This is a genomic window from Streptomyces sp. NPDC048255 (assembly GCF_040652415.1).
In the GTDB taxonomy this organism is placed as follows: domain Bacteria; phylum Actinomycetota; class Actinomycetes; order Streptomycetales; family Streptomycetaceae; genus Streptomyces.
On sequence record NZ_JBEZMA010000025.1, the window covers coordinates 57,672 to 103,560 of the forward strand.

The 45,889-nt window shown below is 72.7% G+C and carries 44 protein-coding genes, 1 tRNA gene and 2 pseudogenes (1 of these 47 running past the window's edge); 24 read left to right on the top strand and 23 right to left on the bottom strand.

Going from position 1 to position 45,889, the window contains the following annotated elements; genetic code table 11:
- Together fabG and AB0D94_RS20725 are read right to left on the bottom strand one after the other, a co-directional pair.
- Positions 1-178: the 5' end (the start) of a 3-oxoacyl-ACP reductase FabG gene (gene fabG / locus AB0D94_RS20720; protein ID WP_362053781.1), read on the bottom strand. 614 nt of this gene lie to the left of the window's left edge; only the first 178 of its 792 coding nucleotides appear in the window; it begins with the start codon at positions 176-178; its stop codon lies off the left edge, out of view.
- Positions 159-452 (bottom strand): hypothetical protein, encoded by a 294-nt coding sequence (locus AB0D94_RS20725; protein WP_362053784.1) that lies wholly within the window; start codon positions 450-452, stop codon positions 159-161. Before AB0D94_RS20725 ends, fabG begins: the two co-directional genes overlap by 20 nt.
- Before the next feature lie 199 nt (positions 453-651).
- On the opposite strand from AB0D94_RS20725, the gene AB0D94_RS20730 reads away from it, so the two are divergent.
- From AB0D94_RS20730 to AB0D94_RS20750, 5 genes are all read left to right on the top strand, one after another.
- Positions 652-1,173, top strand: coding sequence for a DUF6879 family protein (locus AB0D94_RS20730; RefSeq protein WP_362053787.1), 522 nt, complete (start codon positions 652-654; stop codon positions 1,171-1,173).
- Positions 1,174-1,180: 7 nt separating this feature from the next.
- Positions 1,181-2,137, top strand: a complete 957-nt coding sequence (locus tag AB0D94_RS20735) for a helix-turn-helix transcriptional regulator (protein ID WP_362053790.1) — start codon at positions 1,181-1,183, stop codon at positions 2,135-2,137.
- Positions 2,031-2,264, top strand: a complete 234-nt coding sequence (locus AB0D94_RS20740; protein ID WP_362053793.1) for a DUF397 domain-containing protein — start codon at positions 2,031-2,033, stop codon at positions 2,262-2,264. Before AB0D94_RS20735 ends, AB0D94_RS20740 begins: the two co-directional genes overlap by 107 nt.
- A gap of 211 nt (positions 2,265-2,475) precedes the next feature.
- Positions 2,476-3,204: a pentapeptide repeat-containing protein gene (locus AB0D94_RS20745; RefSeq protein WP_362053796.1), complete on the top strand. Its 729-nt coding sequence runs from the start codon at positions 2,476-2,478 to the stop codon at positions 3,202-3,204.
- A 197-nt stretch (positions 3,205-3,401) separates the two neighbouring features.
- Positions 3,402-3,475 (top strand) — tRNA-Met (locus tag AB0D94_RS20750).
- A gap of 133 nt (positions 3,476-3,608) precedes the next feature.
- Here AB0D94_RS20750 and AB0D94_RS20755 read toward each other — a convergent pair.
- From AB0D94_RS20755 to AB0D94_RS20765, 3 genes and pseudogenes are all read right to left on the bottom strand, one after another.
- Positions 3,609-4,034 carry a restriction endonuclease gene (locus AB0D94_RS20755; RefSeq protein WP_362053905.1) on the bottom strand — a complete coding sequence of 142 codons (426 nt, stop codon included), beginning with the start codon at positions 4,032-4,034 and terminating at the stop codon, positions 3,609-3,611.
- A 344-nt stretch (positions 4,035-4,378) separates the two neighbouring features.
- A pseudogene (locus AB0D94_RS20760) lies at positions 4,379-4,863 on the bottom strand (MFS transporter); the annotation flags it as partial.
- 508 nt (positions 4,864-5,371) lie between these two features.
- Positions 5,372-6,337: a pirin family protein gene (locus tag AB0D94_RS20765; protein WP_362053799.1), complete on the bottom strand. Its 966-nt coding sequence runs from the start codon at positions 6,335-6,337 to the stop codon at positions 5,372-5,374.
- 105 nt (positions 6,338-6,442) lie between these two features.
- On the opposite strand from AB0D94_RS20765, the gene AB0D94_RS20770 reads away from it, so the two are divergent.
- The 7 genes from AB0D94_RS20770 to AB0D94_RS20800 all read left to right on the top strand — a co-directional run bounded on the left by AB0D94_RS20770 (position 6,443) and on the right by AB0D94_RS20800 (position 11,599).
- Positions 6,443-6,793: a tetratricopeptide repeat protein gene (locus AB0D94_RS20770; RefSeq protein ID WP_362053802.1), complete on the top strand. Its 351-nt coding sequence runs from the start codon at positions 6,443-6,445 to the stop codon at positions 6,791-6,793.
- Between the two features lie 187 nt (positions 6,794-6,980).
- Positions 6,981-8,174 (top strand): methyltransferase, encoded by a 1,194-nt coding sequence (locus AB0D94_RS20775; RefSeq protein WP_362053908.1) that lies wholly within the window; start codon positions 6,981-6,983, stop codon positions 8,172-8,174.
- A 28-nt stretch (positions 8,175-8,202) separates the two neighbouring features.
- On the top strand, positions 8,203-9,078 hold the full coding sequence (locus AB0D94_RS20780; protein ID WP_362053805.1) for a MerR family transcriptional regulator: 876 nt from the start codon (positions 8,203-8,205) through the stop codon (positions 9,076-9,078).
- Between the two features lie 218 nt (positions 9,079-9,296).
- Positions 9,297-9,854 (top strand): DUF6230 family protein, encoded by a 558-nt coding sequence (locus tag AB0D94_RS20785; protein ID WP_362053911.1) that lies wholly within the window; start codon positions 9,297-9,299, stop codon positions 9,852-9,854.
- Positions 9,845-10,408, top strand: coding sequence for a DUF6114 domain-containing protein (locus tag AB0D94_RS20790; protein WP_362053809.1), 564 nt, complete (start codon positions 9,845-9,847; stop codon positions 10,406-10,408). The genes AB0D94_RS20785 and AB0D94_RS20790 overlap by 10 nt, the downstream gene beginning before the upstream one ends.
- Entirely contained in the window at positions 10,405-11,061 is a 657-nt protein-coding gene (locus tag AB0D94_RS20795; protein ID WP_362053812.1) for a hypothetical protein, read from the top strand. The genes AB0D94_RS20790 and AB0D94_RS20795 overlap by 4 nt, the downstream gene beginning before the upstream one ends.
- A gap of 232 nt (positions 11,062-11,293) precedes the next feature.
- The gene (locus AB0D94_RS20800) at positions 11,294-11,599 is read left to right on the top strand and encodes a DUF2087 domain-containing protein (protein ID WP_362053815.1); all 306 of its coding nucleotides are present in this window, start codon (positions 11,294-11,296) and stop codon (positions 11,597-11,599) included.
- Here AB0D94_RS20800 and AB0D94_RS20805 read toward each other — a convergent pair.
- The gene (locus AB0D94_RS20805; RefSeq protein ID WP_362053818.1) at positions 11,572-12,351 is read right to left on the bottom strand and encodes a metallophosphoesterase; all 780 of its coding nucleotides are present in this window, start codon (positions 12,349-12,351) and stop codon (positions 11,572-11,574) included. The two genes, AB0D94_RS20800 and AB0D94_RS20805, sit on opposite strands and share 28 nt — an antisense overlap.
- 119 nt (positions 12,352-12,470) lie before the next feature.
- Here AB0D94_RS20805 and AB0D94_RS20810 point away from each other — a divergent pair.
- A pseudogene (locus tag AB0D94_RS20810) lies at positions 12,471-12,767 on the top strand (VWA domain-containing protein); the annotation flags it as partial.
- A 22-nt stretch (positions 12,768-12,789) separates the two neighbouring features.
- Here AB0D94_RS20810 and AB0D94_RS20815 read toward each other — a convergent pair.
- From AB0D94_RS20815 to AB0D94_RS20835, 5 genes are all read right to left on the bottom strand, one after another.
- A complete protein-coding gene (locus AB0D94_RS20815) occupies positions 12,790-14,220 on the bottom strand; it encodes an NAD(P)/FAD-dependent oxidoreductase (protein ID WP_362053821.1) in 1,431 nt (476 codons plus the stop codon).
- A gap of 41 nt (positions 14,221-14,261) precedes the next feature.
- Complete coding sequence (locus AB0D94_RS20820; RefSeq protein WP_362053824.1) at positions 14,262-14,687, bottom strand: thioredoxin family protein; 426 nt, start codon at positions 14,685-14,687, stop codon at positions 14,262-14,264.
- 87 nt (positions 14,688-14,774) lie between these two features.
- Positions 14,775-16,214, bottom strand: coding sequence for an aldehyde dehydrogenase family protein (locus AB0D94_RS20825; RefSeq protein ID WP_362053827.1), 1,440 nt, complete (start codon positions 16,212-16,214; stop codon positions 14,775-14,777).
- Between the two features lie 181 nt (positions 16,215-16,395).
- Positions 16,396-17,595 carry a thiolase family protein gene (locus tag AB0D94_RS20830; RefSeq protein ID WP_362053830.1) on the bottom strand — a complete coding sequence of 400 codons (1,200 nt, stop codon included), beginning with the start codon at positions 17,593-17,595 and terminating at the stop codon, positions 16,396-16,398.
- 174 nt (positions 17,596-17,769) lie between these two features.
- The gene (locus AB0D94_RS20835) at positions 17,770-18,816 is read right to left on the bottom strand and encodes a LacI family DNA-binding transcriptional regulator (RefSeq protein WP_362053833.1); all 1,047 of its coding nucleotides are present in this window, start codon (positions 18,814-18,816) and stop codon (positions 17,770-17,772) included.
- 216 nt (positions 18,817-19,032) lie between these two features.
- On the opposite strand from AB0D94_RS20835, the gene AB0D94_RS20840 reads away from it, so the two are divergent.
- Both AB0D94_RS20840 and AB0D94_RS20845 read left to right on the top strand, forming a co-directional pair.
- Entirely contained in the window at positions 19,033-20,565 is a 1,533-nt protein-coding gene (locus AB0D94_RS20840) for an amidase (RefSeq protein ID WP_362053836.1), read from the top strand.
- 10 nt (positions 20,566-20,575) lie between these two features.
- Positions 20,576-21,040 (top strand): type II toxin-antitoxin system PemK/MazF family toxin, encoded by a 465-nt coding sequence (locus tag AB0D94_RS20845; RefSeq protein WP_362053839.1) that lies wholly within the window; start codon positions 20,576-20,578, stop codon positions 21,038-21,040.
- Positions 21,041-21,127: 87 nt separating this feature from the next.
- Here the strand turns inward: AB0D94_RS20845 and AB0D94_RS20850 are convergent, their stop codons facing one another.
- Positions 21,128-21,982: a TIGR02452 family protein gene (locus tag AB0D94_RS20850; protein ID WP_362053842.1), complete on the bottom strand. Its 855-nt coding sequence runs from the start codon at positions 21,980-21,982 to the stop codon at positions 21,128-21,130.
- Between the two features lie 111 nt (positions 21,983-22,093).
- Between AB0D94_RS20850 and egtA the strand changes: the two genes are divergently transcribed.
- Genes egtA through egtD form a run of 4 tightly spaced genes read left to right on the top strand, consistent with a single transcriptional unit; the run spans position 22,094 to position 26,512 of the window.
- Positions 22,094-23,458 carry an ergothioneine biosynthesis glutamate--cysteine ligase EgtA gene (gene egtA, locus AB0D94_RS20855; RefSeq protein WP_362053845.1) on the top strand — a complete coding sequence of 455 codons (1,365 nt, stop codon included), beginning with the start codon at positions 22,094-22,096 and terminating at the stop codon, positions 23,456-23,458.
- The gene (egtB, locus tag AB0D94_RS20860; RefSeq protein WP_362053848.1) at positions 23,455-24,768 is read left to right on the top strand and encodes an ergothioneine biosynthesis protein EgtB; all 1,314 of its coding nucleotides are present in this window, start codon (positions 23,455-23,457) and stop codon (positions 24,766-24,768) included. The genes egtA and egtB overlap by 4 nt, the downstream gene beginning before the upstream one ends.
- Positions 24,768-25,541 carry an ergothioneine biosynthesis protein EgtC gene (egtC, locus tag AB0D94_RS20865; protein ID WP_362053851.1) on the top strand — a complete coding sequence of 258 codons (774 nt, stop codon included), beginning with the start codon at positions 24,768-24,770 and terminating at the stop codon, positions 25,539-25,541. The genes egtB and egtC overlap by 1 nt, the downstream gene beginning before the upstream one ends.
- Positions 25,538-26,512, top strand: coding sequence for an L-histidine N(alpha)-methyltransferase (gene egtD / locus AB0D94_RS20870; protein ID WP_362053854.1), 975 nt, complete (start codon positions 25,538-25,540; stop codon positions 26,510-26,512). The genes egtC and egtD overlap by 4 nt, the downstream gene beginning before the upstream one ends.
- Here egtD and AB0D94_RS20875 read toward each other — a convergent pair.
- The 3 genes from AB0D94_RS20875 to AB0D94_RS20885 form a co-directional block, all read right to left on the bottom strand.
- Positions 26,443-27,336 (bottom strand): 1-acyl-sn-glycerol-3-phosphate acyltransferase, encoded by an 894-nt coding sequence (locus AB0D94_RS20875; protein ID WP_362053857.1) that lies wholly within the window; start codon positions 27,334-27,336, stop codon positions 26,443-26,445. The genes egtD and AB0D94_RS20875 overlap by 70 nt on opposite strands.
- The gene (locus AB0D94_RS20880) at positions 27,333-28,217 is read right to left on the bottom strand and encodes a GNAT family N-acyltransferase (RefSeq protein ID WP_362053860.1); all 885 of its coding nucleotides are present in this window, start codon (positions 28,215-28,217) and stop codon (positions 27,333-27,335) included. Before AB0D94_RS20880 ends, AB0D94_RS20875 begins: the two co-directional genes overlap by 4 nt.
- 126 nt (positions 28,218-28,343) lie before the next feature.
- The gene (locus AB0D94_RS20885; RefSeq protein WP_362053914.1) at positions 28,344-29,600 is read right to left on the bottom strand and encodes an extracellular solute-binding protein; all 1,257 of its coding nucleotides are present in this window, start codon (positions 29,598-29,600) and stop codon (positions 28,344-28,346) included.
- A gap of 171 nt (positions 29,601-29,771) precedes the next feature.
- Between AB0D94_RS20885 and AB0D94_RS20890 the strand changes: the two genes are divergently transcribed.
- On the top strand, positions 29,772-29,987 hold the full coding sequence (locus tag AB0D94_RS20890) for a dodecin (protein ID WP_362053863.1): 216 nt from the start codon (positions 29,772-29,774) through the stop codon (positions 29,985-29,987).
- Between the two features lie 181 nt (positions 29,988-30,168).
- On the opposite strand, the gene AB0D94_RS20895 is transcribed toward AB0D94_RS20890, so the two are convergent.
- Positions 30,169-30,663 carry a hypothetical protein gene (locus tag AB0D94_RS20895; protein WP_362053866.1) on the bottom strand — a complete coding sequence of 165 codons (495 nt, stop codon included), beginning with the start codon at positions 30,661-30,663 and terminating at the stop codon, positions 30,169-30,171.
- A gap of 53 nt (positions 30,664-30,716) precedes the next feature.
- On the opposite strand from AB0D94_RS20895, the gene AB0D94_RS20900 reads away from it, so the two are divergent.
- Both AB0D94_RS20900 and AB0D94_RS20905 read left to right on the top strand, forming a co-directional pair.
- The gene (locus AB0D94_RS20900) at positions 30,717-31,739 is read left to right on the top strand and encodes an LLM class flavin-dependent oxidoreductase (protein ID WP_362053869.1); all 1,023 of its coding nucleotides are present in this window, start codon (positions 30,717-30,719) and stop codon (positions 31,737-31,739) included.
- A 5-nt stretch (positions 31,740-31,744) separates the two neighbouring features.
- On the top strand, positions 31,745-34,288 hold the full coding sequence (locus AB0D94_RS20905; RefSeq protein ID WP_362053872.1) for an excinuclease ABC subunit UvrA: 2,544 nt from the start codon (positions 31,745-31,747) through the stop codon (positions 34,286-34,288).
- A gap of 217 nt (positions 34,289-34,505) precedes the next feature.
- Here AB0D94_RS20905 and AB0D94_RS20910 read toward each other — a convergent pair whose 3' ends face one another.
- The 4 genes from AB0D94_RS20910 to AB0D94_RS20925 form a co-directional block, all read right to left on the bottom strand.
- A complete protein-coding gene (locus AB0D94_RS20910) occupies positions 34,506-35,156 on the bottom strand; it encodes a hypothetical protein (protein WP_362053875.1) in 651 nt (216 codons plus the stop codon).
- A 195-nt stretch (positions 35,157-35,351) separates the two neighbouring features.
- Positions 35,352-36,092, bottom strand: coding sequence for a succinate dehydrogenase/fumarate reductase iron-sulfur subunit (locus AB0D94_RS20915; protein ID WP_362053878.1), 741 nt, complete (start codon positions 36,090-36,092; stop codon positions 35,352-35,354).
- Complete coding sequence (locus tag AB0D94_RS20920; RefSeq protein ID WP_362053881.1) at positions 36,089-38,056, bottom strand: fumarate reductase/succinate dehydrogenase flavoprotein subunit; 1,968 nt, start codon at positions 38,054-38,056, stop codon at positions 36,089-36,091. The genes AB0D94_RS20915 and AB0D94_RS20920 overlap by 4 nt, the downstream gene beginning before the upstream one ends.
- Before the next feature lie 2 nt (positions 38,057-38,058).
- The gene (locus AB0D94_RS20925) at positions 38,059-38,763 is read right to left on the bottom strand and encodes a succinate dehydrogenase cytochrome b subunit (RefSeq protein WP_362053884.1); all 705 of its coding nucleotides are present in this window, start codon (positions 38,761-38,763) and stop codon (positions 38,059-38,061) included.
- Positions 38,764-38,858: 95 nt separating this feature from the next.
- On the opposite strand from AB0D94_RS20925, the gene AB0D94_RS20930 reads away from it, so the two are divergent.
- On the top strand, positions 38,859-39,737 hold the full coding sequence (locus AB0D94_RS20930) for a LysR substrate-binding domain-containing protein (protein ID WP_362053887.1): 879 nt from the start codon (positions 38,859-38,861) through the stop codon (positions 39,735-39,737).
- A gap of 263 nt (positions 39,738-40,000) precedes the next feature.
- Here the strand turns inward: AB0D94_RS20930 and AB0D94_RS20935 are convergent, their stop codons facing one another.
- Positions 40,001-40,645: a TetR family transcriptional regulator gene (locus AB0D94_RS20935; RefSeq protein ID WP_362053890.1), complete on the bottom strand. Its 645-nt coding sequence runs from the start codon at positions 40,643-40,645 to the stop codon at positions 40,001-40,003.
- A gap of 108 nt (positions 40,646-40,753) precedes the next feature.
- On the opposite strand from AB0D94_RS20935, the gene AB0D94_RS20940 reads away from it, so the two are divergent.
- Entirely contained in the window at positions 40,754-41,827 is a 1,074-nt protein-coding gene (locus AB0D94_RS20940; RefSeq protein WP_362053893.1) for an FAD-dependent monooxygenase, read from the top strand.
- A gap of 301 nt (positions 41,828-42,128) precedes the next feature.
- Here AB0D94_RS20940 and AB0D94_RS20945 read toward each other — a convergent pair whose 3' ends face one another.
- Both AB0D94_RS20945 and AB0D94_RS20950 read right to left on the bottom strand, forming a co-directional pair.
- Entirely contained in the window at positions 42,129-44,273 is a 2,145-nt protein-coding gene (locus tag AB0D94_RS20945; protein ID WP_362053917.1) for an EAL domain-containing protein, read from the bottom strand.
- Between the two features lie 92 nt (positions 44,274-44,365).
- The gene (locus tag AB0D94_RS20950; RefSeq protein ID WP_362053896.1) at positions 44,366-45,196 is read right to left on the bottom strand and encodes an SAM-dependent methyltransferase; all 831 of its coding nucleotides are present in this window, start codon (positions 45,194-45,196) and stop codon (positions 44,366-44,368) included.
- Positions 45,197-45,889 lie beyond the last annotated feature (693 nt).

Here is a 45,889-nt window from a genome sequence, read left to right on the forward strand (position 1 = left end):
CGAGGAGGGTGTGGGCATCGGGGTCCTGGCCGAGGTGGTTGACCGCGACGGTCGCGCCAGCGGCGGCGAGCGCGCGTCCGATCTCGGCACCGATACCGGTGGCCCCACCGGTGACGAGGGCAGTGCGGCCCTGGAGCGGGCGGGCCTGGAGAGGGGTCTCAAGCAGGGGCAGGGACATAGCTGCTCCGTTCGCCAGAGTGGGGGTGAGGGGCCGATGTGGTGGTGAGGAAGGTGTCGACCGTCGTGATCGGATCCTGGCTCTCGGCAAGCTTGATCAGCACGAGCAGGAGGTCGTGGCCAGTCAGCCGGGAGGCCGGGACAATCCCGAGGATGCGCAGGGCGAGGAACGCGTGGATCTCTTCCAGACCGCTGCCATCCTCGACCTTCTGATGCAGCTCGACATCCCCCTGGGACACACGGCCGTGGAGGTCCCGACGGAGTTGTTCGAGCACCTGACCAAGGACGACCTTCCGGCCGGCGAGATCAGGCGCATCGAGGACCCCATCGTGATCCTCACCCCGAACGGTACGTTCATCGTCCAGGGCCAGGAGGTGACCGACTCCGAGGCCCTCGCCGAGATGGATATTCCGGACTACGAGACCGTGGTCGAGGTCCCGAAAGCCGCGATCAAAGCCCTATTGGAGGACCCGCGTGAAGCTGATCTCCAGCGCCGAGCGCAACCGGCTCTTTGGGAGCTTCGCGCAGGACGCTTTCCACCTGGAGCTGAGGGACGACTACTCCGTCCCGGACGAAGACGGCCCCTTCGCCGACTGGCTGCGCGGAGTGGTCGACAACTCCTATATGGAACCGTGGACGAGCATGATCCGGCGGGTTACCGATCAGGGGAAGACAGTCCGGCGTGTCCGCGTGGTGACGGAGCCTCACTCCCCCTACGTCCAGTGGGAGTACGCGACCACGCCCGTCAATCAGGACGCCGGCGAAGACATCCGCTGGCTTCCCCGGCACGACCTTCCGCCGGGGTTGGACTTCCCTGTCGACGGCAACGATTGGTGGCTGTTCGACGACAGGATCCTCGCCGTGGGCCACTTCGACGAGACCGGCCGAGTCCTGGGATCAGAACTGATCGAGGACTCGGATGTCGTGGCCGAGTGTGTACGCGTCCGAGACCTGCTGTGGGCCTCCGCCGTGGCCCACCGCGAGTACAAGCCCTGACCCATCCGTGAGCAACCGAGCACAAGAGACACGCGCGGCACTGGGTGCCCGGCTGCGGATTTTCCGGCGAGATGCCGGATATACCAGCGGCCGGGCATTTGCTGCGGCGCTCGGCTGGCACGAGTCGAAGGTCTCGAAGATTGAGCACGGCAAGCAGAACGCGAGCGAAGAGGACATCCGGGCGTGGTGTGAAGCGACAGACCAGAGCGAGCACACTTCCGATCTCATCGCCACCGTGCGTCACATCGATGAACTCGGGCTTGAGTGGCGCCGACAGCTGCAGACCGGCGCTGAGATGCGACAGAAGAAGTCGCTACCGGTCTACGCCAGAACGAAGCTCTTCAGGATCTGGCAGCCCAACGCCATATGGGGAACGTTCCAAACTGCCGACTACGCTGCGGCGATCTTCCAGCAGGCCGTGCGCTTCTACGAAATGCCCAACGACACCGAGGCCGCGGTCGCGAAGCGGATGGAACGGCAGAGATACCTCTACGAAGGCAGCCGGAGGTACCACGTCATCCTTGGCGAGCAGGCGCTCTACTCCAACGTCGGCGGTCCAGGTGTCATGAAGTCGCAGCTCGACCGCCTGGTGGCACTCATGGGCCTGGCACGAGTCAGTGTGGGAATCGTCCCCATGGCAGCCCCGACCGAGATCTGGCTGGGCCACTCCTTCTCGATGTTCGATAACAGAATCGTACTTGTTGAGACGTTTTCGGCAGAGATGACAGTCAGCCAGCCCAGGGAGATCGAGCTCTACGCCAAGGCGTTCGCCCTACTCAAGCGTCAGCCGTCTACGGCGAACCCGCAATGTCACTCATCAGAGCAGCAATCGATCATTTCAGCCATCAGGAGAGGTAATGCCCGAAGGCGGCCCGCACTGGCGGACCAGCTCGTACACCGGAACCGAAACATGCGTCGAGGTCGCAAGCGATACGCCTGGTTGTGTCATGGTGCGCGACACTAAGCGCCCGGACGGCGGCACCATCACGGTGGGGCCCTCGGCATGGTCTTCATTCGTCGAGTACAACAAGGCCTCCCCAGCGACAGGCCCGTGCCGGAGGAGCCGGCAGCCGGCCAGCGGCACGGGTTGACGACTACCTCACTCCACAAGGCTCCAACTCGGTTGCCTCCGCGCTCGCATCACCCTCGCCTACGCCCAAGACGGCGGCCGGTGGAAATCACCCGCCTACAGCGCTACTCGTACACAGTCTTCCGAAGGGCGCGGTGTCAACGTTCGCCCCGACCGGCTCCGTCCACCGCCGTGAGTGACGGGAGCACCCCTCCGTTGTTCTACAGGCCGAGGTGATCGGTCCCGCCGCCAGCGCGGAGCCGCCCCGCGCCAACGGCAAGGAGCACCATGGCCACCCGCACCTTCAGTCTCACACCATCACCCTGCCGGAGCTGGACGAGCCCGGCCTCTACCTGAGCAGCGTCGACAGCCTCGACAGCTCCCGCGACACCGTCCAGGACTTCGCGTACGGGGATGCCGATCTCCGATCGCTCGACCTCGCGGAAACCCAGCTCGTCACCGGCCGGCTCTCGGGCATCCGCGCAAAGCGGGTCGAGTTCGGGGCAGTCAACCTCCACAGCGTCGAGATCAGCGACAGCGACCTCGGGTCTACACACTGGACTGGGAGCAAGCTGACTCGAGTCCACATCCGGAACGGCAAGCTGATGGGCGCCGCCCTGGACGGCTTGGTGCTCGATATCGTGCTGTTCGAGGGTTGCAAGTTCGACTTTGCCACCTTCCAGAAGGTCTGCGTCGCCGGCCCTATGGCCTTCATCGGCTGCTTCCTCACCGAGGCCACGTTCACCGACTGCGACCTGTCCGACGTCGTGTTCACCGACTGCATGCTCCGGCTCACTGAATTCGGACGGGCCGTCTACCGCAACACCGACCTGCGCGAGAACAATCTGTCGGCAATCCGCGGCGGCGCGAACCTCGCCAAGGTGCGCATCAACCCCGGCCAGCAGTCCGACCTCGCTGAAGCCCTTGTGAGCGAACTCGACATCACCATCCGGGACGACTGACCCAGGGGACCCGCGCCCCTGCACATCGCCTACGGCGACCCGTCCGCCCTCCGCGCCCGCTGCGAAATCGCCACCGTCCAGACCACCCGCCCGGAGACCCTAATTGCCCCTGCGAGCCGCGAGCGCTTGCGAAAGCACGTCGGGCAGGAAAACCTGGCGAAGCCCAGGCCAAAGGTGCCGTATCGTGGAGGCATCGACGCGGGGTGGAGCAGCTCGGTAGCTCGCTGGGCTCATAACCCAGAGGTCGCAGGTTCAAATCCTGTCCCCGCTACTGCTCAGAAGGGCCCGGATCCCGTAAAGGATCCCGGGCCCTTCTGCGCTACACAGTGCCGACGTTCTTATGCACGCGCTACGCCCTTCATGCCCCCTGCCTTCCGAGCACGGCAAGCGGAACGCGAGCATCGCTACTCGTACGTGTTCTTGCGCAGGGCGCGGTGCCGGCGGTCGCCCTGGCCGGCTCCGTTCACCGCTGTGATTGACGGGAGCGCCGCTCCGTTGTTCCACAGGCCGAGGTGGTCACGGTGGACGGCTACGACACCGTTTTGCACGGCGCAGCGTTCGGCGGGGCCGCTGAAGTACGTGGTGGTGACGAAGACGGCGACCTCGGCTTTGAAGTGCACCTGCGAGCCAAGGAGGTTGCGGACCTCCCCGTTGGAGATCTTCCGCTTCGGGTGGTAGCGCTTGCACTGGATCACCATGGTTCGGCCGTCGGGCAGACGTCCGCGTACGTCGGCGCCGTCGTCACCCCTGCGGCCGACGCGGCGGACTTCCGTGCATCCGTCCCGCCTGCAGAGGTCGGCCACGAAGTCCTCGAACTGCGTGCCGTCCATCAGGTCCACGTCGGCGAGCGTTCGATGGCCGACCAGAACGTTAGGAGCAGCGCCAGGACGATGACGCCGACCCATGCGCCGGCCTTGAGCCGAGCCTCCCGGGCGCTTCCGTGATGCCGACCGGCGCCTCTTGCGTACCGCCACCCAGTACCTCCCCGTCTCCGATCAGCAGTCTGGGCAAGGCGACGCGTGCCAGTAAGAGCGCCCGTCGGCCATGGCTCGATCCCTGCGGGCCGCCCACCAGACGGCGGGCACGTGCTCAACGACGACCCGGATGTTCCTGCGGCCGAAGCCGAGGAACGCTGAAGGTCATCGGCTCGGGGCGTTGCCTGGACGAGTCCCAAGGCTGTGACAGCGGCGGTGATCGACAGTGCGGCGAGCAGTGCGAACAGTGCAGGGTATCCGCCGAGGGGTCCGGCTGGGACTGCGCCGGCGAATGGGGCGAGGGCGGCTGCGGTGTGTGCAGGTGCTCCGAGGAGTCCGGAGAGCCGACCGTAGTGGGTGGTGCCCCAGCGGTCGGTGACGGCGGTGGCCTGGAGGAGGGTGAGATCGCCGCGGATCAGCCGGCGAGGACGGAGACCGCGACGAGCAGGGCGTAGGGGCCGGCCACGGTGGCGAGGGCGGCGGTGGCGAGGGCGGCGGTGGTGAGGGCGCCAACTGCGACCAGGGTGACGGTGCGGGCGGCGACGCCGAGGTGGCGGGCGAGGGTCGCGTACAGAGTGCGGCCGAGGGTCTGGCCGGCGCCGCCGAGGCCGAGGGCCCATGCGGCCTGGGTGGTGGTGGTGTAGCCGCGTTCGAGGAGGAGGGGGACGAGTCCGATGACAAAGCTGGGCCAACGCCGACGAGCCCATCCCGGTCCGTTGCGCTCGACGTCCTCACCCCGTACGACGCCCTCGCGGCGGGGCAGACCGGCCCCCACTCGGTCGCAGGTTCAGGGGCGCCGTACCTGCTCGTGCCTACGACACGCTGTCGCGCCTTCGACTCCACGTTCGGCTCGCGGAGGCGGCCGTCCGTCGCGAGCGACGCCGCCTGAGCGCAGCTTCCCACCAGACCGCTGCTCGGTACAACGCGTTGTACCGAGCAGCGTCGGGCTTCGAACGCCGCAGAGCCTCATGGCGGGACACCAGCGGACGTGACGAACTGTCACCAAAGTCAGCATTGGGTCAGCATTGGTCCTGGCAAAGCTGACCCCACCAGGTCACACATGGGAAAGCGCGGAGCCGCGAAAGCAGCTTCCGGGAACCCCTGCCGCGGGCCCCTCCGGACCGATCTCCGCGAAGCGTCACCTTCGCTCCGGCTGATCTCGGGCCGATCGGCCCGATCCAAAAACATGCAGGTCAGCGCACCCGCCCACGTGCTTTCAGGGGCACCGGCGGGAGCTGCGGAGCGGGGATCGGAGGGCCGTCGTAGCCCTTCACTTCGCCGTACCTCGTGCCTTCCATCCAGTCCTTGCGCGCCTGTACGATCTCCTCGTTGGAGCGGCCGATCCAGTTCCAGAACATCACGATCTCCTCCTCGAACGGTTCGCCGCCCAGGAGCATCAGGCCCGCGTCCGAGGTTGCCCGCAGGGGGAGTTCGGTGCGGCCGCAGCCGAGGTAGAGCATCGAGCCCGGGAGGAGCGGGACGCCGTCGACGTGGGCCTCGCCCGACATCGACAGGACCGCGTACTCGAAGTCCGGGTCGAGCGGGAGGCGGGTCTCGGTGCCCGACGTCAGGGCCAGGTCCGCGCCGACGATCGGGCTGTACGCGGTGCCCGGCGAGGTCGCCGTGTCCAGGGTGCCCAGGATGACCGTCGCCGTCAGGCCCGGGGCGGTGACTTCCGGGAGCTGGGCGTGGTGCTGGAAGTGCGGGGCCACGTCCCGGTGGGCGTCAGGCAGCGCCACCCACAGCTGGGCGCCGTGCAGGAAACGGGCGTGCGGGCGCGGGCTCTCCTCGGAGTGGCTGATGCCGCGGCCCGAGGTCATGAGGCCCAGCTCGCGCGGCCGGATCGTCTCGAGGCTGCCCACGCTGTCGCGGTGCAGGACCTCGCCCTCGTGGAGCCAGCTCACGGTCTGGAGCCCCGAGTGCGGATGCGGCGCGACCTGCATGCCCGGCTCGTCGGCGATGTCGTCCGGGCCGTAGTGGTCGACGAAGCACCAGGCGCCCACCATGCGGCGGCCCAGGTTCGGCAGGAGTCGGCGGACCTCGGTGGATTCCCCGAGCTTGACGGTCCGCGGGCTCAAGAGCTCGCGGACCGGTTCGGCCACGACGAAACCGCGGCCGCCGCAGGCGGAGAGAGCGGGCTGGCGATCGAGATTGCTCATGCGGACAACCTAGCCGCGCGGGCGCGGCGGCGCGGGGTGGAATGTTCCACCGCACAGGCGTGTTGGAGGCGGGGTACACACCCCCTGAACCGCGGAAGGGACGCGATGAACGCGCCGACGACGTACCTCGAGCACGGGACGGCAGCCGAGCGCTGGGCGCGGGCCCAGCTCTTCTTCGAAGCGAAGGAGTACGCGACGGCCGCACGCATCCTGGAGCCGCTGGCCGGCGAGGCCCCCGAGCAGCTGGCGCCCCGGCTGCTGCTGGCCCGCGCCTACTACCACTCCGCCCAGCTCTCCCGCGCGGAGCGCGAGCTGCGCGCCATCGTCGAGCGCTGGCCGGTGGAGGACTACGCGCAGCTGATGCTCGGCCGCACCCTGGAGCGCGGCGGCCGTGCGGACGAGGCCCGGCCGTACCTGAGGACGGCCGCGGCGATGGCCGGGGACTTCCCGGAGTAGGGCCGGGGGGCCGCCCGGCGCAGGCCGGGGGGCTGCCCGGCGCAGGCCCGGCGACTTCTCGGCGTACGCCCTGGGACTGTCCGGCGTACAGCCGGTGGCTTCCCGGAGCAGGCCATGACCGCGGCTCGGCCCCGCCCATGCGGGGTCGGGCCGTCGCCTCGGTTAGCCTGGGGCCACGATGAACCGTCTGACCACGCCTTTCGGCTCCTACGAGCTCACCCGTTTCCCCGAGGACCCGCGCGACCGGCTCCGCGCATGGGACGCCGCCGACGAGTACCTGCTCCAGCACCTCGACTCCGGTACCGGGGAGCGCGGGCCGGTGGACCTCGCCGGTGCCGGCCAGATCACGGTGCTCGGGGACCGCTGGGGAGCGCTGACGACCGCGCTCGCCGCGTACCGCCCGACGCAGATCACCGACTCCTCCCTGAGCCGGTCCGCCACCGCGGCGAACCTGGACCGGGCCGGGATCGGCACCTCCAAGGCGACGGTGACCCTGCTGACCACGCAGGACCCGCCGCCCGAGCGGATCGACGTCCTGCTGGTGCGCGTACCGAAGAGCCTGGCGCTGCTGGAGGACCAGCTGTACCGGCTGGCGCCGCACGTGCACGCGGGGACGGTCGTCATCGGCGCGGGCATGGTCAAGGAGATCCACACCTCCACGCTGCGCCTCTTCGAGAAGATCCTCGGGCCGACGAAGACCTCCCTCGCGGAGAAGAAGGCCCGGCTGATCTTCTGCACGCCCAATGCCCAGGGGGCCGCCCGCCCCGCGGGCCCCGGGCCGTGGCCGGTGACGTACACGGTGGACCAGGACGGGGGCTCGGCCGCCGGGCTGACCGCCGTCAACCACGCCGGGATCTTCTGCGCGGACCGCCTCGACGTCGGCACCCGGTTCTTCCTGCAGAACATCCCGACGAACACCGACGGCGCCCGCGTCGTGGACCTCGGCTGCGGCAACGGCCTCGTCGGCACCGCGGTCGCGGTCGCCGACCCGGACGCCGAGGTCGTCTTCACCGACGAGTCCTACCAGGCGGTCGCCTCCGCGCAGGCCACGTACCGGGCGAACGTCCGCGAGGGCCGGCGCACCGCCGAGTTCCACGTCGGGGACGGGGTGGCCATGCTGTCCCCCGGATCCGTGGACCTGGTGCTGTGCAACCCGCCGTTCCACTCCCACCAGGCCACGACCGACGCCACGGCGCTGCGGATGTTCGCCCAGTCGCGCAAGGTCCTGCGGCCCCACGGCGAGCTGTGGGTGGTCGCCAACCGGCACATGGGGTACCACACGCACCTGCGCCGCCTCTTCGGCAACAGCGAAGTCGTCGCGAGCGAGCCGAAGTTCGTGGTGCTGCGAGCGGTCAAGCAGGAGCGTCCGCGCCCTATGTGACCTGCCGGTACGTCCTACACTCTGCCGCGTGAGCAGCCAGGCGGAGCGTGACGGACGAACGGTCGGCGAAAGCGGAGGCGGGAGCCGAGGCGAGGGCGAGGGCGGCGAGGACGGAAGCGCGCCCGACAGCGGGCACGGGGGCGGACCCGGCGACGGACCCGGCGACCGACCCGGCATCGTTCCCGGGCGCTACCGCCGGGAGGACGTGGCCCGGGCAGCCGGCGTCAAGGTGCGGAACCTGCGCTACTACCAGGAGCGCGGGCTGCTCCCCCCGCCCCGCAGGGAGGGCCGGATCGCCTGGTACTCCGACGACCACCTCACCCGGCTGCGCCTGATCAGCGACCTGCTGGGCCGCGGCTACACCGTCAACGGCATCGCGGAACTTCTGCACGCCTGGGAAGAGGGCGGAGGCCTGTCCCAACTGCTGGGACTGGAACGGGAGATGACCCGCGACTGGGTGCAGGAGGAGCCGGTCACGATGACCCGTGCGCAGCTGCGCGAGCTGTTCGGCCCGGCGGCCACGGCCGCGGACACCCGGCGGGCGGCGGAGCTGGGGTACGTGACGGTCGACGGGGACCTGGTCACGTACCCGAGCCGGCGGCTGCTGGAGTCGACGCTCGCGCTGGTGCGGCAGGGGGTGCCGCTCGCCGAGATCCTGGACGCGGGGGACTTCGTACAGACGCAGGCGGCCGCGCTCGCGGACCGCTTCGTCGGGCTGTTCCGGCGGCATGTGATCGGCGCGGAGGGGCTGGAGCAGCTTTCGGCCACACAGCTCCAGCACATCACGCGGGCGGTGACGGCGCTGCGTCCGGTGGCCGGCGAGGTCGTGGCCGCGGAGTTCGCGCGTGCGATGGCCCGGCGGGTCGATGCCGAGGTCGCCGAACTGCTGCGTACGGAGCAGTAGGAGTCGGCCGAAAAGGTGCGCTCGCACAACCTTGCCAACCTCCATTGGCACTCTTACATTCAACTCGTCGGTAACAACAAAGGTGCACAGCCGGAATAAGGGACGATCTCATGGCAGATTCCCCGCACTTATCCAATCCGCCCGGCCCCGCGGACGAAGAGGGCGGCGGCGCCGCGAGCAGCGCCGACGGCCGGGTCCGCTGGCGCCGGTTCGCCCTGCTGACCGTCCCCGCCGTCGCCGTCACGGCGGGCCTCGGGATCGCCCTCGCGCAGGGCGCCCTCGCCGCCTCCTTCGCCGTGTCGGGGCAGCAGTTCAAGGTGTCGGCGAAGAGCCTGGAGGGCGAGGGTTTCGCCCAGTACGGCAGCGTCGACGTCAATGCCCGCGAGGAGCTCATCCCCGTGGCGGTCACCGCCATCAGGGAGGCCAAGCTCCACAGCCTCTGCCAGTCCGTGGTCACCACGCTCCCGGTGATCGGGGACATCTCGCTGAACCTCACGGCCGGTCAGAAGGCCCCGGTCGAGGCGAGCAACCTGTTCGTCGACGCGACCCAGCTCTCCGGCGACGCCGTCTTCAGCAACATAGAGATCGGCCGCGACGCCTCCACCCTCGACAAGGGACCGGCCGACGCGCAGGGCATGCAGGACCTGTTCGCGCAGCAGGCGGACACCGTCAGCATCACCGATCTCCAGCAGACCGCGTGGGCGACCAACGCGGGCACCTTCAAGCTCTCCGGCCTCAAGATGAACGTCAGCAAGGGCAAGAAGGAATGCTTCTGAGGCGCACCGCCGGACGGGAGCGCGCGGGCTCCGGACGGGAGCGCGCGGGCGTCGGCCGGTTCCGCCGCTGGCGGCGGAGCAGACCCTTCTGGGGAGGGTTCTTCGCCATCCTGGCGGGGGCCGAGATCTGCGTCCTGCCCCTGGCACCGCTGAAGGTGATGCTCCAGCAGGGGGTGGCGGGGATCCCGTCCGTCCTGATGGGGATCGTCATGATCGTGCTCGGTCTCACCGCCTGGTTCGCGCCGCACCAGCGCGGCCTCGCCGGTGTCCTCACCACCCTCATCGCCACTGCCGCGCTGGTCATGTCGAACCTGGGCGGCTTCCTGATCGGCACCCTGCTCGGCATTCTCGGCGGCGGCCTGATGTTCGCCTGGCAGCCGTACGCCGCCCCGCGCGGCAGTGGCGCGAAGCCCGGCGGCGGTACTCCCCCACCCGCCGCGCCCGCCGCATCCGCTGCCGCTCCGTCCTCGGCCGCCGCGCCTGCTTCCGCCACCGCCCCAGCCCCAGCTCCCGCTCCCACCGCGCACCACGATCCCCAAGGAGCACAGCCATGATCCGTACGCGCACCGCGCTCACCCTCGCGACGGCCGCCGTCGGCATGCTGTCGGTGGCCTCGGTCACCGCCACCGCCACCGCCGCGCCGTTACCGCTGGCCGGGTCGACCACCGTCACCCCGGCCGGTCACGCGTTCAAGGCCAACCTCAGCGGGAAGGCCACCCTCAAGGCCGGATCGGTGACGGTGACCTGCACGGTCTCCGTGGCCACCGGCACGGTGCCGGCCTCCCCCGGCAACCACAACGCGGCCGGGCCGGTCTCCTCGCCGATCTCCGCGCCGACGTACAGCTCCTGCACCGCCAGCATGCCCGGCGTGACCCCGACGGTCACCACCAGCGGTGCCTGGACGGTGTCGATGCAGCACGGCTCCCCGATCACCGCCACCATGACCGTGCCGGTCGGCGGACTGGTGGTCAAGACGACCGGGCTGGCCAACTGCACCGTCACCGCGGCGCCCACGGCCGCCGCGAACGTCGGCGGCACCTGGGCCAACGGCGCGCCGCCGAGCCTGACCTTCACCAACGCGTCCGTACCGGTCAAGGTCACCGGCGGGTTCGGCTGTCCCACGAGCGCGACGGCCTCGACCTTCAACGCCGTGTACCTCGTCTCCGACACGACCGACCCGGCGCAGCAGATCACCGTCGGCCCCTGACCCCGCCATCCCTCAGGGGCAGGCCCGCCGGTCCCGGACGTGTCCGGGACCGGCGGGCCACTCGTGTGCGGGCCCCGGCGGTGGGCGGCGCACTCCACCGACCACGGGACCACGGGACCGCCGGACCGCCGGACCGCCGGACCGCCGGACCGCCGGACCGCCGGACCGCCGAGCATACGGGCCGGGAAAATTGCGTTGCCTGAGCCGCGTCGGCCGGGAGACGCTTCCCGGCATGTCACAGAGCACCGTGCAGTCCCCCACCGAACCCGCCCGTACGCCGCGGGACGTCTCCGACCTCTTCTCCGGCGGCCGCCTCAAGGTGATCCCGCGCAAGGCCGCCCGGCGCGAGCAGTTGCTCGTCCACCTCGCCGGGACGCTCTTCGCGCCCGACCGGGACTACACCGAACCCGAGGTGAACGACGCGCTGCGCACGGTGCACGAGGACTGCTCCGCCCTGCGGCGCTATCTGATCACCTCGGGCCTGCTGACCCGCACCCGCGACGGCAGCAGCTACCGGCGGGCCACCACCACCCGGTAATGGGTCGTCAGCCGCCCGCCCTCGCCCAGCACGTGGAAGGCGACGGCGGGCGGCTCGTCGAGGTGCACGTGGTGCTCGGGACCCTCCTGCGGCTCCCAGGGCAGCCGCAGCGTGGAGACCACGCCGGGCGCGACGAGCAGCGGCCGGCCCGCGAAGGTGGTGGCCGCGGCGGTGTGGGCGTGCCCGCAGAGGAACGCGGTCAGGTGGGGGTGCCGTCCGGCCAGCTCCGCGAGCCTCTCCTCCCCGAACTGCCTGATCTCGTCGACGTAGGGCGTGTGCAGCGGGACAGGCGGGTGGTGGAACCCGACGAGGACCGGGGTGTCGCGGGGGGTGCCGGCGAGGACGTCCTCCAGCCAGGCCAGCGTGGAGTCGGCCAGCAGGCCGTGGTCCTCGCCGGGTACGGAGGAGTCGCAGACCGCGAGCACGAAGCCCTCGCCGCGCAGCACCTGGTCGACCGGCGCGGCTGACGCGACGCCCGCGGGGGCCGCCTCCTCGCCCAGCAAGACCTGCCGGAACGCCGCGCGTTCGTCGTGGTTGCCCGGGCAGATGACCAACGGGTGCCGCGAGACCAGGAGTTTGCGCGCCAGTTCGTACTCGGCTGCCGTGCCGTGGTCGGCTATGTCGCCGCTGACCAGCACGGCGTCCAGGTCGTACGGGAGGGATTCCAGGTAGTCCATCACGGCGCGGGTGCGGTCGGCGGCCCGCCGGTCGCCGTCGAGGTGGACATCACTGAGGTGGGCGATCACGATCACGGTGCACGGCCTCTCTCCAGAAGTGTGTACGCCCCATTCAACACCCCGTTCAACTGCGTTCCCCCGCCCCGCCCCGTCCCGTCCCGTCCCAGGGCACGCGATGAGCCGTTGCGGCGGCCAGCCGGTGGGGGCTGCCGGGCCTGAGGACCCGTCTGATGGCCTTCGACACCCAGGTGGTGGACCTGAGCGGCGATGTCACCGCCCCGGTGGAACTGCTGGTGCGCGTCCAGCTCGGCGGCGGGACCGGCATAGCGAAGGCCGTCGACTACGGCGCCGGTCTCGTGGACGACCCGCGCCGCGCCATCGTCGTGCTGATCACCGACTTCTACGAGGGCGGCGACCCGTACCGGCTGGTGCGGGGCGTACGGGGGCCCGTCGAGCAGGGCAGCCCCGTGCTGGGCCTCGCCGCGCGCTGACCGCCCTCGAACTCCAGGGGTGTCAGTCCCGGTAGGTTTCCAGCAGGCGCAGCCAGACCTCGCTGATCGTGGGGAAGGCCGGGACCGCGTGCCACAGGCGGGCGATCGGGACCTCCCCCGCGACGGCGATCGTGGCGGAGTGGAGGAGCTCCGCCGCGCCCGGGCCGACGAACGTCGCGCCGAGCAGGACCTCGCGGTCCAGGTCCACGATCATGCGGGCCCGGCCGCGGTAGCCGTCGGCGTACAGGCCCGCACCGGAGACCTTGGACAGGTCGTAGTCCACGGCGCGCACCCGGTGGCCGGCCCGTTCCGCCTCGGCCAGGCTGAGGCCGACCGCGGCGGCCTCCGGGTCGGTGAAGACCACCTGCGGGAGGGCCCGTGTGTCGGCGGTGGCCGCGTGCGCGCCCCAGCCGCCCGTGTCGGCCGCGGGGACGCCGGCGACCCGGGCTGCGATGGCGGCGCCCGCGATCCGGGCCTGGTACTTGCCCTGGTGGGTGAGGAGCGCGCGGTGGTTGACGTCCCCGACGGCGTACAGCCAGTCGTGTCCGGGGACCCGGCAGCTCTCGTCCACGCCGATCCAGTCCCCGGGGGTCAGGCCGACGGTCTCGAGTCCGATGTCCTCGGTGCGCGGTGAACGGCCCGTGGCCATCAGCAGTTCGTCGCCCTCCAGGGTCTCGCCGCCTTCGAGGACGACCGTGACGGGCCCGGTCGAGCCGTCCCGTACGACGGCCTCGACGGCCACGTCCGTACGGACCACCGCGCCGGCCTCGGTCAGCGCCTCCGCGACCAGTTCACCGGCGAACGGCTCCATCCTCGGCAGCAGCCGGGGGCCGCGGACGAGGACGGTGACCTGGGAGCCCAGGCCCTGCCAGGCGGTGGCCATCTCGGCGGCCACCACGGAGCCGCCCACGATCAGCAGCCGGCCTGGCGCCTCCTGCGCGGAGGTGGCCTCGCGGCTGGTCCACGGCCGGGCCCCCTCGATCCCGGGCAGCTCGGGGACCACCGCCCGGCTGCCGGTGGCGACGACCACCGCGTGCCGGGCGGCGAGCACGTGGTGTTCGCCCTCGGGGCTGGTGACGGCGACCTTCCGGACCCCGTAGAGCCTGCCGTGGCCGCGGTACAGATGGGCGCCGATGGAGTCGAGCCAGTCGATCTGGCCCTCGTCCTTCCAGCTGCCGGTCCAGTAGTCCCGGTGCGCGAGCACCGCGGCCGTGTCCAGCGGCCCGCCGACGGCCTGCGCCAGCCCCGGCACCCGGCGCGCGTCGGCCCGGGCCAGTACGGGGCGCAGCAGAGCCTTGCTCGGGACGCAGGCCCAGTACGAGCATTCCCCGCCGACGAGTTCGCTCTCCACCAGGGCGGTGCTCAGTCCGGCGGCGCGCGTCCGGTCGACGATGTTCTCGCCGGCCGGACCCCCGCCGAGCACCACGACGTCGTACTCCACGGCTTCAGTCATACGGGCCAGTGTCACCGCTGGTCGGGGGCCACGTCACGCACTCAGGCCTCCGGCGTGCCGGGCTCCCGGGAGGAAGGTTCCGCCCCGCCCGACTCCGCTGCGCCCGGCTGCTGGGACGCGGCGATCTTCGCGCGTACCTCGTCCATGTCGAGCGCGCGGGCCTGTCCGATGAGGTCCGTCAGGGCCGCCTCGGGCAGGGCGCCGGGCTGGGCGAAGATGGCCACCTGGTCCCGGACGATCATCAGCGTCGGGATCGAGGTGATCTGGAAGGCTCCGGCGAGCTCCTGCTGCGCCTCGGTGTCCACCTTGGCGAAGACCAGATCCGGGTGGGCCTCCGAGGCCCTCTCGTAGACCGGGGCGAACTGCAGGCACGGCCGGCACCAGCCCGCCCAGAAGTCGATCAGCACGAACGGGTTCTCGCTGACCGTCTGGTCGAAGTTTTCCTTGGTGAGCTCGACTGTAGCCACGGTGTCCAGACCTCCTGTGTTGTGCCGTCTGCTCCTTGAACGAACGACCCGCCTCCAGCATTCCGCAACGAGGAAGGGCGGGCCGGACTAGAACGGGTGACCGGCGGGAGTGGTGCGGACGGTGGTCCAGCGGAGTTCGGTGAAGGCGTCCAGGTTGGCCTCGCCGCCGAACCGGGAGCCGTTGCCGGAGGCGCCGACCCCGCCGAAGGGGGCCACGGCCTCGTCGTTGACCGTCTGGTCGTTGATGTGGACGATCCCGGTCGGGATCCGCTCCGACAGGTCGAGGCCGCGCGCCACGTCCCGGGTCACGATGCCGAGGGAGAGTCCGTACGGGCCCGCCGAGGCCAGCGCCACCGCCTCCTCCTCCGTCGCGAAGGACCGTACGGGAGCGACCGGGCCGAAGACCTCCTCGGTGTAGGCGGGGGTGTCGTCGGCGACGCCGGCGAGCACGGTCGGCCGGTAGAACAGGTCCCGGTGGGTGCCGCCCGCGACGAGTTTGGCGCCCTGTCCGGTGCTGGCCTCCACCAGGGCGTGTACGCGCTCCAGCTGGGTACGGTCGATCAGCGGGCCAAGGTGCACCCGCTCGCGGTACGGGTCCCCCACCGCGAGGGTCTCGGCGCGCGCGGCGAGCCGCTCGACGTACTCGTCGTAGAGCGAGGCGTGCACGAGGTGGCGTCCGGCGGTCATGCAGATCTGGCCCTGGTGGAAGAAGGAGCCCCAGGAGGCCTGGGCCACGGCGGCCTCGACGTCGGCGTCGCGGAGGACGACGAGGGCCGAGTTCCCGCCCAGCTCCAGGTGCGTGCGCTTGAGGTGACGGCCCGCCAGTTCACCGACGGCGCGGCCGCTGGCGGTGGACCCGGTGAACGACACCACCCGGACCCGGGGGTCGGCGACGACGGCGGCTCCGGTCCCGGCGCCGCCGGGCAGCACGTGCAGCAGACCGGCCGGCAGGCCCGCGGCGGCGAAGACGGCCGCGAGCGCCAGGCCGCCGCAGACGGCGGTGCGCCGGTCGGGCTTGAGCAGGACGGCGTTGCCCAGCGCGAGCGCCGGCGCGACCGAGCGGATCGCCAGGATCAGCGGGGCGTTGAACGGGGCCACCACGCCCACCACCCCGGCCGGGACCCGGCGGGTGAAGGAGAGGCGGGGTGATTCGCTGGCCAGCACCTGCCCGGCGGGGCGCGAGGCCAGCGCGGCGGCCTCGTAGCACTCCTGCGCGGCGACGTGCAGCTCGAAGTCGGCCTTGCCGGGTATGGAGCCGGACTCCCGCACCAGCCAGTCCCGCAGTTCGTCGGCGTGCGCGGCGAACAGGTCCCCGGCGCGGCGCAGCACGGCCGCCCGTTCGAGGTGGGTGGTCCGCGCCCAGTCGCGCTGTGCGGCCCCGGCCCGGACGGCTGCTTCCGCGACGTCGGCGGGCGAGGCCAGGTCGAGGGTGGCGAGGGTGTGGCCGGTGGCGGGTTCGACCACCGGTGCGGTGCCGCCGGTGAGGGTGGGTCCGTCCTGCCAGAACGTCGGGTCGAGGAGCGGCATGGCGCGGGGCCTCCGGGTGGGGACGGGCGGGTGCCGGGCGGGCTGCCGGGCTCGGTACCCGGCGAGGTACCGGCGAGGGAGCGGCAGCACGCGCCATCGTGCCAGACCGGAGGCGCCACTTCTGTTCAGTTATTGGGCAGTTGACGGTGGACGGTGACCGGAAACGATCGTCGTCGCGGCCTCAGCGTTCGAGGACGAGCGCGATGCCCTGCCCGACGCCGATGCACAGCGCCGCCAGGCCCGTACCGGAGCCCGCGGCGGCCAGCTGGTGCGCGACCGAGCCGGCCAGCCGGGCGCCCGAGGCGCCGAGCGGGTGCCCGATCGCGATGGCGCCGCCCCGCGGGTTGACCACGGCCGGGTCGAGCTCGGGCCAGGCCGCGAGACAGCCCAACGCCTGTGCGGCGAAAGCCTCGTTGAGCTCGAAGGCGGTCAGGTCGCCGAGGCCGCGACCGGCCTTGGCGAGGGCCCGCTGGACGGCGTCCACCGGACCGAGGCCGAAGAGCTGGGGCTCGATCCCGGTGACGGCGGAGGTGCTGATCCGGGCGAGCGGCTCCCGCCCGGTGGCCGCCAGCCCCGCCTCGTCGGTCAGCAGCAGGGCGGCGGCGCCGTCGTTGAGCGGAGAGGCGTTGCCGGCCGTGACCGTGCCCCGGCCGTCCGTGCGGAAGGCGGGCTTCAGCCGGGCCAGCGCCTCGGGGGTGGACCCCTCGCGGATGCTCTCGTCGCGCAGCAGGTCCACGCCCGGGTACGGAACCACCTCGGCGTCGTACTGCCCCGCCGCCCAGGCGGCGGCCGCCTTGCGGTGGCTCTCCAGGGCGAAGGCGTCCTGGGCCTCGCGGGTGATGGCGTACTTGTCGGCGACCAGCTCGGCGCCCTCCCCGAGGGAGCCGGTCCACTCCTCGGGCATCCGCGGGTTGGTCATCCGCCAGCCGAGGGTGGTGGACCACATCTGCTGGTGGGCCGCGGGGAAGGCCCGTTCGGGCTTCTGCATCACCCAGGGCGCGCGGGTCATCGACTCGACGCCGCCCGCGATGGCGACGGAGGCGTCGCCGAGGGCGATGGCGCGGGCGGCCTGGACCACGGCTTCGAGTCCGGATCCGCAGAGCCGGTTGACGGTCACCCCGGGCACCGTCACGGGCAGACCCGCCAGCAGTACGGCCATCCGGGCCACGTCCCGGTTGTCCTCGCCTGCGCCGTTGGCGTCGCCGAAGACGACGTCGTCGATGCGCGCCGGGTCGAGATCCGGTGTACGGTCCACCAGCGCGCGGACCACGTGCGCGGCCAGGTCGTCCGGCCGGACCCCGGCGAGGGCGCCGCCGAACTTGCCGATCGGGGTGCGGACGGCGTCGACGACGTACACGTCGCGGACGGTGCGGATGCTCATCGGGGCTCTCCTGGGCGGATCCGTACGGGCGGCGGCGCACCGGTGCGCGGGTGTCCGCACGGCCGCACCGCCGAGCGCGCCCGGTGGGGCGCGCCCGCAGTCTCCGTCCGACCCTCACCGCCTGTCAACGGGCCCCCGGCCGCGCCCGGCGCCCGCCCGGGCGCGGCTGCGGCGTCAGGTCGACTCGCGGGGGACGGCCACGGCCGCCATCAGGTCGTGCCGCTCCGTGATCTCCGAGGGTTCGCGCACCGCGCGGTCCACCAGGGACGCCAGGTGGTCCCCGGTCGGCATCTCGATCCGGACCGTGCTCAGCCGGGGCCGCAGCAGCCGGCCCATCAGCAGGTCGTCGGCCCCGATGACGGCGACGTCCCCGGGGATGCGCAGGCCCTCGTCCTGCAGGGCACGCATCAGCAGCATGGCGTACTCGTCGTTGTACGCGAACACGGCGTCCAGGCCGAGCCCGCGCCAGCGGGCCGCCAGTGCCGCGGCCGAGTCCTCCGAGTAGGACATCGGCACGGCCTCGATCCGCGCCCCCTCGACCGAGCGGGCGCCCGCGATCCGGGGCGCGGAGAAGAGTTCGAGCCCCTCCTCCTCCGGGACGACGACGCCGATCCGGCGGTGGCCCCGTCCGACCAGGTGGGCGGCGGCCCGGGCGCCCACCTCCCGCTGGTCCATGACCAGCGCGTGCGCCCCCGGCACGCTGACCGGCCCCATGGTGATCACCGCGCGGGCCCCGGCCCGTTTGAGCGTGGCGACGTTGTGCGCGCCGAGCGTGATCTCGCCGAGCGAGATCACGGCCACCGGCCGCAGTTCCGCCCAGGCCCGCGCGGCCTCGTCACCGGTGAGGCCGAGGCTGCCGTACTGGACGACGGTGTAGTCCAGGCGCCGCAGTCCCCACTGGAGCTCGTTGAGGAATGTGCTGTAGAGCGGGCCGACGGGCACGTGCGAGGTGGGCAGCAGGACGATCCGGGTGTGCCCGGCCCGCAGACTGCGCGCCGCGGCGTGCGGGACGTACCCCAGTTCCTCGGCGGCCTCGCGGACCTTGCGGCGGGTCGGCTCGCTGATGCGCACGGCTTCCGCGTTGTTCAGCACGTACGAGACCGTCGCGCGCGACACGCCCGCGAGACGGGCCACGTCCGCGCTGGTCGGCACGGAGGGCGGCCGCGCGGAGGACCCGGAGACCGGTGTCGGCGGCTTCGGCGATTTCGGTGACTGAGACATTGCCGTGGCATCTTTCCAGACCGGTCTTCCCCGCGGACCGGCGGTTGGCCGGAAAGGAATGCCAGCCGGCCACGGATGGCGAGACCGGCCGGACGCACCGTCACCTCGGAGTTCACCAAGGTGACCTGCCCGGAGGCCGCGCAGAAACTGACCCTAGCCGCCCACGACCGGTCCCCGTTACCGTCTACTTACCGAGCGGTAATGGGGAGGTCGCAGGTGTCGGATTCTTCAGCGTCCACGGTCCCGAGGGACTCGGGGGGCGCGGCGGCCACTACGGAACGCCCTTCCTCCGGGCTCGTCGAGATGGCTGCCGCGCTCGCCGAAGGCAGCGTCTCGGCACGGCAGTTGACCGAGAGCGCACTGCGCCGGATCGCCGCCGCGCAGCCGGAGCTCAATGCCTTCCGGATCGTCCGCGCCGAGGCCGCGCTCGCGGAGGCGGACGCGGCGGACCGCCGGCTCGCCGCCGGGGAGCGGCTGCCGCTGCTGGGCGTGCCGCTCGCCGTCAAGGACGACATGGACGTGGCCGGTGAGCCGACCGCCTTCGGCTGCGCCGGGGCGTTCGCGCCGAAGACCGCCGACAGCGAGGCGGTACGGAGGCTGCGCGCGGCCGGTGCGGTGATCGTCGGCAAGACCCAGACGCCGGAGCTGGGCCAGTGGCCCTTCACGGAGGGCGAGGGCTTCGGAGAGACCCGCAATCCGTGGAACCCGGCCTACACGCCCGGCGGTTCCTCGGGCGGCTCCGCGGCCGCCGTGGCCGCGGGCCTGGTCCCGGCGGCTCTCGGGTCCGACGGCGCGGGTTCCGTCCGGATCCCCGCGGCCTGGACCCACCTGGTGGGCGTGAAACCGCAGCGCGGGCGCATCTCCACCTGGCCGGAGCCCGAGGCCTTCCACGGGCTCACCGTCAACGGCGTGCTGGCCCGCACCGTGGCGGACGCCGCGCTCCTGCTGGACGCGGCGAGCGGCCCGCACCCGGAGGACCTGCACCGCCCGGCGCGCATCTCGGCGGTGGAGGCGGCCCGGCGCACGCCGAGGCGGCTGCGGATCGCCCTGTCCTTCGGGACGGCCTTCACCGCCACCGCCAAGTCCGTGGACCCGGAGGTCCGTTCGGCCGTGGAGCGGCTGGCCGGGCAGTTGGAGGCGCTGGGCCACGAGGTCGTCCCGGAGGATCCCCGCTACGGCCCGGTCGGCCTGGCCTTCGTACCCCGGGCCACCAGCGGCGTACGGGACCTGGCGGCCCTGGTGCCGGACCGCTCGCTGCTGGACCCTCGCACGCACGGGGCGGTGCGCACGGGCCGGCTGCTGGGCGGGCTGGCGCTGCGGGTCTCCCGCCGGGCGGAGGCGGCTCTGCAGCGGCGGGTCGGGGAGGTCTTCGGGCGCTTCGACGTGGTGCTGACGCCGACGACGGCCACGCCCCCGCTGCGGATCGGAGCGCTGGCCGGGCTGGGGGCGATGGCCACGGACCGGGCGATGATCGCCGCCTGCCCGTACGCCTGGACGTGGAACGTGCTGGGCTGGCCGGGGGTGAACATCCCGGCGGGCTTCACGGGCGACGGCCTCCCGCTGGGCGCCCAGCTCCTCGGCCCCGCGGACTCCGAGCCGCTGCTGCTGTCGCTGGCGGCGCAGGTGGAGGCGGCGCGGGCCTGGCCCTCGCACTGGCCCGCGGGTTTCGGCGGCAGCGCGGCGGATCTCGGCGGCGGCGCGGCGGGCCGGAGCGGGGAGCCGTCGTGCGGGGACCGCCCGAGCCAGTAATCTCGCCCGGATGACGGCACTTTCGCATCAGAGCAACGGCCACACCGAGCAGCCCGGGCGGGACGGGGCCACCGCGACCACCGAGGCCGATCCGCGCACCATCGGCCGGGTGCGCACCGAGTACGCCCCCGATCCCGACGGGGATCCGGATCCCGGCGAGATCGTGTGGACCTGGGTCCCGTACGAGGAGAACGACGGGCGGGGCAAGGACCGGCCGGTGCTGGTGGTGGCCCGGGAGCCGGGCGGGAGCACGCTGCTCGCCGTGCAGCTGTCGAGCAAGCGGCACGACGGGGACCGGGAGTGGGTGCCGATCGGGACGGGGTCCTGGGACAGCGCCGGGCGCGAGTCCTGGGTGGACGTGGACCGGGTGCTCCGGGTGCACGAGTCGGGCATGCGCCGCGAGGCGTGCGCGCTGGACCGGGGCCGGTTCCAGCTGGTGGTGGACCGGCTGCGGGAGCGCTACGGCTGGCACTGATGCAGGAGCGCTACGGCTGGCACTGAAGGGAGCGTCCCCAGAAGTCCCGCACGGCACCGTGTCCCGCCGGCGACTCCGGCCGCCGCCCTACTGAGCGGCCGGGCCGGCCGGGCCGGCGTAGTCGGCGAAGACGCGCTCGAAGGCCTCCCGGGTCTCCGGCTTGCGGTCGAGGATCCCGAAGACCACATGCTCGAACACTTTTGCGAAACGTCCGGCCAGCAGGCCCCGGAAGGCCTCCGCCACCTCGGCCGGGTCGTTCTGGAACACCCCGCACCCCCAGGCGCCGAGGACCAGCCGCGGATACCCGTGCAGGGCCGCCACCTCCAGGACCAGCTCCGCACGCCGGGCGAGCGCCCCGGGGATCTCCGCGACGCGCTCCGGCTCCTGGCGGCGGATCGTGCCCGCGTTGGGCGCCGGGGAGGTGAGGAAACCGGCCCGGAAGGGCGTCTCCAGCAGCCGGCCCCGGTCGTCGCGGAAAACCGGGACCCCGGGCGAGTGAATCACCCGGTCGGTGTAGAAGGTGCTGCGCTCCGCGCGGTGGACCTCGTAGTACTCCGGGGCCTCCAGCAGGGTCTCGTAGAGGGCCGAAGCCCGGCACAGAGCCTCCTCCTGGGCCTTGGCCCCGCGGACGTAGCCGCCCCCGGGATTGCGGGCCGAGGCGAAGTTCAGGACCGCCACGGGCACCGCACGCGAGCCGTCCACGGCGAGCCTGCGGGCGGCCGCCGTACTGCTCTCCCCGGTGATCTCGATCGCCGTCGTCACGGCTCCGGCCACCGGTTGCCCGTCTGGAATGATCCGGTTTGGGCCATATATCCTGGTTCCTGCCTTGGCTTCCGCCAGGGCGGCGGCGAGGGAGACCTGCCGTCCCGATCCCGTCCGGTAACCCCCGGCCTCCAGTAGGTCCGCGTTCTCCCGCGCGATCGCCCGCAATCTGCTGCTCACACCGCCATCGTCGGCGACGCGACCCGATGCCTCAAAGCATTTTCCAGACCGGCTGGAAGCGGCCGTCAGGGGTGAAGTCTCGGTCAGCGACAGGAGATTAGGATCCCGGTCATGCCTCAGGACTCACCCGCACCGAACGCCCCGCCGCGCCCCGCCGACGCCCTGCCGCGCCTCGCGGACGCCCCGGTCCGGCCGCCGGCCCCGGACTCGCCGGACTCCGCCTCCGCCCCCCTCACCGAGGACGCCGCCGAGGACCTGCTGCGCGGTATCTGCTTCAAGACCGGCCCGCCCCGGCTCCTCGGCTCCGAGCTCGAATGGCTGGTGCTGGACGCCGAACGTCCCTGGCTGCCGCTGCCGCCCGACCGCCTGGCCGCCGCCCACGAAGCGGCCCGCGCCCTGCCCCTGCGCTCCCGGCTCACGGTCGAGCCCGGCGGCCAGCTCGAACTCAGCTCCGCCCCGGCCGCCGGCCTCACCGGCTGCGTCGACGGCCTCCAGCAGGACCTCACCGCCGTACGGGCCGCCCTGCGGGCCCAAGGGCTGATCCTGCAAGGCCTGGGCGCGGACCCGCGCCGCCCGCACCGCCGGCTGCTGAACAGCCCGCGCTACGACGCGATGGAAACCTACTTCGACCGCACCGGCCCCGCCGGGCGCGCCATGATGCGCTCCACCGCGTCCGTACAGGTGTGCGTGGACGCCGGGCAGGAGGAACCGGGCCCGCTCGGTCACGGCCGGCGCTGGCGGATGGCTCACCTGCTGGGCGCGGTCCTCGTCGCCGCCTTCGCCAACTCACCGGCCGCCGAGGGCCCGTACGCGGGCTGGCGCAGCGCCCGCCAGGGCATCTGGAACGATCTGGACCAGCGGCGCGTCCTCGCCCCGCCGCTGGACGCGGAGCCGCGCAGCGGGTGGACCCGGCACGCGCTGGACACCGAGGTGATGTGCGTACGGTCCGCCGCGGACGGGGCCTGGCAGGTGCCACGGGGGCTGACCTTCCGCTCGTGGCTGCGCACCGGCGGCCCCCGGCCGCCCACCGCCGAGGACCTGGAGTACCACCTGACCACGCTGTTCCCGCCCGTACGGCCGCGCGGCCACCTGGAGCTGCGGATGATCGACGCCCAGCCCGGCGAGGACGGCTGGCTGGTGCCGGTGGCCGTGGTGCACGCGCTGTTCGACGACCAGGAGGCCGCCGAGTCCGCGTACCGGGTGGCCAAGGGGCTGGCCGACGCGTACGGGGCCGGGCCCTCGCCCCGCAACCCGCTGTACCGCTCCGCCGCCCGCTACGGGCTGGCCGATCCGGAGCTGCACGCCGCCGCCGTCGCCGGTTTCCGCGCGGCCGCCGAGGCGCTGCCCCGGCTCGGGGCGAGCACGCGGGTGAAGGACGCGGTCGGCGCCTTCGCGGACCGCTACGTACTGCGCGGCCGCTGCCCGGCCGACGACCGGCCCCCTCACGGCCCCACCGGGAAGGACGCGAGTCAGTGACCACCGAATCCCCCTCCCAGGAGGGCCTGCGGGAGCGGGCCGCCGCCGCGCTGACCGCGGCCCGGGCCCGTACGGCCGGGCTCACCGACGCCGTGAGCGACCAGGACCTGACCGCACAGCACTCCCCGCTCATGTCCCCCCTGGTGTGGGACCTGGCGCACATCGGGAACATGGAGGAGCTCTGGCTGCTGCGCAAGGTCGCCGGGCGCGAATCGATGCGCCCCGAGATCGATCCGCTCTACGACGCCTTCGAGCACCCCCGTTCCGAGCGGCCGAAGCTGCCCCTGCTGGGGCCCGCGGAGGCCCGTGCGTACGCCGCCGAGGTACGCGGCCGGGTCTTCGACCTGCTGGAGCGGACCCCGCTGGAGGGCACCGCCCTGCTCGACGGGGGCTACGTCTTCGGGATGATCGCGCAGCACGAGCAGCAGCACGACGAGACGATGCTGATCACCCACCAGCTGCGGGCGGGCGCACCCGTGCTGACGTCCCCTGAGCCGGATCCGCCGCAGGGTCCGCCGCCCGCCACCGCGGAAGTCCTCGTACCCGCGGGCCCGTTCACGATGGGCACGTCGGCCGAGCCGTGGTCGCTGGACAACGAGCGGCCCGCGCACGTCCGGGAGACCGCCGCGTTCTGGATCGACACGACGCCGGTGACCAACGCCGCGTACCAGGCGTTCATGGCGGACGGCGGCTACCGCGAGCCCCGCTGGTGGGCCCCGGCGGGCTGGGACCAGGTCCGCGGGCACGGGATCGGGGCGCCGCTGTTCTGGCACCGCGAGGGCGACGTCTGGCTGCGCCGCCGCTTCGGGGTGACCGAGCCGGTGCCCGGTGAGGAGCCGGTGCTGCACGTCAGCTGGTACGAGGCGGACGCCTACGCCCGCTGGGCGGGGCGGCGTCTGCCGACGGAGGCGGAGTGGGAGAAGGCCGCCCGGCACGATCCGGCGACCGGCCGCTCGACCCGCTACCCGTGGGGCGACGCGGACCCGACCCCCGCGCACGCCAATCTCGGGCAGCGCCACCTGCGCCCGGCCCCCGCGGGCAGCTACCCGGCCGGGGCGTCCGCGCTCGGGGTGCGTCAGCTGATCGGCGACGTCTGGGAGTGGACCTCCTCCGATTTCCTGCCGTACCCGGGCTTCCGGGCCTTCCCGTACCGCGAGTACTCGGAGGTGTTCTTCGGGCCGGAGCACAAGGTGCTGCGGGGCGGTTCCTTCGCGGTGGACCCGGTGGCCTGCCGGGGCACCTTCCGCAACTGGGACCTCCCGGTCCGGCGGCAGATATTCTCCGGCTTCCGCACCGCGAGGGATGCCTGATGTGCCGTCATCTCGCGTATCTGGGGCCGGAGGTGGCCCTCGCGCGGCTGCTGAGCGATCCGGAGCATTCGCTGGTGCGGCAGTCCTGGGAGCCGCGGCGGCAGCGGTACGGCACGGTCAACGCCGACGGTTTCGGCGTCGGCTGGTACGCGGAGGGCGATCCGGTACCCGCCCGCTACCGGCGGGCCGGGCCGGCCTGGGGTGACCTGGGCTTCGCCGATCTGGCGCGCGTGGTGCGCAGCGAGGCCATGCTGGCCGCCGTACGGGACGCCACCTGGGCGGGGGCCGACGGGGAAGCCGCCGCGGCCCCGTTCGCGGACGGGCCGTGGCTGTTCAGCCACAACGGGGCGGTACGTGACTGGCCCGAAGCGGCGGCGCCGCTCGCGGCCGGGCTGCCCCCGGCGGAGCTGCTGCGGCTGGCCGCGCGCACGGACTCGGCCTTCATCTGGGCGCTGGTCCTGCGGCGCCTGCGCGCCGGTGACGACCTGGGCACGGCGCTGGCCGAGCCGGTCCGGGAGCTGGCCTCGGCCGCGCCCGGCTCCCGGCTGAACCTGCTGCTGACGGACGGGGCCACGATCTCCGCGACGGCCTGGGGCGATTCGCTCTGGTACCTGGCCGACCCGCGGGCCCGGCGCACGGTGGTGGCCTCCGAGCCCTACGACGACGACGCCCGGTGGTGCGAAGTGCCCGACCGGACCCTGCTGACCGCCACCCGCACGCGGGTCGAGCTGATCCCGCTCAAGGGAACCGCGCACGAAGAAGGAGTGCTGTGAGTGACTTCCAGTTGACCCGTACGCTCGACGAGCACACCGCGGAAGCCGCGTTGCGGACGGATGTGCTGCACGGGCTGTCCCACACCCCGAAGGTCCTTCCGCCGAAGTGGTTCTACGACGCGCGGGGCAGTGAGCTCTTCGAGGAGATCACCCGCTTGCCGGAGTACTACCCGACGCGCGCCGAGCGGGAGATCCTGCTGGCGCGGGCGGGCGAGATCGCGGCGGCGACCGGGGCCCGCACCCTGGTGGAGCTGGGTTCCGGCTCCTCGGAGAAGACCCGGCACCTGATCGAGGCGATGCCCGCGCTGGACACCTACGTCCCGGTGGACGTGAGCGAGAGCGCCCTGACCGGGGCGGCCGAGGCGCTGCTCGCGGAGCACCCGCGGCTGCGGGTGCACGCCCTGCTGGCCGACTTCACCAAGGCGCTGCACCTGCCGGACTCCCCCGGGCCGCGGCTGGTCGTGTTCCTGGGCGGCACGGTCGGGAACCTGCTGCCGCCGGAGCGGGCCGTGTTCCTGGCGTCCGTACGGGCGATGCTGTCACCCGGGGACGCGCTGATGATGGGTACGGACCTGGTGAAGGACGAGGCCGTGCTGGTGGCGGCGTACGACGACGCGCGGGGTGTGACGGCCGAGTTCAACAAGAACGTGCTGGCCGTCATCGACCGGGAGCTGGGCGGGGACTTCCACACCGCCGACTTCGCCCACGTGGCGCTGTGGAACCGGGAGCAGGAGTGGATCGAGATGCGGCTGCGGGCCCGGTCGGAGGTGCTGGTGAAGATCCGGGCCCTGGACCTGGTCGTGCCGTTCGCGGCGGGTGAGGAGATCCTGACGGAGATCTCGGCGAAGTTCCGTGAGGACGGCGTGCGCAAGGAACTGGCCGCCGCCGGGATGGAGTTGACTCACTGGTGGACGGACGCCGCCGGCCGCTTCGCCCTGTCCTTGTCGGTGGCCGACGGCGGGGTGGGCTGACCGGGGATGCCCGGCAGTGCGGGCGGCGCGGGATCGGCCGCCGCCACCGCCCGCTGAGCGGCTGCCGCGAGGTCCCGCCGGTCCGCGTACCGGCCCGGCGGGATCCGCGGCAGCAGCCGGACCTCGGCCCGTACCCCGCGCGACCGGGCGATCCGCCACAGCGAGGTGGTCAGCGGATCGTCGCCGACGAAGGCCGGCGCCCCGGCCGGCTTCCCGTCGGAGCCCAGGTAGGCGAGGCGTACGGGCTGTACGGGGACCCGTGCGTCCAGGGCCGACTGGAAGGCGGCCCTGCGGAAGGTGCCCCGGGCGCGCCCGCACCAGGTGGAGCCCTCGGGGTAGACGGTGACCCTGTCGCCGGCCAGCAGGGCGCGGGTGACGGCCTCGACGGTGGCGGGCAGGGCGCGGATCCGGTCGCGTTCGATGAAGAGGGTGCCGGCCCCTCCGGCGAGCCGGCCGAGCACCGGCCAGCCGCGGATGTCGCTCTTGGCCAGCATCCGGCAGGGCAGGACCGCGGCGACGAGGGGGATGTCCAGCCAGGAGATGTGGTTGGCGACGACCAGGCGGCCGCCGTCCGGGCCGGGGTTTCCCAGCACGGTGATCCGTATGCCGAAGGCCCGTACCAGCGCGGCCGACCAGGCCCGCACCACCACGTGCCGGGGGCCGGCCGGCAGCAGCCGGACCGGCGGGGCGCCCAGGATCCCGAGGAGGATCAGGGCGACGGCGGCGACGAGCCTCAGTACCGCGTGCGGGACGCTCGCGGTGCGCCCCTCGTGGCCGGTGCAGGCCTCGGGGGTGCAGGGCGAGGTGGGCAGCCAGACGCTCATGCGTTCGGGGCGAGCGAGAGGAAGTGCTTGAGGTACCGCGGGTTCGTGCGGCGCAGCGAGAGCAGCACGTACAGGTCGGCGCATCCGAACTCGGCGTCGAGGGCGGGCTCGCCGCACACCCAGGCGCCCAGGCGCAGGTAGCCGCGCAGCAGCGGGGGCAGCTCCATGCGGGCGGGGAAGGTGATGCCCTCGGGGTTCCAGGGGAGGTGGGGGGTGACCCGGTACTCCTGGGGGGCGAAGGCGCGGGCCAGGGCGGCCTCGCGGGTGGCGGCGGCCAGGACCCCGCCGTCGGCGAGCGGTATCGAGCAGCAGCCCGCGAGCCAGTTGTGCCCGGAGCGGTCCATGTAGCGGGCGAGGCCGGCCCAGATCAGGGCGATGACGGCGCCGTTGCGGTGGTCGGGGTGGACGCAGGAGCGGCCGACCTCGACCAGGTCGGGGCGGATGGGCGCGAGGGCGGAGAGGTCGAATTCGCCCTCGGAGTAGAGGCGCCCGGCGACGGCCGCGCGCTCCGGGGGCAGGAGCCGGTAGGTGCCGACGACCTGCTCGGTCTCCTCCTCGATGACGAGGAGGTGGTCGCAGTACGCGTCGAAGGCGTCGGAGTCCAGGCCCGGCTCGGGTCCGTCGAGGCGGGCGCCGAGCTCTCCGGCGAAGACCTGGTGGCGCAGCCGCTGGGCGGCGCGCACCTCGTCCTCGTCGCGGGCCACCCGTACGGCGTAGCGGGGGTCGTCGGCCTCGGTGGTGCCGGCGGCCCGGACCGGGCGCAGCGGGGACTGCGCGGGGACGGAGACGGGGGCGGCGGCGGGGAGGGGAGTGGGGAGGGGAGTGGGGAGGGGGGTGGTGGCCGGGGGAAGGGCGGACGGGGACAGGGGGGCGATGGTCATGGCGGCTCCTGATCCGGGCACGGAGGGCCAGGCCGGCAGGTGTGCGGCCTGGCTCCTTTACTTCTTCCGTGACCGGCTGGATTCGACATGACAGCCCAGCGGCTCTTGGATGTGCGGACGCTGAACTCAGCGGTCGGAGCTGAGCACCTTGCTGATCGAGTCCGAGGCGGTCCGGGCGGCCTGCTTCGGGTCCTGTCCGGTGAGCACGGCCGTCATGAACGGCTTGATGGGGTTGTCGGCCTCGACCTCGGCCCAGCGGGGGGACTTGGGCGTGGCCCTGCCCTGGGCGGCGCCGGGGGCCATGTTGGCGGCGCCCTCGTTGCCTTCGACGATGTGCGCGAGGGTGGTCTTGTTCGGCACGTAGCTCATCGTGCGGGCCAGCTCGGTCTGCCACTTCTCGCTGACCAGGGCCGTGATCACGTCCACCGCGGCGGCGCGCTGCCGGGTCCGCTCCGGGATGATCAGGTCGGAGCCGCCGGTGAAGACGGAGCCCGCCTTGTCGGAGCTCTTGCCGGGGATCGGGAAGAAGCCGAGCTTCCCCTTCAGCGCGGGGTTGGCCGCCTCGATCTCGGCGGCCTGGCCGGGCGGGGCGATGATCTGGGCGACCTGGCCCCGGGCGAAGACCTGGGACTGCGGGGGCGTCTCCTCGTCGGCGTTCTTGGGGCCGTCGCCGAGGGCCTGCAGCTGCTTGTAGAACTCCATGCCGGCCAGGGCCTTCTCCTCGTCGAGGGTGCCGACCCACTGGCCGCCGGCCTCGACGGCGAGTTCGCCTCCCTCGTCCCAGATGAAACCGGCGAGGACGTACCAGTTCTGGCCGGCGAGGTAAATGCCCTGCTGATCGCCCTTGTCGAGCTTCTGGGTGGCCTGGATCCACTCCTGGCGGTTCTTGGGCGGGGTCTTGACGCCGGCGTTGGCGAAGAGCTCCTTGTTGTAGATCACCAGACGGTTGGCGGCGTACCAGGGAACGCCGTACTGGGCCCCGTCGACGCTTCCCGGGTCGGACAGGCCCTTGAGCCAGTCCTTGCCGCCCCACTCGCGCAGGCCCTCGAGGGTGAGTTCGGAGAGCCCGCCGGTCTCGATGTACTGGGCCACCTGGGTGTTGCCGACCTCGATGACGTCGGCGCTCTCCTTGCTCGTGCCGTCGAGCACGGCGTTGACCCTGTCGCCGATGCCCGTCCACTCCTGGATCCTGACGTCGAGGTCGGTGCCGGGGTGCTCCTTCTCGAAGGACTCGGTGAACTTCTCGATGAAGTCGTCCGAGGCGCTGCCCTTCATCAGCCAGAGCGTCACCTTCTGCGACCCTCCGCCGGAGCCGGCCAACTGGCTGCAGCCGGTGAGGGCGGTCGCGGCCGCGAGGGCGGTGCACAGGGCGAGGAAGCGCATCTTCACGAAGGTCACCTTCTGGGGACGGATCTCAGATGGCTTGAAATTGGCATAGACCAATGGGCGGGTCAAGGGCCTTCGGCTCAGGATTGTTCACGCAAAGTTCGCGGAGCCGGACTTACTGGGGCACCGTAGAACAAGGCAAAAGCCCCCCAGCGTCGGGAGACCCCTATGTCCAACCACACGTACCGGGTGACCGAGCTCGTCGGCACCTCTCACGAGGGCATCGATCAGGCCATCCGCAACGGCATCGCCCGGGCGGGCCAGACCGTGCGGAACCTGGACTGGTTCGAGGTCGTGCAGGTGCGCGGGCACATCGAGAACGGTGAGATCGCGCACTACCAGGTCGGACTGAAGGTCGGCTTCCGCCTCGAAGGCGAGGACTGACCGGGCGACCGACCGGCGGGGACCGGCCGCCGCGGACCGACTGCCGCCGTCCGATGGCCGCCGTCCGGTTGCCGCCGTCCGATTGCCGCCGTCCGGTTGCCGCCGTCCGGTTGCCGCCGTCCGATTGCCGCCGTCCGATTGCCGCGGACGGAGCACCGCGGACGGACCGGCGCCGGCGGCCTCAGGTCCGGCCCTCGCGCTCCTGGGCGGCCTTGAGTTCCGGCGCGTCCTGCGCCCAGTCCGCCCGCACCACACGGAAGCCGGCCTCCCGGGCCGCCTGGCAGACCAGCTCGTCGTCGTCGACGAGTACGCGCACCTCCCGGCCCCGGGCGATCCGCTGGAGGACCTCCAGCTTCGTGGTGCGGGCGGGCCGCCGGTCCTGGTTGCCGCGCATCCACACCCGTCCCTCGGGCAGCCCGTGCCGGCTGAGCCAGTCCGCCGTGTCCGCCCGGCAGCGCTCCGGACGCCCGGTCAGGTACACCACCTCGCAGTCCGCGGCGCTCTCCACCGCCAGCGCCACGCCGCGCGCGAGCGGCGGATCGGCCGGGGCCGCACCGAAGAAGCCGCTCCAGTCCCGGGGGCGGCGCTCCAGGAAGTGCTGGCGGTGCGCGGTGTCGGCCAGGGTGTTGTCGATGTCGAAGACGGCGAGCGGCCGACGGTTGTTGATCTCACTCATGCGCCCCAGAGTAGGCCGGGGAATCCTGGCGGGTCCCGGGCGTTGAGAACGGTGTGATCCGAAAACTCTCCGTCCTCGACCGGTCCCGCATCCGCGAGGGCCACTCGGCCCCGCAGGCCCTTCGCGACACCCTGGAACTGGCCCGCGCGGCCGAGGGGCTCGGCTACCACCGCTTCTGGGTCTCGGAGCACCACAGCGTGCCCGGAGTAGCCGGTTCCGCGCCGACCGTGCTGGCGGCCGCCGTCGCCGGAGCGACCCGGCGGATCCGGGTCGGCACGGGCGGGGTGATGCTGCCCAACCACCAGCCGCTGGTGGTCGCGGAGCAGTTCGGGGTCCTGGAATCCCTCTTCCCGGGCCGGATCGACATGGGCCTCGGCCGCTCGGTCGGCTTCACCAACGGCATCCGGCGCGCGCTGGGCCGCGAGGTCGAGGACGCCGACCGCTTCGAGGAGCAGCTGTCCGAGCTGCTGGGCTGGCTCGACGGCACCCAGCAGGCCCACCCCGAGGTGCATGCCCGGCCCGCCGAAGGCCTGCGGATACCGGCCTACGTGCTGGCCACCGGGGAGGGCGCCGCGATCGCCGCCCGGGCCGGGCTGCCGCTGGTGGTCGGCGACCTGCGGGCCCGGGAGCGGGTCGCGGAGGTGGTCGAGAGGTACCGCGGGGAGTTCCGCCCCTCCGCCCGGGGCGCCGAGCCGTACGTCGTGGTCTCCGGGACCGTGGCGGTCGCGGCCACGGCAGCGGAGGCCCGGCGGATCCTGGTCCCGGAGGCCTGGTCCCTCGCGTACTCGCGCACCCGAGGCAGCTTCCCGCCGCTGCGCCCCGCCGAGGAGATCGAGGCCCTGGCCATGCCCCCGAAGGAGCGGGACCTGTACGAACGCGCCCTCGCCGGGCACATCCACGGCACGCAGGAGGAGGTCGCGGCGGAGCTGTCCGAGGTCGCCGGGCTGACCGGGGCGGACGAGCTGCTGGTCACCACGTCCACCTACGACCGGACGGCACTGCTGGACTCCTTCGGGCGGCTGGCCCGGATCGCCGGACTCCCCCGCGTGCCGTCACCCGCCCGGGCCCTAAAATAGGGCGAATGCACCAGCCCGCCGATCCTTCCGCCGGCCGCGAGCCCGGCGTCCGTGAGCCTTCCGACCGCGAGCCCGGCACCCGTGAACCCGGCACCCGTGTGCCCGCCGTCCACGCGCCCGGCGGCCGCGATCCGTACGCCGGTCACGCCGGTCACGCCGGTCACGCCGGTGATGCGCATGCCCGCGATCCCTACGTCCGCGTCCGGGGCGCCCGGGAACACAACCTGCGCGGCGTCGACGTGGACATCCCGCGCGACGCGCTGACCGTCTTCACCGGCGTCTCCGGCTCCGGGAAGAGCTCGCTCGCCTTCGGCACGCTCTACGCAGAGGCCCAGCGCCGCTACTTCGAGTCCGTGGCCCCGTACGCGCGGCGCCTCATCCACCAGGTCGGCGCCCCGAAGGTGGACTCCGTCACCGGCCTGCCGCCCGCCGTCTCACTGGAGCAGCGCCGCTCCTCCCCCGGCTCGCGCTCCTCGGTCGGTACGGTCACCCTGCTGTCCAACTCCCTGCGGATGCTGTACTCCCGGGCGGGCACCTACCCCCCGGGGGCCGAACGGCTCGACTCCGACGCCTTCTCCCCCAACACCGCGGCGGGCGCCTGCCCTTCCTGCCACGGGCTCGGCCGGATCCACCGGACCAGCGAGGAACTCCTCGTTCCGGACGTGGAACTGTCGATCCGTCAAGGTGCCATCGCCGCATGGCCGGGCGCCTGGCAGGGCAAGAACCTGCGGGACATCCTGGAGACGCTCGGCCACGACGTCGACCGGCCCTGGCGGGAACTGCCGGCGAAGGACCGTGAGTGGATCCTGTTCACCGAGGAGCAGCCGGTGGTCACCGTGCACCCGGTGCGGGAGGCCGACCGCATCCAACGGCCTTACCAGGGCACGTACATGAGCGCCCACCGCTATGTGATGCGGACCTTCTCCGACAGCAAGAGCCCCACCCTGCGGGCCCGCGCCGAGCGGTTCCTCGCCGATTCGCCGTGTCCGGTGTGCGAAGGGCGCAGGCTGCGGCCCGAGGCGTTGGCCGTGACCTTCGCGGGGCGTACGATCGCCCAGCTGGCGGGGCTGCCCCTGACCGAGCTGGACGGCGTACTCGCCTCCGCGCACGTGGACGGCGAGGCGGCCCGGGTGCTCGCCGAGGACCTGCGGTCCCGGATCGGCCCGGTCGTGGAGCTCGGGCTCGGCTATCTGAGCCTGGACCGTACGGCGCCCACCCTGTCCGCGGGCGAGCTGCAACGGCTCAGGCTGGCGACGCAGCTGCGGTCGGGGCTGTTCGGGGTGGTGTACGTCCTGGACGAGCCCTCGGCGGGGCTGCACCCGGCCGACACCGAGGCCCTGCTCGGCGTACTGGACCGGCTCAAGGAGGCCGGGAACACGGTGTTCGTCGTGGAGCACCACCTCGACGTGGTGCGGCACGCGGACTGGCTGGTGGACGTCGGCCCGCTGGCCGGGGAGCACGGCGGGCAGGTGCTCTACAGCGGGCCTCCGCGGCAGCTGGCGGGCGTGGCGCTGTCGGCGACGGCGCGCCACCTCTTCCCGGCGGACGGGGCCGCACGTGGTGCGTCGCCGCGGCCGGTGCGGAAGGCGACGGGCGCGGTGCGGCTGCACGGCGTCGACCGGCACAACCTGCGGAACGTGGACGCGCTGTTCCCCCTCGGGGTGTTCACCGCCGTGACCGGGGTGTCGGGGTCCGGCAAGTCCACACTGGTCGGGCAGGCGCTCGCCCGGGAGGTCGCGGACCGGCTCGCCGAGCCCGGGTTCCCCGTACGGCGGCTGGTGGAGGTGGACCAGAAGCCGATCGGCCGGACCCCGCGGTCCAACCTGGCCACCTACACCGGGCTGTTCGACGTGGTGCGCAAGCTCTTCACGGCGGCGCCGGAGGCCAGGGCGCGCGGCTGGAAGGCGGGCCGCTTCTCCTTCAACGTGGCGGGCGGCCGGTGCGAGACCTGCCAGGGCGAGGGGTTCGTCTCGGTGGAGCTGCTCTTCCTGCCGAGTACGTACGCCCCGTGCCCGGAGTGCGCCGGCGCCCGGTACAACGCCGAGACCCTGGAGGTCCGGTACGCGGGGCTGAACATCGCCGAGGTACTGGGGCTGACGGTGGAGTCCGCGGCCGACTTCTTCGCGGAGGTCCCTGCGGCGGCACGCAGCCTGCGGGCGCTGGAGGACATCGGGCTGGGGTACCTGCGGCTGGGGCAGCCGGCGACGGAGCTGTCGGGCGGGGAGGCGCAGCGGATCAAGCTGGCGACGGAGCTCCAGCGGCTGCGCCGGGACCACACGCTGTACCTGCTGGACGAGCCGACGACGGGGCTGCATCCGGCCGATGTACGGGTGCTGCTAGGCCAGTTGCACGGGCTGGTGGACGCCGGGCATTCGGTGGTGGTCGTGGAGCACGACATGTCGGTGGTGGCGGGCGCGGACTGGGTCATCGACCTGGGCCCGGGCGGCGGCACGGAGGGCGGCAGGATCGTGGCGGCGGGCACCCCCTCGGAGGTGGCGGCAGCAACCGGCACCCGCACGGCGGGCTACCTGGCGCGCGCCCTGCTCTAGGCCCTGTCCGGGCGATCTTCGCGGGCCCGCGCCGCCCGGCACGGCACCTCGCCGCGTTGTCGGACCGCGCGAGTACGGCCAAGTACGAGCTGCGATCCTCCGCCTTGCGATGCACCGCACCAGACGACGCGGGCTGATCCACGAAGATCGCCCGGACAGGACCTAGTGCTGTGGCGTCAAAGTCGCGTCTTGCCTGATCGACATCCCTGAGAGGCGTCTACGCGTCCCCGGGCAGCAGCTGCTGCGGCAGTTCGCGGAAGCTCCAGCGGCCCTGGCGGCGGGTGAACATCCAGACGAGGTCGTGGCGGTCGGGCCAGGACGCGGGGACGCCGAGCACCTCGTGGGCGCCGAGGGCCCGGACCAGGCGGGGGATGCCGCTGTGCTCCCAGCAGATGAGGACGGGCATGGCGGCGGCCAGCGCGGCACGGGCCAGGGCCGGTTCGGCGCCGACGGCGAACTCGCTGCGGACGGGGGTGCGCAGCGCCGTGGCCAGGGCCGTCACGGTCTGCCGGCAGCGCTCCGGGGCTCCCGCCCGGCCGCCGGCGGCGAACACCGCCGCGGGGCGGGGCAGGACGGGGCCTCGGGCCTGCTGGAACAGGCGCGGGAGTTCCTCGGCGCGGCGCCAGCCCCGGCCGGCGAGGAAGCCCGGGTCCTCGTTGCCCTCTTCGTCCTCGCCGGTGGCGCCGGCGTACGGCTTCTCCGCGTGCCGGATCACCATCACCAGGGCGTCCCTGGCCACGGCCGGTGCGCCGGGGGCGGGGTGGCTGGGCTTCTCCTCGGCCGCGCACCCGGCTCCCGCCAGGGGGGCGAGGGCGGCGGCCAGCACGGCTCTGCGGCGCGGTCCGGACCCGGCGGGGGCGTGTGGCATGGGGCCCACTGTCTCCGACGGCGGGGCGCCGCCGGGGCGCGGCGCGGCCTACCGCCCGCCACGAACGCCCGGTCGGCCCATCCGATGGTCCGATCAGCCCCGGGCGGCACCGCGCGGGGCGGGCTGCCCGTACGAGCACGCGCACGGGCAGCCGTACGGGCAGCCGTACGGGCACGCGCATGGGCAGCCGTACGGTCAGCCCTTGCGGACCGCGCGCAGCCACTCCTTGTTCATCGCGGCGATCGACGGCAGCGGTATGCCCTTCGGGCAGGCCGTGGCGCACTCGCCGGTCAGCGTGCAGCCGCCGAAGCCCTCCTCGTCCATCCGGGCCACCATGTCCAGTACCCGCGTCTCGCGCTCGGGCGAACCCTGCGGGAGCACGTTGAGGTGGTTGACCTTGGCGGAGGTGAAGAGCATCGCCGAGCCGTTGGGGCAGGCCGCCACACAGGCTCCGCAGCCGATGCACTCGGCGTGCTCGAAGGCGTGGTCGGCGGTGGCCTTGGGCACGGCCGTGGCGTGGGCCTCCGGGGCGGAGCCGGTGGGGGCGGTGATGTAGCCGCCGGCCTGGATGATGCGGTCGAAGGCGCTCCGGTCGACGACGAGGTCCTTGACCACCGGGAAGGCGGCGGCCCGCCAGGGCTCGACGTCGATGGTGTCGCCGTCGGCGAAGGAGCGCATGTGGAGCTGGCAGGTGGTGGTGCGCTCGGGGCCGTGGGCATCGCCGTTGATGACGAGGCTGCATGCTCCGCAGATGCCTTCGCGGCAGTCGTGGTCGAAGGCGACGGGGTCCTCACCGCGCAGGATGAGGTCCTCGTTGAGGGTGTCGAGCATTTCCAGGAAGGACATGTCCTGGGAGATGCCGTCGACCTCGTAGGAGGCCATGGCGCCCGGGGTGCCGGGGTTCTGCTGGCGCCAGACGCGCAGGGTGAGCTTCATGCGTAGCTCCGCTGGGTGGGGTGGACGTACTCGAAGACGAGGTCTTCCTTGTGCAGGACGGGGGCGGCGCCGGGGGCGGTGAACTCCCAGGCCGCGGCGTAGGAGAAGGTCTCGTCGCGCCGTTCGGCCTCGCCCTCCGGGGTCTGGGACTCCTCGCGGAAGTGGCCTCCGCAGGACTCGGCGCGGTGGAGCGCGTCGAGGCACATCAGCTCGGCGAGTTCCAGGTAGTCGACGATGCGGTTGGCCTTCTCGAGCGACTGGTTGAACTCCTCGCCGCGACCGGGGACCTTGACGCGCCGCCAGAACTCCTCGCGGATCTCGGGGATCCGGTCGAGCGCCTTGCGCAGGCCTTCCTCGGTGCGGGCCATCCCGCAGTACTCCCACATGAGTTCACCGATCTCGCGGTGGAAGGAGTGGGGGGTGCGGTCGCCGTCGACGGCGAGCAGGCGCGCGAGCCGTTCGCGGGTCTCGCGTACGACGGCCACGGACTCGGGGTGGGTGTCGTCGACGGTGTCCTGGTGCGGGTGCCGCGCCAGGTAGTCGTTGATCGTGGACGGCAGGACGAAGTAGCCGTCGGCGAGGCCCTGCATCAGCGCGGAGGCGCCGAGCCGATTGGCTCCGTGGTCGGAGAAGTTGGCCTCGCCGATGGCGAACAGGCCGGGCACGGTGGTCTGGAGGTCGTAGTCGACCCAGAGGCCGCCCATCGTGTAGTGCACGGCGGGGTAGATCCGCATGGGGACCTCGTAGGGGTTCTCGGCGGTGATCCGCTCGTACATCTCGAAGAGGTTGCCGTACTTCTCGGCGACCTTGTCCCGTCCCATGCGGCGGATGGCGTCGGCGAAGTCGAGGTAGACGCCCTGGCCGCCGGGGCCGACGCCGCGGCCCTCGTCGCAGACGTTCTTGGCGGCGCGGGAGGCGATGTCGCGGGGCACGAGGTTGCCGAAGGAGGGGTAGATCCGCTCCAGGTAGTAATCGCGCTCCGCCTCGGGGATGTCGGCCGCGGGGCGGGTGTCGCCCTTGGCCTTGGGGACCCAGATGCGGCCGTCGTTGCGCAGGGACTCGCTCATCAAGGTGAGCTTGGACTGGTGCTCGCCGGTGCGCGGGATGCAGGTGGGGTGGATCTGGGTGAAGCAGGGGTTGGCGAACCAGGCGCCGCGGCGGTGCGCCCGCCAGACGGCGGTCGCGTTGGAGTTCATGGCGTTGGTGGAGAGGTAGAAGACGTTCCCGTAGCCGCCGCTCGCCAGGACCACCGCGTCGGCGTGGTACGTGGAGATCTCGCCGGTGATCAGGTCGCGGGCCACGATGCCGCGGGCCACTCCGCCGACCACGATCAGGTCGAGCATCTCGGTGCGGGCGTGCATCTCCACGTTGCCCGCGGCGATCTGCCGGGAGAGGGCCTGGTAGGCGCCGAGGAGCAACTGCTGGCCGGTCTGGCCGCGGGCATAGAAGGTGCGGGAGACCTGGACGCCGCCGAAGGAGCGGGTGTCGAGGAGCCCGCCGTACTCGCGGGCGAAGGGGACGCCCTGGGCCACGCACTGGTCGATGATCTCCACGGAGATCTGGGCGAGGCGGTGGACGTTGGACTCGCGGGCGCGGAAGTCGCCGCCCTTGACGGTGTCGTAGAAGAGGCGGTGCACCGAGTCGCCGTCGTTGCGGTAGTTCTTGGCGGCGTTGATGCCGCCCTGGGCGGCGATGGAGTGGGCCCGGCGCGGGGAGTCGGAGTAGCAGAACTGGATGACGCGGTAGCCCTGTTCGGCGAGGGTGGCGCCCGCGGATCCGCCGGCGAGGCCGGTGCCGACGACGATGACGGTGTGCTTGCGGCGGTTGGCGGGGTTGACGAGCTTGGCCTCGAAGCGGCGGCGGTCCCAGCGGTCCGCGATCGGGCCTTCGGGGGCCTTGGTGTCGGCGAGGGGCGCGCCGGTGGTGTGGTCCGCGTACCGCGCGGGGTGCGTGTGTGCGCTCATGGTCAGTTCACCACTCCGGTCATGACGGCTACGGGGACGGACACGAAGCCCGCGAAGAGGGCTACGGCAAGGGCATTGGCCAGGAACTTGAGCGTCCGCTCGAGCCGGGCGCTGCCCGCGCCGAGGGTCTGGGCGGCGCTCCAGAAGCCGTGCCGGACGTGCAGTCCGACGGCGGCCATCGCCACGATGTAGATCGTGTTCCCGTACCAGGTGGAGAAGGTGGCCAGGACGTTCTCGTACGGGTGACCGGCCCAGGCGCGCTCGTTGACCGTGAGCGTGGTCAGGTCGAGGAGGTGCCAGACGATGAACAGGGCGAGGATGATGCCGCCCCAGCGCATGGTGCGGGTGGCGTAGCTCGCGCGGCGGCGCTTGTGGGCGTACTTCACGGGGCGGGCCGCGATGCCGCGGCGGCTCAGCTGGTAGGCGGACACCCCGTGTCCGACGACCGCGGCGAGCAGCACCACGCGGACGGTCCACAGCGCCCACTCGTAGTGCAGGAAGGGCGAGCCGAGGGTGCGCAGCCAGTGGGCGTAGCCGTTGAACTCGTCCGCCCCGAAGAAGATCTTGAGGTTGCCGAACATGTGCACGACGAGGTAGCCGAGCATGATCAAGCCGGACACGGCCATCACGGACTTCTTGCCGACGGACGAGTCCCAGAGCGTGCGCGTGGTGGACGGCCGTCGGCCCGTCCGCGTTGCCAGAGCCATGTCCCTGACGGTAAGGACCAAGGTCCCGAAAGGTCCAAGACATGATGGGGCTCATATCGATAGGGAATGCCTATCGCCACCTCTATCCTGGACGGATGCAGTTCCAGCAACTCCTGTACTTCGTGGCCGTCGCCGAGACCCTGCATTTCACCCGGGCCGCGGAGCGGGTGCACGTGGCCCAGCCCTCGCTCTCCCAGCAGATCAAGGCGCTCGAACGGGAACTCGGCGCCGAGCTCTTCAGTCGCGCCCGGGGCAACATCACGCTCACCGACGCCGGTGAGACGCTCCTGCCCCTGGCCCGGCGGATCCTGGCGGACGCGGACACCGCGCGGCTGGAGGTGCAGGAGCTTGCGCAGCTGCGGCGCGGGCGGGTGAGGCTGGGCGCCACTCCGAGCGTGTGCACGGGCCTGCTGCCGGCCGTGCTGCGCGCCTTCCACACCGCGCATCCGGGGATCGAGCTGCTGATCGAGGAGAGCGGCTCCCTCGACCTCGTACGGGAACTGGCGCGCGGGGCTCTGGACCTGGCCCTGATCGCACTGCCGCTGCCGCCCTCGGCTCCCGCGCTGACCACCGTGGAACTGCTGACCGAGGACTTGGTGGTGGTCTCCTCGGCGGAGCTGCCGGCGCCCGGCGGCGGCGGGGCGCTGACCATTTCCGGGCTGCGCGACCAGCCGATGGTGATGTTCCGCCACGGCTACGACCTGCGGGAGCTGACCGTGACGGCCTGCCGCGCGGAGGGCTTCGAGCCGGTGTTCACCGTGGAGGGCGGGGAGATGGACGCGGTCCTGGGCTTCGTACGGGCGGGGCTCGGCATCGCGGTGGTCCCGGCGATGGTGGTGGACCACGCCGGGCCGGGCTTGCGGGCCACCCCGCTGGCGGGCTCCCCCCTGCGCCGCACGATCGCCCTGGCCCACCGCACGGACGTGGCACCCCCGCGCGCGGCACGCGAGCTGAAGCGCATCCTGGTCGGCTGACCGGTGCGGGCGGCCGGTCGCGCCTGGCCAGCCCGGTCACGCCTGCAGCCCAGTCACGTCAGCCACCCGGTCCCCGCCGGTCGGCCCGGTCGCGTCGGCCTGCCTGGTCACGCCTGCCAGTCCAGTCACGTCAGCCACCCGGTCCCGCCGCTCGGACCCGTAGGGCCAGCCCGGCGCGGTCGGCCGGATGCGGTCGGCCGGGTGCGGTCGGCCGGGTGCGGCCAGCCCCGTGCGGTCGGCGTCGTGCGGTCGGCCCGGTGCGGTCAGGCGGTGCGTATGGGCAGGGCCCGGTCGAGCCCGTCGGCGAGCATCGCGAAGGCTCCGTCGGCGTCGGCCACGGCCGCCGGGTAGGCCTCGTCGGCGCTGCGGCCGGCATCGATCCGGCGCCAGTTCTCCCGGCCAAGCTCCTGGCGGACCGTCACCAGGTGCAGCGCCGCGAGGCGGGCGGTGAGCGATGGTGTGGACTCGGCTTCGAGCACCGCGGCGAGCAGCTCCACCTCGCGGGCGCTGTAGAGGGCGATGCGCGACTCCAGGCTCGCGGTGGAGTAGAGGAGCCGCTGGAACGCCAGGACATCGGGATGGTCGCAGAGCCCTGTGATGGGGTCCCGCCGGTCGAGGGCGGCGAGGAAGTGCGCGTGGACGGCCCCGACCGGCCCCTGCCCGGGCGGCCGTTCGCGCACGATGCGCGCTGCTTCGTCCTGATGGTCGGCGAATCTGTCCAGCACCAGGTCCTCCTTGCTCGGGAAGTACCGGAAGAGCGTGGGTTTGGAAACCTCCGCCGCCGCGGCGACATCAGCCACCGAGACGGCGTCGAAGCCCCGTTCCAGGAAGAGCTCCAGCGCCGTGGCCGCCAGTCGGCGACGCGTACGCAGCTTCTTGTTCTCGCGCAGACCCGTCGTGTTGTCCATGCCTCACACCCTACCACGAATTCGTGACCGAGTTATTTTTTTAACCGGGTTGCTTTTTTCTCGGGGAGCGGCTTTCCTTGAGACATCAACGCGACGAGAGGACTTCCGATGACCGACGTAGTGATCGCGGGCTCCGGCCCCACCGGACTCACCCTGGCCTGCGACCTCGCCCGCCGCGGCGCAGGCGTGCGGATCCTCGAGCAACGCACGGCCCCGCACCGTGAATCCCGGGGGAAGGGCCTCACGCCGGACAGCATCGAGGCCTTCGGGCCGCTGGGGGTCGCCGAGCGCATGACGGCCGTCGGCCGCGCGAGGGTGACCCTCCGCAAGTACTTCGACGGCGCGCACATCAGCGACACCACCCTGGGCGACGGCCTGCTCATCGGCCAGTGGCAGGTCGAGGAGGTGCTGCGCGAACGGCTCGCGGAGCTCGGCGTACGGGTCGAGTACGGGGCCCGGCTGGCCGGGATCAGCCAGGACGCGACGGGGGTGACCGCACGGCTCGCGGACGGCCGGGCCGTCCGGAGCCGCTATCTCGCCGGCTGTGACGGCGGCCGCAGCACGACCCGGGGGCTCCTCGGAATCCCCTTCGAGGGGAGCACGGCCGAGGAGGAGGTCATGGTGCTGGGGGACGTGACGGCGCCTGGGCTGAGCCGGGAGTTCTGGCACCAGTGGTTCACCTCGGACGGTGGCGGCGTGCTGTTGTGCCCGATACCGGGGACCGAGAGCTTCCAGCTCCAGGCCTCGCGGGAGCTGGACGAGCGGGGCGAGCCGCTGCCACCCTCGCTGGAGAGTTTCCAGAGGCTGTTCGACCGGCACGCCCGGATGCCCGGGATCCTGTTGGCGGAGCCCACCTGGCTGTCGTCCTGGCGGGTCAACGTCCGTAAGGCCGCCCGGATACGGGAGGGCCGGGCCTTCCTCGCCGGAGACGCCGCGCACGTCCACCCCATAGCCGGCGGACTCGGCATGAACACCGGCATCCAGGACGCGACCGCCCTCGGCCGGACCCTGGCCGCCGCTCTCACCGGGCAGGCCGGGGAACGGGAGCGGGTACTCGACTCCTACGAGGCGGAGCGCCTGCCGGTGGCGGAGGCGCTGCTGGCGGACACCACCCGGCGGATGGAGCGGGTGCTGGCGGCGGTCCGCGAGCCGGGCGTCGGAACGGAGGCAGGCCTGGACTGACCGACCCCGGGCTGCGGGACCCAGGCAGCGGGACCAGGCGGACGGACCCGGCCCCGGGGCCCGGGCGCGGGACCCGGGCGCGGGACCCGGGCGCGGGACCCGGGCGCGGGACCCGGGCGCGGGACCCGGGCGCGGGACCCCAGCTGCGGGACCCGGGCGCGGGACCCCAGCTGCGGGACCCGGGCGCGGGACCCCAGCTGCGGGACCCGGCCGCAGGACAGGCCCCCGGCCCCGCGGGCCCGGCCGCGGGGCCGCCTTCACAGGCGAGCGGCCGGGGCGGGCTGGGGGGGCGTGGGCAGCGTCAGGAAGGGGTGGGCACCGCGTCCGAGAGGGACAGGGTGTGGATGCGGTCGGGGGCGCCGGGGCGGGCGTAGTACCAGCCCTGGGCGGTGTCGCAGCCGAGGGCGCGCAGTTGGGCCGCCTGGGCCCCGGTCTCCACGCCCTCGACCGTGACGGCGAGTTCGAGGCTGTGCGCCAGGGCGACGATGCCCTCCACGATCTTGACGTCGACCGGGTTGGCCGGCTGCTGCTGCATCCCCTGGGTGAAGGAGCGGTCCAGCTTCAGGACGCTGACCGGCAGGCGGCGCAGGTTGGCGAGGTTCGAGTAGCCCGTGCCGAAGTCGTCGAGCGCGATGTCCACGCCGAGGGCGGCGAGGCGGCGCAGCGGTTCGAGGAGTTCGTCGTCCGCGCCGATCAGGGCCGACTCGGTGACCTCCAGGCACAGCGCGCCGGGGGCGAGGCCGGACTTCTCCAGCACGGCCACGGTGTCGGCGACCAGGCCGGGGTGGTGCAGCTGGGTCGGCGAGAGGTTGACGTTGATCCGCAGGGACGCCCCGCCGTGCTGGCGCTGCCAGTTGCGGGCCTGTCGGACGGACTCTTCCAGGACCCAGCGGCCGAGGGGCACGATCAGCCCGGTGCGCTCCGCGAGCGGGATGAATCGGTCCGGGCCGAGGACCCCGTACTGCGGGTGCGACCAGCGCACCAGCGCCTCGGCGCCGTGCACGCTGCCGTCGTGCATGTGCACCAGCGGCTGGTACTCGATGAAGAACTCGCCGCGTTCCAGCGCCGCGGGCAGGGCGTTGGTCAGGCCGTGCCGGGTGATGGCGCGGGCGTCGGCCTCGGCGTCGGCGAATTCGAAGCGGTTGCCTCCGGCCGCCTTCGCCCGGTACATCGTGATGTCCGCGCTGCGCAGGACCTCGGCCGGGGTGCGCTCCCTGGCCCGGCCCTCGACGATGCCGATGCTGCCCCGGACCGTCAGCTCGCGGCCCTCCAGCCTGATCGGCGTGGACAGGGCGGAGAGGATGCGGACCGCGAGGTCCGTCACCTTCTCCTCGGTGTCGGAGCCGGTGGTCAGTGCCACGAACTCGTCCCCGCCCAGCCGGGCGACCACCTCGCCGGGGCCGGTCGCACAGCTCTGCAGACGGTCGGCGACCTCCACCAGCAGCCGGTCCCCCGCCGAGTGGCCGAGGCTGTCGTTGACCGCCTTGAAGCCGTCGAGGTCGAGGTAGCACAGGCCGAAGCGGCTGTCCCCGGTCGCGCTCAGCGCCTTCTCCAGCCGTTCGAAGAACAGCGTCCGGTTGGGCAGCCCGGTCAGTGCGTCGTGGGTGGCCTCGTAGCGCAGGCGCAGGTTCAGCAGCCGGCGTTCGGTGGTGTCCTCCATCAGGGCCAGCTGGTACTGCGGCACCCCGTCGGCGTCCCGCAGCAGCGACACCGTCAGGTTGGTCCACAGGACGGTGCCGTCGTGCCGGTAGTACGGCTTCTCCACGCGGTAGCTCTCGCGCTCGCCGCGGACCAGTTCGCCGTACATCCGCCAGACGTGCGGGGTGTCGTCGGGGTGTCCCCACTCGCTGACGTTGCGGCTGCGGACGTGCCCCTCCAGGCCGCCGAACATCTGCAGCAGCGCGTCGTTGCACTCCAGCACGTTGCCGTCCAGGTCGGCTATGCCGATGCCGACGGCCGCGCCCTCGAAGACGGCACGGAAGCGTTCCTCGCTGGCGTGCAGGGCCTGCTGGGCGTCGGTCCGGGCGGTCAGCGCCGAGCGGGCGATGGCCTCCTGCTCCCGGAGGGTCCGCTCGCGCAGGGCGCGGGCGAAGCCCGCCGCGATCCCGTGCTGGAGCCGGGCGCAGCGGGACCGGGACTCCTCGGCGCCACCCTCGGACGCCGGGCAGTCGGGGCTCGGTGAGCCGCAGTAGAGCACCAGGTACGACTCGATCACGCCGAGGGTGCCGGCCAGGGCCTCGGGGTCGGTGCAGTGCACGGCGACCAGTTCCGCCCCGACCCGCTGGCCGACGGCGGCGTCGAAGCGCCGCGCGTGCAGGGCCTCGGTGAGGGTCCGGGTCAGCGGTACGAGGTGCCGTTCGAACTCGACGCGGGTCAGCGAGGTCGCCGTGACCGGAAAGATCGCCCGCCCCCAGATGGTCGCGAAGCGTGCGATCCGGTCCTCCAGGCCGCCCTGCGGGGCGGCCGCCGGCCCGGGTTCCGGTGCCGGGCCGGGCTGCGCCGCGGTCTGCGGCGAACCAGCCGTCTGTGCCGGGAGTCTCACGCCTTGCGTCCCACTCCGCCGAAGCCCGAGAAGGCGTACGGGTCCTCCTGCGCCTCGCCGTCGTCCGAGGCTTCGGGGGCGTCCGGCCGCCAGTTGGGCATGGCCACCAGGCCGGGCTCCAGCAGCTCGAAGCCGTCGAAGAAACGGCTGACCTGCTGGCGGCTGCGCATGACGAGGGGGTTGCGGATGTCCCGGTACACGCCGACGGTTCCGCCCACCTCCGCCTCCGTGAGCGGGATCCCCTCGTACGAGGCGTGGGTGAGGATCAGCAGGCTGCCGGGAGCCAGTTCGTCGCGCAGCTGGGCGACGGCGGCGTACGGCTCGTCCGCGTCCTCCAGGAAGTGCAGCACGGCGACGAGCAGCAGGGCGACGGGACGGCCGAGGTCGAGCAGCTGCCGCACCTCGGGGGAGTTGAGGATGTCCTGGGGTTTGCGGAGGTCGGCCGCGACGACACCGGTGCGCTCGTCGCCGCCGAGGACGGCCTGGCTGTGCGCGACGGCCACCGGGTCGTGGTCGACGTAGACCACGCGCGCCTCGGGGCTGGCGGCGCGGGCGATCTCGTGGACGTTGCCGAAGGTGGGGATGCCGGAGCCGATGTCCAGGAACTGGGTGACGCCCTCGGCCACGGCGTGCCGGACGGCGCGGCGCATGAATGCCCGGTTGGCCTGCATGATCTTGGGCAGGCCCGGCATGAATTCCATGGCCCGGCGGGCCGCCTGGCGGTCGACCTCGAAATTGTGCGAGCCGCCCAGGTAGTAATCGTAGATGCGGGACACGCTCGGCACCGATATGTCGATGCCTGGCGGGGCCCAGGCGGGGCGCTCCATCGGGTCTCCAAGCCTTGTCGCTGCGGTGGTCCGTCCTGGATCGGACTCCTGTCCGAGCCGAATGTACTGATCATTGCCCAACGGGGCGAGCAAAAGCGGAAATTGGCGATCCGTTCTTCGTCACACACCAAAGCCCCCCGCCGCCCGCTTCGGACACAATGATCGATACCGACAAATCCCTTTTGGGAATTGACCGGCAGGCGATCAGGAGCGGCCGCGGACCGGTCCAGGATTGGCTCAAACCTCTACGGTGAGCACGCCACCCGTTCAGGCGAACCGGGGCCGAGCCCCGCGTGCGCGGGCACCCGCGGCCCCATGATCCCCGGGTGAACAGAGCCTGCGCCAGGCGCCTGCTGGCCGTCCCGGTCCTGCTGTGGGCGGCATTGTCCGCCACGCCGGCCGTGGCTGATAGCTGCGCATATGCGACGACCGGATCCGGCGACGGGACGGCCTCCGCCACGGCGGTCGCGATCGCCGGCGGCGGGGGCCGCGGAGGCGGCCCGGGTGGCGGACATCACGGTCACTGCCATGGAAAGGGCCACGGAAAAGGCCACGGTGGCAGCCATGGAGGGGGCCACCACGGAGGCGGCCATCACGGCGGGCACCACTGCCCGCCCCCCCCCCCGCCCCGGCCCCCCCCCCCCCCCCCGGGGGCGCCCCCCCCCCCCGCCCCCCCGCCCCGGGCGCCGCCCC

Coding starts and splice junctions, on each gene's coding strand:
- AB0D94_RS20740 (WP_362053793.1), top strand. CDS start 2,031: ATGCCCGAAGGCGGCCCGCACTGGCGGACCAGCTCGTACACCGGAACC.
- AB0D94_RS20755 (WP_362053905.1), bottom strand. CDS start 4,034: ATGGACGGCACGCAGTTCGAGGACTTCGTGGCCGACCTCTGCAGGCGG.
- AB0D94_RS20765 (WP_362053799.1), bottom strand. CDS start 6,337: ATGAGCAATCTCGATCGCCAGCCCGCTCTCTCCGCCTGCGGCGGCCGC.
- AB0D94_RS20770 (WP_362053802.1), top strand. CDS start 6,443: ATGAACGCGCCGACGACGTACCTCGAGCACGGGACGGCAGCCGAGCGC.
- AB0D94_RS20790 (WP_362053809.1), top strand. CDS start 9,845: ATGCTTCTGAGGCGCACCGCCGGACGGGAGCGCGCGGGCTCCGGACGG.
- AB0D94_RS20795 (WP_362053812.1), top strand. CDS start 10,405: ATGATCCGTACGCGCACCGCGCTCACCCTCGCGACGGCCGCCGTCGGC.
- AB0D94_RS20800 (WP_362053815.1), top strand. CDS start 11,294: ATGTCACAGAGCACCGTGCAGTCCCCCACCGAACCCGCCCGTACGCCG.
- AB0D94_RS20815 (WP_362053821.1), bottom strand. CDS start 14,220: ATGACTGAAGCCGTGGAGTACGACGTCGTGGTGCTCGGCGGGGGTCCG.
- AB0D94_RS20825 (WP_362053827.1), bottom strand. CDS start 16,214: ATGCCGCTCCTCGACCCGACGTTCTGGCAGGACGGACCCACCCTCACC.
- AB0D94_RS20830 (WP_362053830.1), bottom strand. CDS start 17,595: ATGAGCATCCGCACCGTCCGCGACGTGTACGTCGTCGACGCCGTCCGC.
- AB0D94_RS20835 (WP_362053833.1), bottom strand. CDS start 18,816: ATGTCTCAGTCACCGAAATCGCCGAAGCCGCCGACACCGGTCTCCGGG.
- AB0D94_RS20845 (WP_362053839.1), top strand. CDS start 20,576: ATGACGGCACTTTCGCATCAGAGCAACGGCCACACCGAGCAGCCCGGG.
- egtA (WP_362053845.1), top strand. CDS start 22,094: ATGCCTCAGGACTCACCCGCACCGAACGCCCCGCCGCGCCCCGCCGAC.
- egtC (WP_362053851.1), top strand. CDS start 24,768: ATGTGCCGTCATCTCGCGTATCTGGGGCCGGAGGTGGCCCTCGCGCGG.
- AB0D94_RS20875 (WP_362053857.1), bottom strand. CDS start 27,336: ATGAGCGTCTGGCTGCCCACCTCGCCCTGCACCCCCGAGGCCTGCACC.
- AB0D94_RS20880 (WP_362053860.1), bottom strand. CDS start 28,217: ATGACCATCGCCCCCCTGTCCCCGTCCGCCCTTCCCCCGGCCACCACC.
- AB0D94_RS20885 (WP_362053914.1), bottom strand. CDS start 29,600: ATGCGCTTCCTCGCCCTGTGCACCGCCCTCGCGGCCGCGACCGCCCTC.
- AB0D94_RS20890 (WP_362053863.1), top strand. CDS start 29,772: ATGTCCAACCACACGTACCGGGTGACCGAGCTCGTCGGCACCTCTCAC.
- AB0D94_RS20895 (WP_362053866.1), bottom strand. CDS start 30,663: ATGAGTGAGATCAACAACCGTCGGCCGCTCGCCGTCTTCGACATCGAC.
- AB0D94_RS20905 (WP_362053872.1), top strand. CDS start 31,745: ATGCACCAGCCCGCCGATCCTTCCGCCGGCCGCGAGCCCGGCGTCCGT.
- AB0D94_RS20910 (WP_362053875.1), bottom strand. CDS start 35,156: ATGCCACACGCCCCCGCCGGGTCCGGACCGCGCCGCAGAGCCGTGCTG.
- AB0D94_RS20915 (WP_362053878.1), bottom strand. CDS start 36,092: ATGAAGCTCACCCTGCGCGTCTGGCGCCAGCAGAACCCCGGCACCCCG.
- AB0D94_RS20920 (WP_362053881.1), bottom strand. CDS start 38,056: ATGAGCGCACACACGCACCCCGCGCGGTACGCGGACCACACCACCGGC.
- AB0D94_RS20925 (WP_362053884.1), bottom strand. CDS start 38,763: ATGGCTCTGGCAACGCGGACGGGCCGACGGCCGTCCACCACGCGCACG.
- AB0D94_RS20930 (WP_362053887.1), top strand. CDS start 38,859: ATGCAGTTCCAGCAACTCCTGTACTTCGTGGCCGTCGCCGAGACCCTG.
- AB0D94_RS20935 (WP_362053890.1), bottom strand. CDS start 40,645: ATGGACAACACGACGGGTCTGCGCGAGAACAAGAAGCTGCGTACGCGT.
- AB0D94_RS20940 (WP_362053893.1), top strand. CDS start 40,754: ATGACCGACGTAGTGATCGCGGGCTCCGGCCCCACCGGACTCACCCTG.
- AB0D94_RS20950 (WP_362053896.1), bottom strand. CDS start 45,196: ATGGAGCGCCCCGCCTGGGCCCCGCCAGGCATCGACATATCGGTGCCG.